This window comes from Rhizobium aethiopicum, assembly GCF_014197535.1.
In the GTDB taxonomy this organism is placed as follows: Bacteria; Pseudomonadota; Alphaproteobacteria; order Rhizobiales; family Rhizobiaceae; genus Rhizobium; species Rhizobium aethiopicum_A.
Map to the genome: position 1 here is coordinate 56,519 of NZ_JACIFV010000007.1, position 57,671 is coordinate 114,189.

Annotated in this window: 48 protein-coding genes (2 of these 48 running past the window's edge); 27 read left to right on the forward strand and 21 right to left on the reverse strand. The window is 61.8% G+C overall.

The window, feature by feature from the left end:
- On the forward strand, nt 1-44 hold the end of the coding sequence (locus GGD53_RS12300) for a sensor histidine kinase (RefSeq protein ID WP_184456276.1). 1,357 nt of this gene lie to the left of the window's left edge; the window shows 44 of its 1,401 coding nt (coding positions 1,358-1,401); its start codon lies beyond the left edge, outside the window; it ends in the stop codon at nt 42-44.
- A gap of 292 nt (nt 45-336) precedes the next feature.
- On the opposite strand, the gene GGD53_RS12305 is transcribed toward GGD53_RS12300, so the two are convergent.
- From GGD53_RS12305 to GGD53_RS12320, 4 genes are all read right to left on the reverse strand, one after another.
- Entirely contained in the window at nt 337-1,218 is an 882-nt protein-coding gene (locus GGD53_RS12305) for an ABC transporter permease (RefSeq protein ID WP_184456278.1), read from the reverse strand.
- An 11-nt stretch (nt 1,219-1,229) separates the two neighbouring features.
- Nucleotides 1,230-2,048 carry an ABC transporter ATP-binding protein gene (locus GGD53_RS12310; protein ID WP_088684151.1) on the reverse strand — a complete coding sequence of 273 codons (819 nt, stop codon included), beginning with the start codon at nt 2,046-2,048 and terminating at the stop codon, nt 1,230-1,232.
- A gap of 95 nt (nt 2,049-2,143) precedes the next feature.
- Nucleotides 2,144-3,157: an ABC transporter substrate-binding protein gene (locus GGD53_RS12315; protein WP_184456280.1), complete on the reverse strand. Its 1,014-nt coding sequence runs from the start codon at nt 3,155-3,157 to the stop codon at nt 2,144-2,146.
- 282 nt (nt 3,158-3,439) lie between these two features.
- Nucleotides 3,440-4,168: a FadR/GntR family transcriptional regulator gene (locus GGD53_RS12320; RefSeq protein WP_184456600.1), complete on the reverse strand. Its 729-nt coding sequence runs from the start codon at nt 4,166-4,168 to the stop codon at nt 3,440-3,442.
- Between the two features lie 216 nt (nt 4,169-4,384).
- Here GGD53_RS12320 and GGD53_RS12325 point away from each other — a divergent pair, with 216 nt between their 5' ends.
- A complete protein-coding gene (locus tag GGD53_RS12325) occupies nt 4,385-4,570 on the forward strand; it encodes a hypothetical protein (protein ID WP_184456282.1) in 186 nt (61 codons plus the stop codon).
- A 9-nt stretch (nt 4,571-4,579) separates the two neighbouring features.
- Here the strand turns inward: GGD53_RS12325 and GGD53_RS12330 are convergent, their stop codons facing one another.
- Nucleotides 4,580-5,587 (reverse strand): LacI family DNA-binding transcriptional regulator, encoded by a 1,008-nt coding sequence (locus GGD53_RS12330; RefSeq protein ID WP_184456284.1) that lies wholly within the window; start codon nt 5,585-5,587, stop codon nt 4,580-4,582.
- A 206-nt stretch (nt 5,588-5,793) separates the two neighbouring features.
- On the opposite strand from GGD53_RS12330, the gene GGD53_RS12335 reads away from it, so the two are divergent.
- From GGD53_RS12335 to GGD53_RS12360, 6 genes are all read left to right on the forward strand, one after another.
- The gene (locus GGD53_RS12335; RefSeq protein WP_184456286.1) at nt 5,794-7,116 is read left to right on the forward strand and encodes an alpha-L-fucosidase; all 1,323 of its coding nucleotides are present in this window, start codon (nt 5,794-5,796) and stop codon (nt 7,114-7,116) included.
- Between the two features lie 49 nt (nt 7,117-7,165).
- Nucleotides 7,166-8,386, forward strand: a complete 1,221-nt coding sequence (locus tag GGD53_RS12340) for an ABC transporter substrate-binding protein (RefSeq protein ID WP_184456288.1) — start codon at nt 7,166-7,168, stop codon at nt 8,384-8,386.
- A 52-nt stretch (nt 8,387-8,438) separates the two neighbouring features.
- Complete coding sequence (locus GGD53_RS12345; RefSeq protein ID WP_184456602.1) at nt 8,439-9,365, forward strand: carbohydrate ABC transporter permease; 927 nt, start codon at nt 8,439-8,441, stop codon at nt 9,363-9,365.
- Nucleotides 9,355-10,239, forward strand: coding sequence for a carbohydrate ABC transporter permease (locus GGD53_RS12350; RefSeq protein WP_184456290.1), 885 nt, complete (start codon nt 9,355-9,357; stop codon nt 10,237-10,239). Before GGD53_RS12345 ends, GGD53_RS12350 begins: the two co-directional genes overlap by 11 nt.
- 200 nt (nt 10,240-10,439) lie before the next feature.
- A complete protein-coding gene (locus GGD53_RS12355; protein WP_184456292.1) occupies nt 10,440-11,369 on the forward strand; it encodes a substrate-binding domain-containing protein in 930 nt (309 codons plus the stop codon).
- Between the two features lie 16 nt (nt 11,370-11,385).
- Nucleotides 11,386-13,530, forward strand: coding sequence for a methyl-accepting chemotaxis protein (locus tag GGD53_RS12360; protein WP_184456604.1), 2,145 nt, complete (start codon nt 11,386-11,388; stop codon nt 13,528-13,530).
- 179 nt (nt 13,531-13,709) lie between these two features.
- Here GGD53_RS12360 and GGD53_RS12365 read toward each other — a convergent pair whose 3' ends face one another.
- A complete protein-coding gene (locus GGD53_RS12365; protein WP_184456294.1) occupies nt 13,710-14,078 on the reverse strand; it encodes an antibiotic biosynthesis monooxygenase family protein in 369 nt (122 codons plus the stop codon).
- A gap of 97 nt (nt 14,079-14,175) precedes the next feature.
- Here GGD53_RS12365 and GGD53_RS12370 point away from each other — a divergent pair, with 97 nt between their 5' ends.
- On the forward strand, nt 14,176-14,652 hold the full coding sequence (locus tag GGD53_RS12370) for a MarR family winged helix-turn-helix transcriptional regulator (RefSeq protein WP_184456296.1): 477 nt from the start codon (nt 14,176-14,178) through the stop codon (nt 14,650-14,652).
- Nucleotides 14,653-14,682: 30 nt separating this feature from the next.
- Here the strand turns inward: GGD53_RS12370 and GGD53_RS12375 are convergent, their stop codons facing one another.
- Together GGD53_RS12375 and GGD53_RS12380 are read right to left on the reverse strand one after the other, a co-directional pair.
- Entirely contained in the window at nt 14,683-15,945 is a 1,263-nt protein-coding gene (locus tag GGD53_RS12375; RefSeq protein WP_184456298.1) for a DUF3422 domain-containing protein, read from the reverse strand.
- Between the two features lie 356 nt (nt 15,946-16,301).
- Nucleotides 16,302-17,588 carry an ABC transporter substrate-binding protein gene (locus GGD53_RS12380; RefSeq protein ID WP_184456300.1) on the reverse strand — a complete coding sequence of 429 codons (1,287 nt, stop codon included), beginning with the start codon at nt 17,586-17,588 and terminating at the stop codon, nt 16,302-16,304.
- A gap of 223 nt (nt 17,589-17,811) precedes the next feature.
- On the opposite strand from GGD53_RS12380, the gene GGD53_RS12385 reads away from it, so the two are divergent.
- From GGD53_RS12385 to GGD53_RS12410, 6 genes are read left to right on the forward strand one after another with little or no spacing between them, the layout of a single operon-like run.
- Complete coding sequence (locus GGD53_RS12385) at nt 17,812-20,301, forward strand: hypothetical protein (protein WP_210303187.1); 2,490 nt, start codon at nt 17,812-17,814, stop codon at nt 20,299-20,301.
- A gap of 16 nt (nt 20,302-20,317) precedes the next feature.
- A complete protein-coding gene (locus tag GGD53_RS12390; protein WP_184456304.1) occupies nt 20,318-21,412 on the forward strand; it encodes a glycoside hydrolase family 88/105 protein in 1,095 nt (364 codons plus the stop codon).
- Nucleotides 21,409-22,773, forward strand: coding sequence for a glycoside hydrolase family 28 protein (locus GGD53_RS12395; protein ID WP_184456306.1), 1,365 nt, complete (start codon nt 21,409-21,411; stop codon nt 22,771-22,773). Before GGD53_RS12390 ends, GGD53_RS12395 begins: the two co-directional genes overlap by 4 nt.
- Nucleotides 22,761-23,867: an ABC transporter ATP-binding protein gene (locus GGD53_RS12400; RefSeq protein WP_184456308.1), complete on the forward strand. Its 1,107-nt coding sequence runs from the start codon at nt 22,761-22,763 to the stop codon at nt 23,865-23,867. The genes GGD53_RS12395 and GGD53_RS12400 overlap by 13 nt, the downstream gene beginning before the upstream one ends.
- Nucleotide 23,868: 1 nt before the next feature.
- Nucleotides 23,869-24,864: a carbohydrate ABC transporter permease gene (locus GGD53_RS12405; protein WP_184456310.1), complete on the forward strand. Its 996-nt coding sequence runs from the start codon at nt 23,869-23,871 to the stop codon at nt 24,862-24,864.
- 13 nt (nt 24,865-24,877) lie between these two features.
- Nucleotides 24,878-25,924, forward strand: coding sequence for a carbohydrate ABC transporter permease (locus GGD53_RS12410; RefSeq protein ID WP_184456606.1), 1,047 nt, complete (start codon nt 24,878-24,880; stop codon nt 25,922-25,924).
- A 154-nt stretch (nt 25,925-26,078) separates the two neighbouring features.
- Here GGD53_RS12410 and GGD53_RS12415 read toward each other — a convergent pair whose 3' ends face one another.
- Nucleotides 26,079-27,230, reverse strand: coding sequence for an ROK family transcriptional regulator (locus tag GGD53_RS12415; RefSeq protein ID WP_184456312.1), 1,152 nt, complete (start codon nt 27,228-27,230; stop codon nt 26,079-26,081).
- Between the two features lie 168 nt (nt 27,231-27,398).
- Between GGD53_RS12415 and GGD53_RS12420 the strand changes: the two genes are divergently transcribed.
- Nucleotides 27,399-28,427 (forward strand): helix-turn-helix transcriptional regulator, encoded by a 1,029-nt coding sequence (locus GGD53_RS12420; protein WP_184456608.1) that lies wholly within the window; start codon nt 27,399-27,401, stop codon nt 28,425-28,427.
- A 33-nt stretch (nt 28,428-28,460) separates the two neighbouring features.
- Here GGD53_RS12420 and GGD53_RS12425 read toward each other — a convergent pair whose 3' ends face one another.
- Together GGD53_RS12425 and GGD53_RS12430 are read right to left on the reverse strand one after the other, a co-directional pair.
- The gene (locus tag GGD53_RS12425; protein ID WP_184456314.1) at nt 28,461-29,498 is read right to left on the reverse strand and encodes a LacI family DNA-binding transcriptional regulator; all 1,038 of its coding nucleotides are present in this window, start codon (nt 29,496-29,498) and stop codon (nt 28,461-28,463) included.
- A 112-nt stretch (nt 29,499-29,610) separates the two neighbouring features.
- Entirely contained in the window at nt 29,611-30,243 is a 633-nt protein-coding gene (locus GGD53_RS12430) for a TetR/AcrR family transcriptional regulator (RefSeq protein ID WP_184456316.1), read from the reverse strand.
- An 84-nt stretch (nt 30,244-30,327) separates the two neighbouring features.
- Between GGD53_RS12430 and GGD53_RS12435 the strand changes: the two genes are divergently transcribed.
- From GGD53_RS12435 to GGD53_RS12465, 7 genes are all read left to right on the forward strand, one after another.
- Complete coding sequence (locus tag GGD53_RS12435; protein ID WP_184456318.1) at nt 30,328-31,401, forward strand: efflux RND transporter periplasmic adaptor subunit; 1,074 nt, start codon at nt 30,328-30,330, stop codon at nt 31,399-31,401.
- Complete coding sequence (locus tag GGD53_RS12440) at nt 31,398-32,483, forward strand: efflux RND transporter periplasmic adaptor subunit (protein ID WP_184456320.1); 1,086 nt, start codon at nt 31,398-31,400, stop codon at nt 32,481-32,483. Before GGD53_RS12435 ends, GGD53_RS12440 begins: the two co-directional genes overlap by 4 nt.
- A complete protein-coding gene (locus GGD53_RS12445; RefSeq protein ID WP_184456322.1) occupies nt 32,480-35,551 on the forward strand; it encodes an efflux RND transporter permease subunit in 3,072 nt (1,023 codons plus the stop codon). The genes GGD53_RS12440 and GGD53_RS12445 overlap by 4 nt, the downstream gene beginning before the upstream one ends.
- A gap of 261 nt (nt 35,552-35,812) precedes the next feature.
- Nucleotides 35,813-37,264, forward strand: a complete 1,452-nt coding sequence (locus GGD53_RS12450) for an NCS1 family nucleobase:cation symporter-1 (protein WP_064807580.1) — start codon at nt 35,813-35,815, stop codon at nt 37,262-37,264.
- A 228-nt stretch (nt 37,265-37,492) separates the two neighbouring features.
- The gene (locus GGD53_RS12455) at nt 37,493-37,777 is read left to right on the forward strand and encodes a DUF1778 domain-containing protein (RefSeq protein WP_184456324.1); all 285 of its coding nucleotides are present in this window, start codon (nt 37,493-37,495) and stop codon (nt 37,775-37,777) included.
- 3 nt (nt 37,778-37,780) lie between these two features.
- Nucleotides 37,781-38,290, forward strand: a complete 510-nt coding sequence (locus tag GGD53_RS12460; protein WP_184456326.1) for a GNAT family N-acetyltransferase — start codon at nt 37,781-37,783, stop codon at nt 38,288-38,290.
- Between the two features lie 181 nt (nt 38,291-38,471).
- Nucleotides 38,472-39,515 (forward strand): magnesium and cobalt transport protein CorA, encoded by a 1,044-nt coding sequence (locus tag GGD53_RS12465; protein ID WP_184456328.1) that lies wholly within the window; start codon nt 38,472-38,474, stop codon nt 39,513-39,515.
- Here GGD53_RS12465 and GGD53_RS12470 read toward each other — a convergent pair whose 3' ends face one another.
- From GGD53_RS12470 to GGD53_RS12480, 3 genes are all read right to left on the reverse strand, one after another.
- Entirely contained in the window at nt 39,516-40,289 is a 774-nt protein-coding gene (locus GGD53_RS12470) for a phosphotransferase (protein ID WP_184456330.1), read from the reverse strand. It abuts the gene before it with no gap.
- Between the two features lie 10 nt (nt 40,290-40,299).
- Nucleotides 40,300-41,181 carry an MBL fold metallo-hydrolase gene (locus GGD53_RS12475; RefSeq protein ID WP_184456332.1) on the reverse strand — a complete coding sequence of 294 codons (882 nt, stop codon included), beginning with the start codon at nt 41,179-41,181 and terminating at the stop codon, nt 40,300-40,302.
- 70 nt (nt 41,182-41,251) lie between these two features.
- Nucleotides 41,252-41,614 (reverse strand): hypothetical protein, encoded by a 363-nt coding sequence (locus tag GGD53_RS12480; RefSeq protein ID WP_184456334.1) that lies wholly within the window; start codon nt 41,612-41,614, stop codon nt 41,252-41,254.
- 249 nt (nt 41,615-41,863) lie between these two features.
- On the opposite strand from GGD53_RS12480, the gene GGD53_RS12485 reads away from it, so the two are divergent.
- The 3 genes from GGD53_RS12485 to glgB are packed head-to-tail and all read left to right on the forward strand — an operon-like array spanning nt 41,864 to nt 50,568.
- Nucleotides 41,864-45,091, forward strand: coding sequence for an alpha-1,4-glucan--maltose-1-phosphate maltosyltransferase (locus tag GGD53_RS12485; protein WP_184456336.1), 3,228 nt, complete (start codon nt 41,864-41,866; stop codon nt 45,089-45,091).
- Entirely contained in the window at nt 45,092-48,373 is a 3,282-nt protein-coding gene (gene treS, locus GGD53_RS12490; protein WP_184456338.1) for a maltose alpha-D-glucosyltransferase, read from the forward strand.
- Nucleotides 48,370-50,568, forward strand: coding sequence for a 1,4-alpha-glucan branching protein GlgB (glgB, locus tag GGD53_RS12495; protein WP_184456340.1), 2,199 nt, complete (start codon nt 48,370-48,372; stop codon nt 50,566-50,568). Before treS ends, glgB begins: the two co-directional genes overlap by 4 nt.
- 21 nt (nt 50,569-50,589) lie before the next feature.
- Here glgB and GGD53_RS12500 read toward each other — a convergent pair whose 3' ends face one another.
- Together GGD53_RS12500 and GGD53_RS12505 are read right to left on the reverse strand one after the other, a co-directional pair.
- A complete protein-coding gene (locus tag GGD53_RS12500) occupies nt 50,590-52,215 on the reverse strand; it encodes a thiamine pyrophosphate-dependent enzyme (RefSeq protein ID WP_184456342.1) in 1,626 nt (541 codons plus the stop codon).
- A 25-nt stretch (nt 52,216-52,240) separates the two neighbouring features.
- Nucleotides 52,241-53,419 (reverse strand): aromatic amino acid transaminase, encoded by a 1,179-nt coding sequence (locus GGD53_RS12505; protein ID WP_184456345.1) that lies wholly within the window; start codon nt 53,417-53,419, stop codon nt 52,241-52,243.
- 156 nt (nt 53,420-53,575) lie between these two features.
- Between GGD53_RS12505 and GGD53_RS12510 the strand changes: the two genes are divergently transcribed.
- The gene (locus tag GGD53_RS12510) at nt 53,576-54,043 is read left to right on the forward strand and encodes an Lrp/AsnC family transcriptional regulator (protein WP_184456347.1); all 468 of its coding nucleotides are present in this window, start codon (nt 53,576-53,578) and stop codon (nt 54,041-54,043) included.
- A 12-nt stretch (nt 54,044-54,055) separates the two neighbouring features.
- Here the strand turns inward: GGD53_RS12510 and GGD53_RS12515 are convergent, their stop codons facing one another.
- From GGD53_RS12515 to GGD53_RS12535, 5 genes are all read right to left on the reverse strand, one after another.
- The gene (locus GGD53_RS12515) at nt 54,056-54,817 is read right to left on the reverse strand and encodes an ABC transporter ATP-binding protein (RefSeq protein ID WP_184456349.1); all 762 of its coding nucleotides are present in this window, start codon (nt 54,815-54,817) and stop codon (nt 54,056-54,058) included.
- On the reverse strand, nt 54,814-55,854 hold the full coding sequence (locus tag GGD53_RS12520; protein ID WP_184456351.1) for an iron chelate uptake ABC transporter family permease subunit: 1,041 nt from the start codon (nt 55,852-55,854) through the stop codon (nt 54,814-54,816). The genes GGD53_RS12515 and GGD53_RS12520 overlap by 4 nt, the downstream gene beginning before the upstream one ends.
- Nucleotides 55,851-56,876 carry an ABC transporter substrate-binding protein gene (locus GGD53_RS12525; RefSeq protein ID WP_184456353.1) on the reverse strand — a complete coding sequence of 342 codons (1,026 nt, stop codon included), beginning with the start codon at nt 56,874-56,876 and terminating at the stop codon, nt 55,851-55,853. The genes GGD53_RS12520 and GGD53_RS12525 overlap by 4 nt, the downstream gene beginning before the upstream one ends.
- 118 nt (nt 56,877-56,994) lie before the next feature.
- Nucleotides 56,995-57,276 carry a hypothetical protein gene (locus GGD53_RS12530; protein WP_184456355.1) on the reverse strand — a complete coding sequence of 94 codons (282 nt, stop codon included), beginning with the start codon at nt 57,274-57,276 and terminating at the stop codon, nt 56,995-56,997.
- Between the two features lie 27 nt (nt 57,277-57,303).
- Nucleotides 57,304-57,671, reverse strand: partial view of a hypothetical protein gene (locus GGD53_RS12535; protein WP_184456357.1) — the 3' portion only. Its footprint extends 85 nt past the window's final position; 368 of the gene's 453 nt are visible here — the last part of the coding sequence; its start codon lies beyond the right edge, outside the window — the gene reads right to left on this strand; its stop codon occupies nt 57,304-57,306.

Sequence of the window (57,671 nt, forward strand, 5' to 3'; positions counted from 1 at the left end):
AAGGCGGCGGTCTCGTCGTGACCGTGTGGCTTCCGCTCGCCTGAATGGTCATGCTTGGGCTTGTCCATGCTGTCCGGTTCGCTGAGATAGCTTGCCCCTCACCCTAGCCCTCTCCCCGTAAACGGGGCGAGGGGACGTGCCCTGCGAGAGATAGGTGGGCGGGGAACGGAGAGGGTGCGGCATGGTCCCTTCGCCCCGCAAGCGGGGAGAAGGTGGCGGCAGCCGGATGAGGGGCAAGCCCCGGATGACGCGGGTTAGAGAACAAGTTTCTCCAATAAACAGAGGGCCGGGCGAATGCCCGGCCTTCGCTTCGATCTGCCTTGGGAGGAGGCCGATTTATTGCGTGTCGAGGTGCTGCTGCGGGCGCCATTTCGCCAAGCGGTTTTCGATCAGCGTCATGATGTATTCGGCAACGAGCGTCACGACCATGACGAGGAGGATGGCCGCGAACATGCCGGCCGCGTCGAAGGTGCCCTTCGCGATCGAGATCAGCTGGCCGATGCCGAAGCGAGCGCCGACGAATTCGCCGACGATGGCGCCGATGATCGCAAAACCAAAGGAAACGTGCAGGCTGGCGAAGATCCAGCTCATCGCCGAGGGAATGACCACCGTGCGCGTCACCTGCCAGTCGGAAGCGCCGAGGATGCGGGCATTGGCGATCATGTTGCGGTCGGCTTCGCGCACACCCTGAAAGGCGTTGGCGAAGACGACGAAGAATACCATGATGAAGGCGAGCGCCACCTTGGACGGCAGGCCGAGACCCATGATCATGATGAAAATCGGGGCAAGGACGACGCGGGGGATCGAGTTGATCGCCTTGATGTAGACGGAGAAGATATCCGACAGGAAGCGGTTGCGGCCGAGGCCGATGCCGACGAAGACGCCGGTGATCGAGCCCGCGAAGAAGCCGATCAGCGCCTCCTCCATCGTCACCCAGAGATTATACCAGAGCGACCCTTCCGTGGTGCCTTCGGTCGCCCATTCGTAAAGCCTCTCAACGACGCCGCTCGGGCTCGAATAGAAGAACGGGTCGATCCAGTTCATGTTGGAGGAGAGCTCCCACATGCCGATCACGAAGACCAGGATGGCGATCTGCCAGAAGCGCACCAGCGTGTTGCGCCGGCGTATTGCCTTCAGCGCGGAAGCTTCGATCTCGGCATCTGATGTGCCCGGGCGAAACAGGGTGGCCGAACCGGCCTCGAATGTGATGTGTGCCATGATATCCTCCGTCAGGCCGCTTCGCTTGCGCGGCGGTAGCTGGTCTCGACCTCTTCACGCAGGTCTTCCCAGATCGTCTTGCAGTAGTCGATGAAGCTCTGTTCGTAGCGGATCTCCGACACGACGCGCGGGCGGGGAAGATCGATCGGATAGACCGACTTGACCGTGGCGGGGCCGGCGGTGAGCACATAGACCTTGTCGGCAAGCGCCACGGCCTCTTCGAGATCGTGAGTGACGAACACTACCGAGGCCTTGCGCTCTGCCCAGAGCTTCAGCAGCTCTTCGTGCATGACCGTGCGGGTCTGTACGTCGAGCGCCGAAAAGGGCTCGTCCATCAGCAGGATTTCAGGTTCGTTGATGAAGGTCTGTGCCAGCGAGACACGCTTGCGCATGCCGCCGGAAAGCTGATGGGGATAATGGTGCAGAAACTTCGACAGGCCGACGCGCGCCAGCCAGTCGCGGGCGCTCTGTTCCGCCTCGGCACGCGATTTGCCGCGAAACAGCGGGCCGGCCATGACATTGTCGATCACGTTCTTCCACGGGAAGAGCGCGTCGGTCTGGAAGGCGAAGCCGACACGCGGGTCGATGCCCGTGATCGGGCCGCCCATCAGGCGGACTTCGCCGGCACTCGGGCGTGCGAGCCCCGTCACGAGGTTGAGCGTCGTCGACTTGCCGCAGCCGGTGGGGCCGACGACGGCGACGAACTCGCCGCGGGCGACCGTCATGTTGAAATCGCGCAGCGCAGTGAGCGACTTTCCGGTCGGCGAGACGAAGCGCCGGCTGACATTGATCAGCTCGATCGCCGGGGTCTGTTTGTTGTCCTGTTGCATGGTGATACCTGGAGGCGTGCTTAAGGGCGCGCACGCGATGCCCGTGATCGAACGGACGCCGCTTCCGCTCGGGAGCCGGAAGCGGCGCGGCGGCCTCACTTGACGTTCTTGGCGAACTCGGTCGTGTAGGTCTTGGAAAGGTCGATCTGCTTGCCCTTGACGTTCTTGGAGAACTCCGAGAGCACGGCAAGCACGGTCTGCGGGCCGTCTTCCGGCATCACGCCGTCAGGCGTGAACATGCCCTTGCCCTCTTCGAGCGCCTTGACGTAGCCGTCCTTGTCGCCGACGTAGAAATCCTTCGGCATCTTGTCTGCGATCTCAGCGGCGGAATGCGTATTGATGTATTTCAGCGTCTTGACGAAGGCGTTGGCGAGTTTCTGTGCGTCGTCCTTATGTTCCTCCACCCAGGACGTTTCCATGTAGAGCGAGGCCGCCGGATAGGTGCCGCCGAGCGCCTTGCGGGTCGCTTCGACGGTGCGCATGTCGACGAGAACGCTCGCTTCGCCTGTCTTGATCATGCGCGAGATCGTCGGCTCCGTCGTCATGCCGGCCTGAATCTGATCCTGCTGCATGGCGGCGATGAAGGTGCCGCCGGCGCCGACCGGAATGGTGACGACGTCGCCGGGCTTCAGGCCGGCCTTTGAGGCCATGAAGAGGGTGAGGAAGTTGGTGGAGGAGCCGAGACCGGTCACGCCGAGGCTCTTGCCCTTGAAGTCGCCGGGCGACTTGATCTCGGGATGCTTGCTCGAAACCATTTCGACCTCGCCCGGCGCCTGGCTGAACTGGACGATGGATTCGACGAACTTGCCCTTGGCCTGCAGGTCTACACAGTGGTCATAGAAGCCGACGACACCCTGCACGGCGCCTGCCAGAAGCTGGTTTTCGGCATCGACGCCGGCGGCTTCGTTCAGCAGTTCGACATCGAGACCTTCATCCTTGAAGTAGCCCAGGGACTCGGCGAGCTTGGCGGGCAGATAGATCTGCTTCTCATAGCCGCCGACCATGATGGTGATCTTGTCGGCGGCATGGGCAGCGCCTGACGTGAATGTGGCTGCGGCGAGAAGCGCGGAAAAAGCGACGGTATGAAAAAGGCTGCGTGAAGAACGCATGAGATCTCCTCCTGATTTGCCTGCATCGTCGTCCGGCCACTTTGACCGTATCTCCTCCACGATGCTGCCCCTTCCTAAGACGTCGAAGCTTTCAACTAGCTTTCAGCGGCAGGCGCGCAAATGGCTGATCGCATCACCCTGATGCGTGTTGTTCTGAACCTTTACAATAAGGCGAATTTGCGCAAATCGACCAGGACGCCGATCCCGATAGGTGCGTTCGGATCGTGGATTGGTTTGATGATCTCTGAAAGCTCGCCGCATTCGCGGAGCTTGTTAATCGCTTCAGCTCGAAAAGCTTCGCAGATCCTTCAGCAGGTTTCGGTATCTCGCCTGGCTGCCGACGAGATGGTCGCGCATGGCGTTGCGGGCGGCTTGGTCATCCCTGTCGGAGATCGCGACGATGATCGCTTCGTGTTCCCTGTGGATCAGTTTGCGATAGGCGGTTTGCTCGGCTGTCCGCGATTCAGGAACGACCCTCGATTGCGGGATGATCGTCATCCCTTGAGATGCCAGGAAATGCTTGAACAGCGGATTGTTCGTCGCCTCGGCGATTGCGACATGGAGTTCGAGGTCCGCCTCGCGGATCGATTGGTCACTTTCAATGCACCGGAGGATTTTCCTATGGCATTCGAAGATCGATTCCTCCTGCGCCGGCGAACGGCGGAGCGCGGCAAGTCCCGCTGCCTCAATTTCAACAGGGGTGCGGATTTCCAGCACTTCCAGATCGGAGGCGACGCGGGCCTTGTCGACTTTCCGGCCCGACAGCGCGGGTTCGGGGCTAATCACAAATATGCCCGCGCCCTGCCGCACCTCGACCAGCCCGTCGGAACGAAGCGCGGCCACGGCCTCGCGCACCACGGTCCGGCTGACGCTGTGCGTTTCCGTCAGTTCGTGCTCGCTCGGGAGCTTATCGCCGGCAGCGTACTGGCCGCTGAGGATGGCCTGCCGGAGGCTTTCGCCGACCTGTGCGACCAGCGACCCCGAACCTCTGCTGCGATCCTTCCCCTGCATAGTCATGCCTCGACCCCCGGATCGGCTTCGATCAGAACGCCGTTCGAACCAGCGGCATCCCACAATTTACGATTCATCACACATGTATGACAAATCTTGGGATCTTTCAATGGATGTGCGATTATGCGCGCTCGCCGTTTTTTTGGCGGTAGGATGGCCGGTTGCATATGATCTGCGTTATTCGCTGTGATTGCGATGGTCGATAAGAGAGCTTCGATGGAAACCAGAATCCAGGCTGAACATGTTCCGCTGCCGCTTGCGCAGGAAAAGCGTCGCAGTTTGACCCTCGAAGCCCTGGTTGATGTGGACGAGGGGAGGACTGTCGACCACGGGTTGATGCGAGCATGGGCTGATAGCCTCGATGACGATCGGCCTCTTCCCTTGCCTTGTGAGGAAGCTTAGGCAAGCGCCTCACAGCCGCCTTGTCGACTCCCCACGTACGAATCTCGGCGTCAGGATAAAATCCTGCGGTGGCTCGGCGGCGGCCTCGGGGGTTGCGATTCTGGCCAGCAGGCGCTGGGCAGCCAGTTCACCGAGCTTCTGCGCATCCTGCACGACCATGGTGATGCGCGGCGTGATGACGTTGCTCCAGGGCACATCGTCGACCATCGCCAACGAGACGTCGTCGGGACAGCGGAAGCCCATCTCCTGCATCACCTGCAGGGTTGCCAGGCCCATCATGTTGTTGGCGCCGATGATGGCGGTCGGGCGGTCGCGGCGGGTGAGCAGGCGCATCGCCTGCGTGTGGCCGCCGCTCCGGGTGTAGCCGCCTTCGACTACCAGGGACGGATCGACGTCGGCGCCGGCTCCGGCCATCGTGTCCATGAAGCCCTCCAGGCGCTCGTCGGCGGTGTGCAGGCCGCTCGGGCCTGAGATGAAGGCGATGCGCCGGTGGCCGAGCTGCAGCAGGTGCTCGGTCAGGATGGTCGTCGTCAGCGGATTGTCGGAGCCGACGAAATCGCGCTCGGCGCCCTCTACCTTCTGGTCGAACATGACGATCGGCGTCTTGAAGTCGCGCAGGAAGGTTGCGTATTCCTCGCCGCGCCCATTTGCCGCTAAGGCGATGCCGGCGATCTTCTGCGCCTGCAGCCGCTCCAGTAACGCGCGTTCGAGATCGGCCCTGCCGGAAGAGTCGGCGATCAGCACGAAATAGCCATGGTCGAGCGCCTGATGCTCGATCTCGCGGCGGATGTCGCCGAAGAACATGTTGCCGAGATTGGCGGAGACGAAGCCAATCAGCGAACTGCGCCCGCGCGCCAGCGTCTGGGCCACTGGGTCGATGCGGTAGCCGGTCGATTGTATCGCCTGCTGGATGCGGTCGAGCGTCTCGGCGCCGACCCGCTTCGGGCTGTTGAGCGCGAGCGAGACGGTCGAGATCGAAACTCCCGCCAAGCGCGCAACATCTCGTATGGTCGTCATGTCTATCGAACCGGTTCTAAAGCTTTCTTTTGTCAGATTTTATTCGTCGTTGCAACAGAACCTAGCGAAATGGCTACTTCTGAGCCGGCTGGTTCGGGGTGTGCGATTTGTGAATTTCGGCTTGACAGAGGCTGGCTCAAGGAGGATGTTCGCTCACCGAACCGGTTCGATGTGATGTCAAACCGGAAAACAGGGAGGAGAAACCTGTGACGAGTTCGGAACGCTTGCTGGAAAATCCGGCACCGGGAGGAGCGGGCAAAAACGCCTGGTTCAGCCATGACCGCCTCGGCATGTTCATCCATTGGGGCCTCTATGCCCTTGGAGCGCGGCATGAGTGGCTGAAGAACCGCGAAGAGCTGAGCGACGATCACTACCAGCGCTATTTCGACAATTTCGATCCCGATCTTTATGATCCGAAGGAATGGGCGCGCCGCGCGCGTCTTGCCGGCATGAAATATGTCGTGGTGACGACCAAGCATCACGAGGGCTTCTGCCTTTGGGACAGCAAGCTCACCGACTACAAGGCGCCAAACACACCCTGCGGTCGGGACCTGCTGACGCCGCTGGTCGAGGCCCTCCGCGCGGAGGGGCTGAAGATCGGCTTCTATTATTCGCTGCTCGACTGGCACCATCCCGATTTCCCGATCGATGTCCACCACCCCCTGCGTAACCATCCGCAAGCCGAGGCGCTGAATGCCGGCCGCAACATCGCCAAATACGCAGCCTATATGCGCGAACAGGTGCGCGAGCTTCTGACCGGCTTCGGCCGCATCGACATCATCTGGTTCGATTTCAGCTATCCAGGCCGCGAATATCGCGGCCTGCCCGGTAAAGGGCGCGCCGACTGGGAGAGCGAACGGCTGCTCGAGCTGGTGCGCGAGCTGCAGCCCGAAATCATCGTCAACAACCGTCTCGATCTGCCGCCGGGCAAACTGCCCGATATCACGACGCCGGAGCAATATACGCCGCGCGTGGCGCCGGCGCTTGCGAGCCAGGGGGTGCTCTGGGAAGCCTGCCACACCTTCAGCGGTTCCTGGGGTTATCATCGCGACGAGGATAGTTGGAAGAGCCCGGAACAGATCATTCAGCTGCTCATCGATTCCGTCGCGCTCGGCGGCAATTTGCTGATGAATGTCGGTCCGACCGGCCGCGGCACGTTTGATGCGCGCGCCATCGACGCGCTTGAAGTCTACCGGAACTGGATGGCGGTCAATGCACGTTCGATCTACGGCGCCGGTCCGTCCGCATTTCCGGTGCCGGCCGGCTGCCGCTACACCCAGCGCGGCAACCGCCTCTACCTGCATGTCTACAACTGGCCCTACCGCCACATCCATATCGAAGGCCTCGCCGACAGGATCGCCTATGCGCAGTTCCTGCACGACGCCAGCGAAGTGCGCTGGCTCAGCCACACGACGGATGTGGACTCCAATATCGGCGTGATGGTGCCGGAAGGCATGATCACGCTCGAACTGCCGGTCCGGCGACCTGACGTCACCGTCCCGGTGATCGAGATCGTCCTTAAGGCGTGAACTCGGTCGCAATCGCGTGTTCACTGCGTCATGGAGGGAGGAGAAACCCATGAAGGTTCTGAAGAAAACGCTTTTGCTTGCCGCAATCGGCGGCAGCCTCTTTGCCACATCCGCCTCGGCCGAGCAGGTCAATCTGACCTGGCAGATGTGGAGCGGATCCGACGCCGACACCAAAGGTTGGCAGCACCTGGCCGACATGGTGACCGCCAAATATCCCGATATCAAGGTGACGCTGACGACGACGGGCTGGGTCGACTACTGGACGCGGCTGCCGGTGCTGGCGGCGTCGGGCCAACTCGCCGACATCGTTTCGATGCAGTCGTTGCGCATGCCGAATTTCTATTCGCTGCTCGAACCGCTGAACGACCGGATCGCGGCTGACAAGTTCGACATCGGGGCCTTCACCCCCTCGATCATCGGCGGCATGTCCGTCGACAAGCAGCTCTACGGCCTGCCCTATGACGTCGGTCCGTGGGTCATCTACTATAACCAGGACGTGCTCCAAGCTGCCGGTATTCCTTTGCCGAAGCCGGGCTGGACGCTCGCCGAGTTTACCGCTGCCGCCAAGAAACTGACGAAGGACGGCCAATACGGCTTCGGCATCACCCCGCAGAACTATTCGGTCCTGGCCTCGGCCTGGGGCGACAAATATGTCAACGATGCCGGCGAGCTCGATCTTACCAATCCGAGCGCCATTGCCGCTGCCGAGAGGGTGATCGGCTTTGCCGCCAAGGACAAGATCGCGCCGCTGGTGCCGTCGAGCGCCGATGCCGGCACGGTCATCCAAGGCCGCTTCTATTCGGGCAATGTCGCCATGTATGTCGACGGTCCGTGGTCGATCATCGGCATGAAGGACAAGGTCAAGTTCAAAGTTGGTTCCACCACCCTGCCGCGCGCAGACGGAGAGCTTACCGCCGTCACGGCGGGCTCCGGTTTCGGCATCGCCACGACGAGCAAGAACAAGGACGCGGCGTGGAAGGCTATCCAGGTGCTGACCAGCCCTGAGGCGCTGCAATATCTCGCCGAACAGGGCCGGGCGCTGCCGGCGCGCACGGCTTCGCAAGCCTCCTGGTACAAGGTGGCGGCCAAGAACATCACCAATGGCGGCGAGGCACTCGATTATTCGCTGGCGCATTCGGTGCCCTATGTCATCACGAACAACTGGGCGGCGGTGGAAAATCTCTTCAACCAGTATTTCCCGCCGGCCTTCGGCGGCAGCGCCGACGCCAAGCAGACGATGGAGTCCATCCAGAGCCTCGCGCAGCAATAGAGCGTGTCGCTTTATAGCGCGGCGGCAGGAGCTGCCGCGCATGGAGGAAGAGATGTCGGAAAGCGCCGTTGCCGAAATTGCCTTGCAGCCCGGTCAGCCCAGGCGCCTCCTGAAGCCGGAAACGCAGACGGCCATGCTGTTCCTGCTGCCGAGTTTCCTCGGCTTCATGATCTTCATGGCCCTGCCGATCATTGCGTCGCTGGCGCTCTCCTTCACCAACTGGCAGCTGATCTCGACGCCATCCTTCGTCGGTTTTCAGAATTACATCAAGCTCTTCACCGTCGATCCCTCATTCTACACCATATTGCGCAATACACTGTTCTTCGCCGTCGAGTATCTGGCTGTGAATATCATCGTTTCGCTGACGCTCGCGGTCTGGATATCGAGCCTCAAGCGTGGCAAGGCGATCTTTCGGGTGATCTTCTTCCTGCCGACCTTTACTCCGACGATCGCAGCCTCCGTGGTGTGGCTGCTGATCTTTACCCCCGACGGGCTCGCCGACAGCGTCATCCGTTCGCTCGGCCTCGGTCTGCCGAACTTCCTGCTGAGTTCGAGCTGGGCCATGCAGGCGGTCGTGCTCGTCACGCTTTGGGCCAATGTCGGCTACAACGTCGTGATGTTCAACGCCGCGCTCGACCTGGTGCCGAAGCACTATCTCGAAGCGGCGATGATCGACGGCGCTGGTCCATGGAGGCGCTTCTGGCGCATCCGCCTGCCGCTCATCTCACCGACGGTCTTCTTCGCTACCGTCATGACGGCCATTACCTCGCTGCAGGTCTTCGACGAGATCTTCGCCATGACGCGTGGCGGCCCTGGCTCGGCGACGGCCACCCTCGGCTTCGCCATCTACCAGAAGGGCTTCACCAATTTCCAGATGGGTTACGCGTCGGCGCTCGCCTGGGTGATGTTCGTCATGATCATGGCGCTCACCATCCTGCAGTTCCACATGCAGCGCAAATGGGTGCATTATGACGACTGACGCGGCCTCACGGCATCCGCATTCCCAGTCCCGGAACCGGCATCGCATCCTGCGGCGGATCGGCACCTTCGTCAGCTACGCCGGACTGTCGCTGATCGCGCTGCTCTTCCTCTTTCCCTTCTTCTGGATGGTGTCGAATGCGGTTCGCTCTAACACCGAAGTGCTGGCTGTGCCGGTCCGTATCCTGCCCGAGGAATACCAGTGGGGCAATTTCGTCGAGGCGCTGGTGTCGCTGCCCTTCGGCACCTTCCTGCTGAACTCCTTCGTCGTCGCGTGCGGTGTGACCGCGATCGTCATCGTGGTCTCCTGCCTTTCGGCCTATGCTTTCGCCAGGCTGCGGTTCCCCGGCCGTGAGGGACTGCTGCTCACCTATCTCAGCACGCTGATGATTCCGCAGGTGATGTTGGTCATCCCGCTCTTCCTTCTGGTCAGCAAGCTCGGCTGGATCAACACCTATCACGGCATGATCCTGCCGGTCGCCTTCTCTTCCTTCGGCACTTTCCTGCTGCGGCAGTTCATCCTCGGCATTCCCAATGACCTCGACGAAGCGGCGATGATGGACGGGGCCTCGCGCCTGCGCATCCTGGTCAGGGTCATCGTTCCGCTCGCCATGCCGGCGATCGGCCTGCTGTCGCTCTTTACTTTCATCGCGCAGTGGAAAAGCTTTCTGTGGCCGCTGATCGCCACCAGTGGGCTCGAAAAGGCCACGCTGCCGCTCGGGCTCACCCTGTTTCAGACGCAGCAGGGCACCGCCTGGAACTACATCATGGCGGGCGCCACCATCTCCATGGTGCCGGGGGTCATCCTCGCCATCGTGCTGCAGAGGGTGATCTACAAGGGCATCAGCGTCGGCTCCGGCTTCGGCGGAAGATAACGTCAATAGAACAAAGGCTTGAGGTATTGGTGTCAAGTTTGCCGCGGCGCGTCTCAAGTCCAGGCGACCGGAGCCGAAGAAGGGGCTGCCGCCACGGCAAGATCATGTCCCCCGCCGATAGTTCTAACTCCGGCGCGAAAAGTAAAATTTAACCAAAATTTGAAATAACGCGGTTCTATCCGAATTGCGCAGGGGAATTCATGAAAACGGCCACGCTTGCATCCATCGCCTTGGCGATGTCGGTCTCTGTCGCCAATGCTCAGACGATCGGCGTTTCGATGTCCGATCTCGACAAATTCAGGACGGCGCTTCTCAATGGCGTCGTCGCCCACGGGGAGACGGTCTCCGGCCTCAAGCTGGTTACCGAGAACGCCAAGGGCGACAACGAGCTTCAGAAGAAGCAGGTTCAGAAGCTCATCGCCGACAAGGTCGACGCCATCATCCTGGCGGTTTCCGATGGCGATCTCGGGCCGCAGATGACCAAGATGGCGGCGGATGCCGGCATTCCGCTGGTTTACATCAACAACGTTCCTTCCAACCTGCTTGATCTTCCCGAAAATCAGGTCGTGGTCGCCTCCAACGAAAAGGAATCCGGTACGCTGGAGACGAAGCAGGTTTGCGCGCTGCTCAAGGGCAAGGGCCGCGTCGTCGTGCTGATGGGCGAGCCTTTCCACGCCGCCGCCCGCGCCCGCACGCAGGATATCTCGGATGTCATCGCCACGCCCGACTGCAAGGGCCTGGAGATCGTCGAGCGGCAGGCCGCCTACTGGTCGCGCGATTATGCCGACCAGCAGCTGCAGGAGTGGCTTGCGGCCGGCGTCAAGTTCGACGCCGTTATCGCCAACAATGACGAGATGGCGCTCGGCGCGATCCGCGCCATGAAGAAGGCCGGCATGCCGATGAAGGATGTCGTCGTCGCCGGCGTCGACGCGACCGACGATGCTCTTGCCTCGATGGTGGCCGGCGATCTCGATGTCACCATTCTCCAGAGCGCTGTCGGGCAGGGTGCTGCGGCGGTCGAGGCCGCCGTGAAGCTCGTCAACAAGGAGAAGGTGCCGCGCGAAAACAACGTTCCCTTCGAACTCGTCACACCTGAGAACATCTCCAAATACCTGCCGAAGAGCCAGTGAGCATAAGAGGCCTATGATGTTGCATTTCTGGAATAAATTCGGCATTCGCGCGCAGATCACGTCCGGCTTCGTGCCGTTGATCCTGCTGATGAGCCTGCTGACCGTCAGCGCGATCTCGGGGATGAACGGCCTCGCCTCCATTTTCGCCTCCTACCGCGCCACCGCGGGGCAGAGCCTCGCCATCTCGGATTACAGCGACCAGCTGCACCAGATCCAGATGTCGGCTGAAGCCTTCCGCTCCACGCCGACGCAGGCGGTCGTCGACAGTTTCCGTGCCGGCGTGAAGGCGTTCGAGGCCGACGACCCGCGTTTCGCCGATAACAAGGATCTCCAGTCCGGCCTTGCGACGATCCGCCAGGACATCGCCGCTTACGGCAAGGCCTTCGAGCAGATCGTCTCGCTGCAGGTCCGGCGTGACATACTGATCTCAAAAGTCACCGAATTCGGGCCCTGGACCAGCATCGCGCTCAGCGACGTCATGCGCAGCGCCTGGCGCCAGAACGACGTCGCCCTGCTGCACATGACGGCGGCGACGTTGGAGGCACTGAACCGGAGCCTCTATTTCTCCGAACGTTTCGTCCATTCCGACGATTTTGCCGCCTACGATACGGCGCAAGCAGCACTGGCCGAGGCTGTCGCGCTCAACGATGCTGCCGCCAAGGCCGCCAAGAACGAGCTGCAGAAGAAGCGCCTGATGGGCGCCGGCCAGCTCATGCAGAATTACACCGCGCGCCTCGGCGACATGAAGGACGTGCTGCAGGCATCCGGCGACATTCGCCAGACGCAGCTCAATGTGCTGGCGCCGAAGATCGCAGGCGAATTCAAGGATCTGCAGGCGACGGTGACCGGCGCGCAGAAGAACCTTGATGGCTCGGTCGAAGCAACGGTTGCCTCGGCGACCAGCACGACGCTCGTCATCAGCGGCCTGCTGATCGTCATCGGCCTCGTGCTCTCCTATTTCGTCGGCCGGCTGATTTCCTCGGCTGTCCGGGGCATGGCGCAATCCATGGAACAGCTCGCCCGCGGCGACGATGCCATCGTGATCACGGGCGTCGAGTACCGGCACGAACTCGGCGCCATGGCGCGTTCGCTGAAGGTGTTCCAGGAGACCGGCCGCGCCAAGCTGATCGCCGAAGCCAATGCCGAGCGGGCGCGTCTGGCGGCCGAAGAAGAGCGGCTGCGCCAGGAAGCCGAGCGTCTCAGCGATGCACAGGTGATGGAACATGCCTTCCGACAGATTTCACTTGGTCTGGATGCGCTCTCGAAGGGCGATCTCTCGGTCCGCGTCGGCGAAGTCGACCATCGCTATGTCCGAATCCGTGATCACTTCAACAGCTCGGTCGCGAGCCTTGAAGAAGCGGTCGACTTGGTCATCCGTGCGGTCACGACAATCCGCTCCGGCCTTGCGGAAATCTCCACCGCCTCGAACGATCTTGCCCGCCGTACCGAGCAGCAGGCCGCTTCGCTGGAAGAAACCGTCGCGGCCCTTGGCGACGTCACCCGCGGCGTCAACGGAACGGCCGAGGGCGCAAGCCGCGCCCAGGCTGTCGTGGCGACGGCCCGCACTAATGCTGAAAAGGGCGGCGAGATCGTCTCCCGCGCCATCGCCGCAATGACGGAAATCCAGAACTCGTCGTCGAAGATCGGCAACATCATCAGCGTCATTGACGAAATCGCCTTCCAGACCAACCTCCTGGCGCTGAATGCCGGCGTCGAAGCGGCCCGCGCCGGTGAAGCCGGCAAGGGGTTTGCCGTCGTCGCGCAGGAAGTCCGCGAGCTTGCCCAACGCTCGGCCAATGCGGCCAGGGAGATCAAGGAACTGATCTCCACCTCCTCGGCCCAGGTCAAGACGGGCGTGGAGCTGGTCGGCGAATCCGGTCTCTCGTTGGAGCAGATCGTCGAGCAGGTCTCCGCGATGAATGCGACTGTCGCTGAAATCGCCGTCGCCGCCCGCGAGCAGGCGACGAGCCTGCGCGAAGTCTCGGCCGCCGGCGACCAGATGGACAAGGTGACGCAGCAGAACGCGGCGATGGTCGAAGAAACCACGGCCGCCGCCCAGAGCCTGACGCACGAGACAGAAAGCCTTGCCGAACTGCTGCGCCGCTTTAAGACAGGCAGCCGACGCGCTCCGGAACAGCGTCACTACGCGATGGCCTCTTGAGCCTCCGCCGATGCAGGCACTTAGCCCTTCCCGCCGAGGTAAGCCCGGCGGGAAGGGCACATCTTTATAGAAACTCGAAGCTTCGGTCCGCACAGAAAATAGTCGTAGACTAAAAAGGGCTCCGCCAACCATTTTTCAAGTCGTCGACATGTCCTGCGTCCGGAGGGACGCGCTGGGCTCTAAGCCACGCAAATACCCGCTACGGCGACCTTCTGGAAGAGATGCGGCGAGGCGATAGCCGAAGAAGGATAGGCCGAGGTCTTCGCCCTGAATTCCGGGTGGACAAAGGCCGCCCGGAAATGCGCGTTGGATTCCCATACGGCGTAATTGAGATAGGTCGGTTTTTCGCCGATCGCGCGATGCAGCTGGGTGGAGATGAAGCCGGGCTGACGTTTCATGAAGGCCGCATCGTCCTGCCAGACCTCAAGGAATTTCGGCTCGTCTGCCAAGTCGAGCGTGAAAAGATTGATGAGCACGACCGGGGAGGCTTCGAGCTCGATTTGACAGCCGATCGGGAAGGTAGGATCCAGCGGACGAATATGTGACATGACTTGCTCCGTTCTATATGGTTCAATGGTGTCAATTCGACATGAAGAAGACATATAATATTGACATTATAATGTCAATTTAACTGCATGGTGACAAATGATCGATTCCGAGCGAAGTGCAGCAGGATCTGCATTGACCAATCTCGTCCTCGACCTGTTCAGGCTGAACAATCGAATGCTGACCTCGGGAGACAGGCTGGTCGCCGGCCTGGGGCTGACGAGCGCACGCTGGCAGGTTCTCGGCACGGTCGGCGCGTCGGAGCGCCCGCAGCCGGTGGCCTGGATCGCACGCGACATGGGCGCCAACCGCCAGAACGTGCAGCGCATCGTCAATGATCTGGAGAAGGAAGGGCTCGTCGCCTTTGCGGCGAACCCGCATCACCGGCGCGCTCAGCTCGTCGTGCTGACGGAGAAGGGACGGGAGACCTTCGCCGCTGCCATGCGCCTCCAGGCTCCCTGGGCGAGTGGTCTCGCCAACGGCCTCGAGATGCGCGAAATCGAAACGGCGCACCGCGTCATGAAGGCACTTCTTCACAAGCTGGAAGGAAGCGAAGAGGCCGGGGAGCAGGCCTGACATGCGGCAGGCCGAGAGACTGACCCGTCGTCAGTGGCTTTCGGAAGTTGGGCCATGCGGAACGCCGGCAATGCTCCTGCGGACATGGCGGACCGCGGTCCAGACGGCGAAGAGCACGAGCGGGATGGCTCCGAGAACGGCGAGTTTCGCCATATGCGGATCGACACCCAGTTCGGAAATGCTTTCGAGGCAGATCTTCGCCAGGCCGACGGTGTAATAGGTGATGGCGATGACGGAGAAGCCTTCGACAGCCTGCTGGATATGCACCTGAATGCGCGCCCGCTCTTCCATCGAGGTCAGCAGCGACGCGTTCTGATCTTCGAGCTGAACCTGCACGGTGGTTCTAAGCAGATCGCCGGCGAGACTGACCCGTTCGGCGAGCTCATCGAGGCGGCGCTCTGCGGCATGGACGGAACGCACGGCCGGCTGGAAGCGCCGTCCGATGAAGGTGCCGATCCGCTGGCGCTGCTCGACGCGTTCCTCGCGCAGCTCCGAGACCCGGCTGGCGACGATCTCGGCATAGGCTTTCGTCGCCCCGAAGCGGTGGCGCGCTAGCGCAGAGAAGTTGAGGACGTCGGAAGAGAGCCTTGTCACTTCGGAAAGCAGCGCCTTGTCGACTTTTACGGCGCTTTGCATGTGCGTGATCAGGAGATCGAGGCGCCGGTCGAAGGCCGAGAGCTGGGAGATCGTCTCGCGCGCCATCGGCATCGCCAGCATCGCCATCATCCTGTATGTCTCGATTTCGAGGACGCGCCGGACCATGCGGCCGGTACGATAGGCGTTGAGGTTGCGGTTGAAGAACAGGAATTCGACGAAACCGCTGTCGCTGAGGCGGAAATTCGAATGTACTTCGGCATCGCCGCCGCCGACCTTGGAGGCGACGTAGTCGAGCATGGGTTTTTCGAGAGCAAGCCCGTCCTTCTCGTCGCGCACCAGCACCCGGACGGCAGCGATCACTTTACCGTTGATCCTGTCGCAGCAGGCCCTGAAAGCCTCGGGCGGATGACTGCCGGGCGCGGAGGCTGCGGGTGTGACGAAGGTGAGGGTGAGGAACTCGGTATGCGCCTCCCATTTCAGCCGGCCGTCCCCGAAGCGGCCGATGCCGTGGTTGCCTCCGAGAGTGGTCGAGACGTCCTCCAATCCCGGCAAGGAAACCGGCAGCGGAGGCGAGCCGTTGTCGCCGACGATGGCGACATGCCAGACATCGGTGTCGCCATCGAAGTAAAGCGACGGCCGCGCATGCAACTCGTCATGCAACTCCCTGCGCAGCGGATGCTCGGAACCGATCGGCATGGGAATGCACCTCTAGATGGTAGACGGATCGACGGCTGACGTGACCGGGATTGCCGGCGTTTTGAACTGACTACGACGCCTATAGCCTCTCCCGCGGCGCGTGTCACGGCGACTTCTCCGCCGAATGTGTAAGACTGCCTCAATATACTTGATCGGGCGGCAATACTCTGGACGTTGCTCCACTATACGGTAACGTCGGTCCGGCGCGATGCCCGCCGGGGACAGTCCGAACTCTCCCACGATGAACCGGTCAGCCGAAAGGATCAGCCGAAGCACGGACAAAAACGATCAGCCACGGCCCGTTGCGAGGTCGTGGCTGATGCGGCGCGCAATCTGTGGGAGACAGGCGCGGCCGTTTACTTGTTGGCGGCGAGCGTCACGTTGATCTTGTCGACGTCTGCGCTCATCGCCTTGAAAGTGTCTTCGAGAGAAAGCTCGCCGACGATCAACTGGCTCATCCGCTGGACGATCAGCTGATAGATGGCGCCCGATCCCTTGAGGCGTTCCAGGTCGCGCGCGGCCTGCGGCGCGCTGTCGCGGGCCGCGAGGAAGACGGCCATGGCTTCCTTGGCGTTCTTGCTGTCGAGCTTGTACTGCGGATCCTTGATGTCGGCGCCGGTCAGGATGACGTAATTTTCGGCGATTTCACGCTGGACCTTTTCAGAGCCGAGGAACTCGATGAACGAGGCGACGGCCTGCGGATACTTGGTGCGCTTGAAGCCGACGATTGCCGTGCCGCCGGGCATTGCATAGCAGCCGGCATCGCCGCAAGGCGCGCTGATTGCCGTCCACTCGAAGCCGTCGCCGATCTTCTTCTGGAACGGATTGACCATCCAGTTGCCGGCCAGATAGGTCACGACATTGCCATTGACGAATTCGTCACCCATGTTCTTGTACTGGGTTCCGCCGGCCGCACCCCACATTTCCTTGGGGAAGGAGCCGTCCTTCGTCCAGTTGTAGAGATCGGTGATATAGCGCTTGGCGGCATCGTCGGGGAATGAGAACTTGCCGTCCTTGACGTAGTTCGAGCCGTAGGAGAAGGCAGCACCCGAGAAGCGGTGGCCGGAGCGGTCCATCGTGAAGGGGATCTGGGCGCCGGTCGCCTTGGCGACGCGCGCAGAGGCTTCGACGATTTCCTTCAGCGTGGCGGTCGGCTGCGGAAGCGGTTCGTTGGCCTGTTCGAAGAGCGTCTTGTTGACGAAGGGCAGGTTGAAGGTCTGCGAGGCGACGTAGCCATTGATCGAGTTCGGGTCGTTGATGCCGGGGAAGCGAAGCGTGTTCAGGCTGTCGCCGTGCAGCTTGGCGAAACCGTCCGGATCCTTCATCAGCGGGCGCATGTCAAGGTAATAGGGCGCCAGCTGCCAATCGGTGATCTTGGCAACGTCGGGCCCTTCGCCGATGGCGAGCTGCACCGGTAGCTGCTTGGCGACGGCATCGTAGCCCGACGAAACGAAATTCACCTTGATGTCGGGGTGCGCCGTCTCGAATTCCTTGCTCAGTGCTTCCATCCGCTCGACGTAAGCTTGGTCGTCGTCGGTGAAGAGAAAGGTGATCGTCTGGGTTTCCGCCATGGCGACGCTCGACCAGGCGGAGGAAACGGTGGCCAGCGCCAGTGCGAAAGCCCCTGAGAGATAGGTTTTCATTTTCATCCTCCCATGAAAACATTTTCATCAATCGCGGCCTCAGCCGTCGATAAGTGAATTTCATATACTTGACATTCCTCCCGTCAAGCTATTTTCTGGCGCTAATGCGATGTTTTGAGCATTTCCTGAAGACGCCGCACACAAATGAAGTAATGAAAAGATTTTCATAAGATTGCGGAGGAGGCGATCTGTGCAGGCGGAAAGCGTCAAGCAACCCGACGACATGGCGCCAGCCTATGGCGTTGCCAAAGGCCAGACGATAACGGCATGGGCGGTGTCCGGCCTCATCGCCGACTATTTTCCCGGCCAGCCGGCTCCTGCCGAAGATCGCGTGAACTATCGCTTCATCAACGGTTTCGTCGATGTCGGCGACCTGCCTTGCCGGAAGGCGTTCTGGTCGACCATGGTGGGGCGGCCGCTTCTGCCCGACACGTCCTGGCCGACGACAAGCCTTTATCTCCCCGGCTCGAACCGCCGCGTCGAGTTCACCAGCTTCTGGCATGTGCCGACGCATGTCAGGAAATGGCTGAGGGGCACGTTCAGGACAGAGGCCCCGCGCACGCTCAATCTGGCGCTGAAGACCTGCGGCGGGGTGCGCATATGGGTGAACGGGCAGGAGGCGGTGCGCTTCGAGCCGTTCAAGCGCAATGTCGAGAGCGCGACTGAGATCAGCTTGCAACTCGAAGCCGGCGACAACGAGATTCTCGTCCACACCGAAGACTTGGCCGAGCGTGACACGACCTGGTTCTTCGAACTTGAAATGCTGGATGAGGAACCGCTCACGGTGTTGTTGCCGGTGGCGCTCGACCAGGATGAGGTTCGCGAGCTGGAGGGCCTTGTGCGCGGCGTTCGCCCGGCCCATGACGTCTTCGTCAATCAGCCTCTGGAAATCATCTTCGATACCGCGCCCGTGCGTGGCCTGCCGGTGGAGATCAAGGTCGTCGGCCATGGTCACGAACGGCCGCTTCTCGCCCATGTGCATTTGACCCTGCATGCGCACCAGAACCGGTTGATCGCCGAGGATATCAGCGGCATTGCAGATGGTTATCACGGTATCCACATGACGATCGGTTACGGTCCGGGCTCGGTCACCCGCGTCATCGACGCTGCCTTCATGAGCGCCATTTCTCCATTGCCGGCCGAGGCATCGCTTTCCGCCCGCAAACGCCAGGCGCTGGAATACAGCGCCCGCTTCGGCGCCAACCGCGCCGGTCGTCTCATTGCGATGATGGAAACCGGCTACGAAGACCGGGAAAGCTTCGACCGCATCGTCGATGCCACGCTTGCCTCCATCGATGCGCGTGAGGACTGTTCGGATTTCATCATGGTGCCGCTCTTGTGGCTGCTCGGCGCCTATGGCGACCGTATGCCGAAGGCGACGGTCGAGCGCATCCGCCATTCCGTTCTCTCCTACCGATATTGGGTCGACGAGCCGGGCAATGACGCGATGTGGTTCTGGAGCGAGAACCATGTGCTCTGCTTCCATACCAGCCAGCTTTTGGCCGGACTCCTCCTGCCCGACGAGCTTTTCTCGGCCTCGGGGCGGACGGGACGGCAGCAGGCGGAACTCGCTGTGGAGCGCCTCGGGCGCTGGTTCGACAGCGTCGAAGCGCATGGCCTGGCCGAGTGGAACTCGGCCGCCTATTACCCGATCGATTTCATCGGCCTGCTGGCGCTGGAGCGCTGGGCGGAGAGCGGGATCGCCGATCGCGCCCGGGGCCAGATCGATCTGATCTTCCGCATGATCGCACTTCATACGCTTGCGGGCGTTCCGGCCGGGTCGCAGGGGCGCGCCTACGACAAGGAACTGCGCGCCGGCCCGCTGACCGAACTTGCGCCCTTCGCCCAGGTCGCCTTCGGCACGGGATGGCTCAACAATGGCGTGGCGGCGCTGACCATGTTTTGCGCCGGCGATTATGAGCCGCCGGCCGATCTCGCCGAGCTTGCTTCGCTTTCGCGAGGAAGAAGCGTCGAGGCCCGCTACAGCCAGGGGCTGGAGAGCGGAAAGCTCGTGCTCTTCAAGAACGAGGCCGCACAGCTTTCGACTGTCGTCGATCACAAGACTGGCCGGAAGGGGCATCAGCAGCACGTTCTGGATATCCGGCTCGCCGGCCATCCGATGGCGAGGCTCTGGGTCAACCATCCCGGCGAAGACGATCCGTGGGGCAATCAACGGCCGTCCTATTGGGCCGGCAACGGCATCCTGCCGCGTGTCGCCCAGCATCGCGACGTCGCCCTTTTGATCGAGGACACGGCCGATGCACGGCATGCCTGGACACACGCCTATATCGGCCGCGACGGGCTCGACGATCTGATCGTCGAAGACAAATGGCTGATCGCCCGGTCGGGCAGGGGATTTGCCGCTCTCTGGGCCTCTAACGGCCTGGAGCTGATCACGGACGGCCCGACCGCCGGCCGCGAGGCGCGCTCGCATGGATCGCTCTGCGGCTGGGCGGCCATCGTAGCATCCGGCAATGACGATGCTTTCAAAGCCTTTATCGAACGCCTGTGCCAGACGGTGGTGTCCTTCGATCCTACCCTTCGGCGTCTTTCCCTGACGCCGCCGGTCGGTCCGGCGATCGCTCTTTCTTACGCCGATGGTCTTTCGATTGCCGGTAAACCCCGGCCGTTCACGCATGATCAGCCGCACCCGATCCTCACCCACGACAGCGCCGCTTGCCAACCCGGTGCCGACGGGCCGTTCTACTGCTAAAACATAGGTCTCCAGCATGAACATAGCATCTGTTGAAAACGCCGCACTCCTGACGACGATCGATCGCGTGGCGACGGCTTTCAGCCGGCTCAGGGGCATCAAGGAAGGTCTCGTGACGGACAATGCCGCCTCCGGCATCCAGTTCGATGAATGGGACTGGGAAGTCGGCGTCGGCCTTTACGGATTCTTGCGGCGCGCGATTTCCGCCAACGACCAGAAGGCGCTGCAGGAGCTCGTCGCCTGGTACAGCGCCCAGATCGAACGCGGTATTCCGCCGCGCCAGATCAACAGCACGGCGCCGATGCTGCCGCTCGCAATCCTGGTTCAGCATGTCGACCGCCCGGATTTTCGCGCCCTCGTCGAAGACTGGGCCGACTGGCTGATCAAGGAACTGCCGAAGACCGAGGAGGGCGGCTTCCAGCACGTCGTGAAGGAGCGCCTCAACGACGGCGAATTGTGGGACGACACGCTGTTCATGGCCTGCCTGTTCCTTGCACAGGCCGGGGTGCTCTGCCAGCGCAAAGACTGGATCGACGAGGCCGTCTATCAGTTCGCGCTCCACGCCCGCTATCTCTCCGATCCGGTCAGCGGTCTCTGGTATCACGGCTGGACGTTCAACGGCCGGCACAACTTCGCCAATGCCTTCTGGGCGCGCGGCAATGCCTGGATCACGGTTGCGATCCCCGAGCTCTTCGATCTCGTCCCGACGCTCGGCGAGAAGGATCGGCGTTTCCTCTCGAACGTCCTCGTCAGCCAGGTGCGCTCCCTAAAAGCCTATCAGCGGCCGGACGGCATGTTCACGACCCTGCTTGACGATCCGTCCTCGCCGCTCGAAACCTCGGCAACCGCAGGCATCGCCTACGGCATGTTGCGCGCCATCGATGGCGGGATTCTCGACGAGAGCGACAGGATTTATGCGGAGCGCGCGCTTAAGGCCGTGCTGGCGCAGATCGACGATGAAGGCGTCGTCCACGGCGTTTCCGACGGCACGCCGATGGGCCATGACCTTGATTTCTACCGGCGCATCCCGAACCTGCCGACCCCTTACGGCCAGGCGCTGACCATGCTGCTGCTGACCGAAGTTCTGATTGAGAACGGCCGCCGCCAATGAGCGCTCCCTCCCTTGTCGCGATTGAGGCGCTCGACAGCGACAATACCGACCGTCTGCAGGCGGCGATCGACGGCCTTTCTGCTTCCGGCGGCGGACGCCTGGAGCTCCTGGCGGGCATCCACCTCTGCCGGGGGCTCCGGCTGCGTTCCGGCGTCGATTTGCACCTTGCCGCCGGCGCGGTGCTACGTCCCGTTCCAGACTATGCCGCCTACGCGCATACGACGGTTTCGGTGATCGCCGAGAAATCGGATCGCGGCATGATCGTCGCGCGGGATGCGCGGCGCATCAGCCTGACGGGGGAGGGGCGCATCGAAGCCGGCTGCGAAAGTTTCATCACAGGAGACGACGAGACGGTGGGAACTTTCATTCCGGCCGAATTCCGTCCCCGTGTCGTCGTCTTCGAAGGCTGCGACGAGGTCGAGATCAGTTGCGTCACCATCAGCCGCTCGCCGATGTGGACGCTGCATTTCGTCAACTGCACCGATGTCGCGGTCCGCAGCGTCACCATCGAAAACGACCGCCGCCTTCCCAACACCGATGGCATTGTGCTCGACGCCTGCCGCGGCGGCGTCATCGAGGACTGCACTATATCGACGGCCGACGACGGCATATGCCTGAAAACGAGCATCGGTCCTGAAGGTGTGGCCGTCGGCCGGTGTGAGAACATTCTGGTGCGTCGCTGCGCCGTTCAGAGCTTGAGCTGCGCGCTGAAGATCGGCACGGAAACACATGGCGACGTCACCAATGTCCTGTTCGAGGATTGCAGCGTCTCGTCCTCCAACCGGGCGCTCGGCATATTCTCGCGTGACGGCGGCCGGATCTCGAATGTGAGGTTTTCCAGGATTTCGGTAGAGTGCCGGGAAACGCCGGATGGTTTCTGGGGCTCCGGGGAGGCGCTGACCGTCAATGTCGTCGACCGTATCGCCGAACGCCCCGCTGGCGCCGTCGAAAATCTCATCGTCGAAGATGTGACCGGCCGTATGGAAGGGGCGATCACCATCATTGCCGCCGCGCCGTCAGGCATCCGGAACGTGTCGTTGGCCCGTATCGCCGTAGATCAGCAGCCGGGGCAGCTTGGCACCGGGCGGACCTACGATCTGCGCCCGACGAATGCCGACCTCGCGCCGAAGGCCGGTGGCGGCGGGCGTGCCAATGCCTGGACCCGAGGTTCGGACGGACGGGTGATCGGCCTGCAGGACTACCCCCAGGGGATGCCGGCCGTCTACGTGGCCGATGTCGCCGGGATCTTGATGAAAGAGGTGCGGATCACGAGGCCGACACCATTGCCGCAAGGCTGGAACGAAAACGACGTCGTCTTCGAAACGGCGGCACCTGATGGGAGTGGGGCATGGCAGAACTGAAACTTTCCACCGTCAACAAGTCGTATGGCGCCGTCAAAATCCTGCATGACGTCGAACTCGATATCAAGGACGGCGAATTCGTCGTCTTCGTCGGTCCGTCGGGCTGCGGCAAGTCGACCCTGTTGCGCGTCATCGCCGGCCTTGAGGAGGTGACCTCTGGCGCAATCGCGATCGGCGGACGCGACGTCAGCGCGCTGTCGCCGGCCGAGCGCAAAATCGCGATGGTCTTCCAGTCCTATGCGCTCTATCCGCATATGAGCGTACGCAAGAACCTCGCCTTCGGCCTGGAAAATCTGAAGTTCAAGCGGGCAGAAATCGAGGCGCGTATCGCCGAGGCGGCCAGGATGCTGGCGATCGAACCCTATCTCGACCGGCGTCCGAAGCAGCTTTCGGGCGGCCAGCGTCAGCGTGTGGCGATCGGCCGGGCGATCGTGCGCGAGCCCGATATCTTCCTCTTCGACGAGCCGCTGTCGAACCTCGATGCGGCGCTACGTGTCCAGACCCGGGCCGAGATCACCAAGCTCCATCGCGACATCAAGACGACGATGATCTACGTCACCCACGACCAGGTCGAGGCGATGACCATGGCCGACAAGATCGTCGTTTTGCGCGCCGGTCGGGTCGAGCAGGTCGGCGCACCGCTGGAGCTCTTCGATCATCCGCGCAATCTCTTCGTCGCCGGATTCCTCGGTTCGCCGCGCATGAACATTATCAAGGGCAAGGTCGCAGCCATCACGGAAAGCGGCATTGCCATCGACGTCGGCAATGGCGGCGCGATCGTCAGCAATGTCGATCCCGTCGGCATTTCGGTGGGGCAGGGGGTTGTTGCCGGTATCCGGCCCGCGCATTTCACCCGCTCCAGCGAGGGGGGGCTGCCATTCGTCGTGCAGTATCACGAAGGGCTCGGGACCGAGACCTATGTCTATGGCAATCTCGCCGGGCAAGACGATCCGATCATCATCCATGAAGCCGGCCATTTCGCGCCGGTTTCGGGCGACCGGATCATGATCGATGCCGATCCGGCCCGCGTTCATCTGTTCGATCCCGAAAGCGGCCTGGCCTTTGGCAGACGGTCCGGGCAGGGGAGGCGCTGACATGGCAGAGCTCACGGCCGGTACATTGCTGTCTCAGACAGGCGAAACGGCGATGAGGGTGGTCGAGGCGCCGATGAATGCGATCGAGCGTCTGTTTGGCCGCAAGCGGATGCCCTGGCTGTTCCTGGCGCCGAACCTCATCCTGTTCGCGATCTTCACCTTCCTTCCCATCGCGATCGCGGTCGGCTACGCCTTCACGGGCGGCACCAATCTCTTCGTCTCCGACCGGCCGTTCGTCGGTCTCGACAACTTCCGCACCTTGCTTTCCTGCGGCAATTATCTCCAGCCCGGAACCTGCCAGGAATCGCTGTTCTGGACGGCGGTGTGGAACACGCTTTGGTTCGTGGCCTTCAACGTCGTCGCCACATTGCTGGTGGCGCTGATCACGGCGCTGATCCTCAACCGGGCGATCTTTGCGCGTGGCTTCTTCCGGGCGATGTTCTTCTATCCGGTTCTGCTGTCTCCCGTCGTCATCGGCCTGATCTGGAAGTGGTTCCTCGATCGCAACGGCCTGCTGAACGCCTTCTTTCAGATGCTCGGCGTGCCGCCGGAGATTTTCCTGCTCGATGTCGGCTGGTCGCGCTTTTTCGTGGTGGTCGTGTCGGTCTGGTTCCATATGGGCTTTTACACGCTGATCCTGCTCGCCGGCCTCCAGGCGATCCCGAAAGATCTCTACGAGGCCGCGTCCATCGATGCCGCTTCACCGCGCCGCACGCTGTTCAGGATCACGCTTCCACTTCTTGCCCCGAACCTGCTGGTCGTATTCATCCTTCTGATGATCAAGTCGGTGCAGATCTTTGACGAAGCCTGGGTTCTGACCAATGGCGGCGGCCCAGGCACGGCCAACAGCTTCATCGTTCAATATATCTACCAGATGGCCTTCGGCAGCGATCTGCGCCTCTTCGGCCTTGCGTCGGCCGCATCGGTTCTCATGGGGCTGGTGCTTCTGGTTCTCACCCTCATACAGCTGCGCCTCGGCAAGCGAATGGAGTCCTGAGATGAACAGCTCTATGAACCCAATCCGCTTCATGACGCGCACACGTCGAGCCGGACGCATCGATATCACCGATATCTTGTCATGGGTCTGGCTGATCGGCGGAACGCTCGTCGTGCTCATTCCCGTCGTCTGGGCAGGCCTCTCCTCGCTGAAACCGGCGGCCGAGATCACCCGTTTTCCGCCGTCGCTGCTTCCCCGGGCCGCCGTGGAACAGACCGTGCCCGGATTCGACAAGCCGCTCAGTCTTTGGAACGTAACGGTTGACGGCCAGCAGCGTGAAATGGCCATGATCAGGCGCATCGGTCTCAAGGCGCAAATGGTCGACCCCGCAAATCCGGGGCAACCGGTCGGTGTCGACGTGAAGGGAATCACGCCGGTCCAGCATCTGACCGTTGCTACCGAGAACTACACCGATCCGCTGACGCGCTTCAACTTCCTGATCTTCCTGAAGAATTCGGTCTTCGTCACGGTGGTCGCGACGCTGCTGACGCTTATCGTCAACGCCATGGCTGCCTTTGCGCTGTCGAAATACAAATTTCGTGGTGACACGACTGTGTTCGTCATCATCATCTCGACTCTGATGATCCCGCTCGCCGTCGTCATGGTCCCGGCCTATCTCGTCATTGTCGGGGTCGGGCTCGCCGACAATCTCTGGGGTGTCATCCTGCCGACCGTCGCCTCGCCGACAGCCGTTTTCCTGCTGCGGCAATATATGCTGACTATACCGGATGAGCTGATCGAGGCGGCGCGCGTCGATGCGGCGAGCGAATTCTGCATCTTCTGGCGGATCATCCTGCCGCTGACGGCGCCGGCGCTTGCTGTGCTGGCGATCTTTTCCGTGCTCTGGCGCTGGAACGATTTCCTCTGGCCGCTCATCGTCCTCAACAGCCGCGAGAACTTCACCCTGCAGGTCGGTCTCAACGCCTTCCAGGGGGAGTTCTCGGTGCAGTGGCATTACATCCTGGCGATGACGTTCCTCAGCCTGTTGCCCGTCACCGTCGTCTTCCTGTTCCTGCAGAAATACATCACCACAGGCATTGCCGGTACGGGAATGAAGTGAACGAATCCTGGCGCGCAGTTGGGGTCGAGATGAGGAAACCTCTCAAGCATTGAAGACTGCCTTCCCATCTCGTCGCGCCGGCTGAAGCGCACCGCATCTGGTCCTGCGGTGCGCTTTAGTCCTCCTTCGATGAGCTTGATTAGCTGAGTCGCGATCACAAAACGGTTTCGAAGAGCGGGATCAAGGCCGCACCGATCGCGCCCGGCGCATCGATGATCTTCGCCACGGCCAGCCCCGGCACGTCGCGCAATGCGCCATGCCGAGGCAGATTGTTGAATTCGGTGCGTTCAATCAGCATTCTCGCAAGTGAATGTGGAAGCTCGCCGCCAAGCACGATCAATGCGGGGTCGAAGATCGCGCAGATCGCATTGATGGCTCTGTTGTGGGCCGGAGTGACGCGGTCGATCCATTCCTCGACACCATCCCACTCCACCATATTTTCGTCCTTCAGATCCCTCAGGGTCAGGCCGCTGCGCCCCTTGGCGCGAAGATGCTCGAGCAGCTGGTTGAGAGCGGGGCGATCATCGTAGTCGTGACGCCCGAAAAGAACGGAGATTTCGCCGGCATTTCCGAAACTGCCGCGAAACGGCATGCCGCCGGAGACAAGGCCGCCGCCATAGCCATGAAGGTGGGCGATATAGGCAAAATCGGCAACGTCACGCCCGACGCCGAAAATTGCTTCCGCCAAGGCCGCAGTCCTGGCGACATTGTCCGCCCAGACCGGCAGGCCAAGCCGCTCCCCAAGCAATGGCGCCAGGTCGATCAGCGACCAATGGGCCAGCGGCAGGGGACAATTGAAAGCCGTATCCAGCATGCGATGGCCGGAGACTGCGAGGCCGACGCCGAGGATGTCGCGCCGCTTGGCGCCGCGCCGGGCGAGGATCTGTTCGAGGGCTGCTTCGATCCGCTCCATTTCCATGGATAGCGACGAGCCGGCCTGGGGAATTTCCATATTGTCCAACGGTTCGCCGAAGCCCATGAGGCAAAGGCCGATCGTTCCGACGTTGATGGAGATGCCGAGCGTCAGACACCACTCCCTTCGCAGCGTCAGCTCCGGGCTAGGCGGACCGGCGCGCCGGTTTTCCGATTGGGAAAAGACGACCATTCCCCGATCATGAAGCCGGCCGACGATTCTGTGCAGCGATTGCTGAGTGAGATCGAGTGGATCGGTCAGGCTGGAGCGCTCGATACCGGGCGACTTCCAGATCAACCGCAAAAGGTCCCGTTCGTTACGGGAGGCTACTCTCGCGGGCTCAGTGTCTCGCAGGAAATGTGGGGCAACGTGGTCCAGCGGAGCGTACTTCATTTTCCAAACATATTGATTTACACTGTAAGTGTGAAGCAGGTGGAGGGGACGCTTTGCTTCTGCGGGGCAACGAAATCATCCGTGGTTTTGCCGGTCCTGCTTAACCCATCAAGATTGGCCAGACCAGTCGCGATGATGTCAGGCGGCAGAAGAAAAGAACCGAGCGGCATGGATGCGTTAAGACGGGAGAAAATGGCAATTGCCGAGCATGGGGGTTACGGATTCGAGCCCACGCATGGAGGCACCAGCTTCGAATCAATGGTTCAGGCCTTTACGGCTGGTTACGGCGTTTTCGGCGCACAGCCATTGAAAGATGACCGAAAATTCGCCTGGGCCGCGGATCTGAGAAGGACCGAGGCGCTCACGGTGCTTCATTCGGTCTATCAGAGTTCCTGGACGATCCGGACGCTTGATGAGTCTCCGCAGCATCTCGCGTTTTTCATGCCGCACACAGGCTCTTTTCGACTGTCGATAGGAAAGAGAACGGTCGAAAGCGGCGCCGGTCACTTTCTCATGGCCAACAATCACGAAGTCGGCGATCGTGTGGTCCAGGGAGGACCGCATCGCTCGGACGTCCTTTTTCTGGACTGGAAGGTTGTCAAAAGGGTCCTCGCCTCGCTGGTGGAAAAGCCCCTCTCGGAGTCGTTCGATCTCGACCCGCTTCTGGATCGCGCGACGCAGTCAGGCCAACTCATCGGCAATCTACTCCAGACGATCGTGCAGGGCATGCGCGGCGCCGGTCCGTTGCTATCTTCGCCTCTTGCCGCAGCCGCGATGAGCGAAACTCTTGCTCACCTCGTGATCCGATTTGGCCGGCATCGGTTTTCCGATCATCTGGAAAAAAAGAAAGTATCGTTGATTGCACCTTGGCATGTCCGACGCGCTATCGACTACATGCATGCCAATATCGCGGAACCTCTCACCATGACGATGGTCGCCGATGATGTCGGAGTTTCGCTTCGTGCGCTGCAAACGGGCTTCAAGGCCTTCAGGGGAACGTCGCCGGCTGGTTACCTCCGCACAATCCGGCTGCAGGCGGCCCGCGAGCAGTTGCGGGATCCGACGAACCAGCAATCCGTCCGCGAAATCTGCGCGATATGGGGTTTTGCCCACGCGGGCAGGTTCTCCATCATCTACCGCAGCACCTTTGGAGAAAGCCCGCGCGATACACGGCTCCGGGCTGAGCGCTTGCGCTGATGGGAGCTTCTAGAGGCTGGCTCTTCCGGCGCTTCAGCGCGGCGGTGCGATACTGCCGCGCAGGACGAGATGGCAGCCGAGTTCCAGGCGATGAGCCGGCCGCTGCGGATCATTGGCGATCAGCCGCTGTTCGATGAGCGCGAGCGCTGCCGCGCCGAGACGGTCGGTCGGCACGCTCACGGTGGACAGCGGCGGGCGGCTGAACTCGCCGGGAACGATGTCGTCGAAGCCGAGCACGGATATTGCGTCGGGGACGCGTATATCGCGATCGGCCAATGCCTTCAGGCAGCCGAGCGCCAGATTGTCGGCCGCGCAGAAGACGGCGGTGGCGCCTTTCAGCGTGGGATCGCGATGGAGCAGCGCGTTGATGGCCGCCTCGCCATGCCGGGGCTCATATCCCTCCGCCTCGATGATCATATCCTTCGGCACCGGAAGCTGTGCGGCGAAATAGGCATCGGAAAAACCGTCATAGCGGCGCTGGATGGTCGTGCGCCCCTTCCATGTCAGATGCAGGATCCGGCGGTGGCCGAGCGCCAGGAGGTGCTCGATACCGAGCCGTGCGCCGAAGCGGTTTTCAGGTGTCACCGTATCGACCAGCATGGCGGGATCCTCACCGTTGACGATGACGACGGGCATATCCGCCGAGGCGAGGCTACGGATGAGTTCGGGCTGATCGTCGTTCAGCACCACGATGCCGTCTGCGCGTTCTGATATCGCGATCTGCCTGACCTCGGCGCCGTCGATGCGTCGGCCGCTGCTGACGTAGGGCACGATGCGGATGCCGCGACGCTCGCATTCCCTGCGAAGACCGTTGAGAATCGTCCAGCTCACCAGATTGAGATCGCTCTCCGGCGCGGCATCGTCAGGAATGGCGAGAAGCAGAACGTGCAAGGCCGCGATCGTCGCCTTCTTTCTCCGGCGGTCGAGATAACCGAGACGTTTTGCCGAATCCAGCACTCTTTCCCGCACCTCGATCGTCAGCGGCGCAGTTCCGTTCAGGGCGTGCGAGGCCGTGCTCAGCGACACGTCGGCATCACGTGCGACATCTTTGAGATTGACTTTACGTTCCACTTTTTCCGCCGGGAATTCAGGTCGTACCTTCGAAGCATAAGCTAACTCGATGTTTTCACATAAAGACTTTAGAAAATCTATGTGCTTGCGCCGATATTTTCGTCATTCGCAATCAGCGACGTTCGGCAAGCAGCCCGTTGAACAGCAGGTCGAAATAGGCCCGCATGAAGGCGTCCTTGTTGGGCGTCGGCACGCGGCGATCGTCGAATATCAGCCGCAGAACCGTCGTCGTCAGAATCGGCGCGACCACGAGGTCGGAGAATTCGACGGGAATTTCGCGAAATTCCCCTGACGCAACGCCTTCCAGGATGAGCGCGTCGATCCTGGCGATAATCGGCGCTATGAATTCATCGTGGTGGCGATCGATCAGGTCGGGGAACCGCTGTCCTTCCGAAATCACCAGCCGCGTCAATTCGCGGGTTGTGCGATCCTCCGCGATTTGGTCGTAAAGCAGACCGAGAATGGACATCAGCCTGTCGGTGGCGCTGCCGCTGAGGCCAGCGGTGATTTCAAGCAGTTCCTGAAAGGGGACCGAGAAGTGACTGATCATGGCTTCGAAGAGCTTTTCCTTCGTCTCGAAGTAGACGTAGACCGTGCCCTTGGTGACGCCGACCCTGTCTGCGATGTCGTCGACGCGGGCGCCGGTGAACCCGTTTCTGACGAATTCCTCGAATGCGGCATCCAGGATCTGGATGGGTCGCAGCGCCTTCTGTTCCGCGCGTGTGAGTTTCTTCTGAGCTGCCATTCCTGCCTCGCCGTGGCAAAAGTTTCATTGACTAATCCGTCAGTCAATTATATAGCAGCTGCCGTTGAGAGCAAGAGGTCAACTATGAGAACCATTCTGGTCGCCACAGCGTTCGTATGCACGATCGGTCTCGTCTCCTGCAGCGAGCCGGGCGGGCCGAGCGAACCTGCCGCGCGGCAGGTCGGCGTCGTCGTCGCCAGGTCTGAGCCGCTGAGCGATGGCGGTGCGCTGACGGGAGAGGTTCGCGCCCGTGTTCAGACCGATCTGTCCTTCCGCGTCAGTGGTAAGATCGTCGAGCGGCTGGTCGAGGTCGGACAGTCCGTGAAGGCGGGGCAGCTGCTGGCGCGCATCGATCCGGAAGAACAGAAGGCCGATCTGGATGTGGCCGCCGCCAATCTTCAGTCCGCTGAGGCCCAGCAGACCCAGGCGCAGCTTGCCTTCGACCGCCAGCAGAGCCTGTTTCGAACCCAGGTGACGACGCGCGCGGCGCTCGACCAGGCGCAGGAGGCGCTTCTGACGGCGCAGGCATCGACGAAATCGGCGCGGGCGCTTTTCGAAACCGCGCAGGACACCCTGTCCTATACGGAGCTGAAGGCGGATGCCGACGGGGTGATCACCGCCCGCAATGCCGAGGTCGGGCAGGTGGCGCAGGCCGCCCAGGTCGTCTTCACCCTTGCCCATGACGGCGACCGGGATGCCGTCTTCGAAGTGGTCGAGAGTGCGTTCCTGCGCCCGATCGACGGCGACGGCACCGTGGCCCTGCTGTCGAACCCCTCGCAGAAGATCACCGCGAAGGTGCGCGAGATTTCGCCGACGATCGATTCTTCCACCGGCACCATCCGGGTCAAGGTCGCGCTATCAAGCGATGCTCCTATTCCGCTCGGCGCTCCCGTCGTCGGGAAATTCAGTTACGTCCCGCAGGACGTCATCCAGCTGCCCTGGTCGGCAATGACCTCCAAGGACGGCAAGCCGGCCGTCTGGATCGTCGATCCCGCATCCTCTGCGGTCTCAGCGAGAGCGATCGACGTTGCCGGCTACGAGACCGGCAGATTCATCGTCAAATCGGGCGTGTCGGCAGGGGACGTCGTGGTGACCGACGGCACCAAATTCCTCAGGCCCGGCGAAATCGTGTCTTACGTCAAGGAAGCATCCAAGTGAGTATTCGTCCCAAGATAATCGCACTGATGATGGGTACGGCCCTGATTTCCTCTTGCACCAAGCAGGAGGAAAGCACTGGTGAAGCGCCCCGTCCGGTGCTGTCGATGACGGTCAAGCAGACGCCCGCGACGAGCTTCGGCCTGACCGGCACGATCGAGCCGACGATCGAGACTGAACTCGGCTTCCGGATCCTCGGGCGGATGATCGCCCGCAACGTCAATGTCGGCGATGTCGTCAAGAAGGGTGATGTCGTTGCCGCCATCGATCCGCTGGCGCTGGAGCTTGCCGTGCGCAGCGCCCAGTCCGACGTCGAGAACAGTGATGCCCAGCTTCGAAATGCAGTGACGACAGAGCAGCGCCAGCGCGCGCTGGTGGAATCGCGCTCCGGCACCGAAGCCTCGCTCGAAGAAGCCGAGCAGGCGAGACGGACGGCCGCGGCCGCCGTCGCCAAGACGCAGGCCAATCTCGACAAAGCCAGGGAGCAGCTCGGCTATGCGCAGCTTCAGGCGGAATTCGATGGCGTCGTCACGGCGACTTCGGCCGAGGTCGGCCAGGTCGTGTCGGCCGGTCAGACGGTCGTCACGATAGCCCGGCCCGACAAGCGCGACGCGGTTGTCGACGTGCCGCAGGCCGCTGCCCAGAAACTGAAGATCGGCGCGCCCTTCGAAGTGACGCTGCAGCTCGAGCCTTCGATCCGCACCTCCGGGGTCGTGCGCGAGATCGCGCCGGAGGCGGAGACCGCCACCCGCACGAGCAGGACCAAAATCGCGCTCGCCGACCCGCCTGAAGCCTTCAGGCTCGGTGCGGTCATCACTGCCTCCGCAACAATCGCTGCCGATCCGGAGATCGTGCTGCCTTCCTCGGCGATTGTTGCCGGCACCGACGGCGCCAGCGTCTGGATCGTCGACGTAGCAAGCAAGAAGGTTTCGCGCCGCCATGTGAAGATCGACGGCGACGTCGTCGACGGCGGCACTGTCCGCGTCACCGAAGGGCTCACTCGGGGAGAGCGGGTCGTCGTGGCAGGCGTGCATAAACTTGAGGATGGCCAGGCCATCAGGATCGACCAGGAGATCAGCCAGTGAAGTCCTTCAATCTTTCCGACTGGGCGCTCGAGCACCGTTCGCTCGTCTGGTACTTCATGATCGTCTTCATTCTCGCCGGCGCCTTCTCCTACCTGAACCTCGGCCGCGAGGAAGACCCGAACTTCACCATCAAGACGATGGTCATCACCGCCCAGTGGCCCGGCGCCTCCGCCGAGGAGGTGACGCGGCAGGTGACCGACAGGATCGAGAAGAAGCTCCAGGAACTGGAATCGCTCGACTACACCAAAAGCCAGACCGTCGCCGGCCAGACGACCGTCTTCGTCGAGCTGCTGCCGACGACGAAGGCTAAGGATGTCGCGCCGACCTGGCTGCGCATCCGCAACATGATTGCCGACATCAAGGGCGATTTCCCGAGCGGGGTCGTCGGTCCCTTCTTCAACGATCGCTTCGGCGACGTATTCGGCAACATCTACGCCTTCACCAGCGACGGGCTGACCCAGCGCCAGCTTCGCGATCTCGTGGAAAATGCACGCTCCGAAGTTCTGACAGTGCCGAATGTCGGCAAGGTCGATGTGATCGGCGCTCAGGACGAGGCGATCTATCTCGAATTCTCCACGCGCCAGATCGCAGCGCTCGGCATCGACCAGCAGTCGGTCATCCAGACGCTGCAGGCCCAGAATGCCGTCACCCAGTCCGGCTTCGTTGATGCCGGCCCGGAGCGCATCGCCTTGCGGGTGAGCGGGCAATTCACCTCCGAGGAGAGCCTGCGATCGATCAACCTTCGCATCAACGACCGCTTCTTCCCGCTGACCGATGTCGCCACGATCAAGCGCGGTTACGTCGATCCGCCCTCGGCGCTGTTTCGCTTCAATGGAGAGCCGGCGATCGGGCTTGCGATTGGCATGAAGCAGGGCGCCAACCTGCTGGAGTTCGGCGAGGCGCTCGACGCGCGGATGAAACAGGTCGTCGCCGATCTTCCGATCGGGGTCGATGTCCACCGTGTTTCCGACCAGCCGCATGTCGTCGATGAGGCTGTCTCGGGCTTTACCCGGGCGCTCTTCGAGGCGATCGTCATCGTGCTCGTCATCAGCTTCATCAGCCTCGGCCTTCGCGCCGGCATGGTGGTGGCGATCTCCATTCCTCTCGTGCTCGCGATCACCTTCGTGGTGATGGAATATTCCGGCATTTCGCTTCAGCGCATCTCGCTCGGCGCGCTCATCATCGCGCTCGGGCTGCTCGTCGACGACGCCATGATCGCCGTCGAGATGATGGTGGCCCGCCTGGAGGCGGGCGACGATCTGAGGAAGGCCGCTACCCACGTCTACACCTCGACGGCCTTTCCGATGCTGACGGGAACGCTGGTGACCGTCGCGGGCTTCATCCCGGTCGGCCTCAACAGCAGTGCGGCCGGCGAATTCACCTTCACGCTTTTCGTCGTCATCGCGGTTTCGCTCGTGGTGTCCTGGATCGTCGCCGTGCTGTTCACGCCGCTTCTCGGGGTCACGATCCTGCCGAAGACGATGAAGTCGCACCACGAGAAGAAGGGGCGTTTCGCCGCCGTCTTCTCCTGGCTGCTGACGCTCGCTATGCGCTGGCGCTGGATCACCATCGTGCTGACGGTTGGCGTCTTCGCCCTTTCGGTCGGCGGCATGGGGCTGGTGCAGCAGCAGTTCTTCCCGAACTCGGACAGAACCGAGCTCGTCATCGACTGGAACCTGCCCCACAACAGCTCGATCGCTGAGACCAACAGGCAGATGGCCAAGTTCGAAAAGGACATGCTGGCAAACAATAAGGATATCGACCACTGGACGACCTATGTCGGCCAGGGAGCGCCGCGCTTCATCCTGTCCTTCGACGTGCAGACGCCCGACGTCACCTTTGGACAGACCATCATCGTCACCAGAGGCCTCGACGTGCGCGACAAGGTGCGGGCGGAGCTGCAGGATTATCTGACGAAGACCTTCCCGGGCACTGACGCCTTCGTGAAGCTTCTCGATATCGGCCCGCCGGTGGGTAAGCCGGTCCAGTACCGGATCAGCGGCCCGGATATTCAGAAGGTCCGCGATATCTCCCAGCAATTTGCGGGCGTCGTCGGTTCGCATCCGCTGCTGTCGAACATGGTGCTGGACTGGAACGAGCCTTCCCGCGTTGTGAAGCTCGACGTCCTGCAGGACAAGGCCCGCCAGCTCGGCGTCTCCTCCGAAGACATAGCAACCGCGCTCAACGGCATCGTCGAAGGTTCGACGGCAACGCAGATTCGCGATGATATCTACCTGGTCAACGTCGTCGGGCGAGCCAGGGCATCCGAGCGCGACTCCATCCAGACTCTTCAGAATCTGCAGCTCTCCACCTCCAACGGCAAAGTCGTGCCTTTGTCGGCCGTCGCGAATTTCCGTTACGAGCTCGAGCAGCCGACGATCTGGCGTCGCGACCGGCAGCCCACGATCACGCTCAAGGCGGCCGTCATCGGCTCGACGCAGCCGGCTACGATTGTCGATCAGCTGAAGCCGAAGGTCGAGGAGTTCCAGAAAAACCTTCCTGTCGGATACAAGGTGGAAATCGGCGGCGCCGTCGAATCCAGCGCCGAGGCGCAAGGACCGATTGCGGCCGTGGCTCCCCTGATGCTGTTTACGATGGCGACGATCCTGATGATCCAGCTGCAGAGCTTCAGCCGCCTCTTCCTGGTCTTTGCGGTGGCGCCGACGGCCCTGATCGGCGTGGTGGCGGCGCTTTTGCTGAGCAATGCTCCCATGGGCTTCGTCGCCATCCTCGGCATTCTGGCGCTGATCGGCATCCTGATCCGCAACTCCGTCATCCTGGTGGTGCAGATCGAGCATCTGCGCGCCGAAGGCGTCCCACCATGGCAGGCGGTCATCGAGGCGACCGAGCACCGCATGCGGCCGATCATGCTGACGGCGGCGGCGGCAACCCTGGCGCTGATCCCGATCTCGCGCGAGATCTTCTGGGGTCCGATGGCCTACGCCATGATGGGAGGCATCGTCATCGGCACGGCGCTCACCCTGCTGTTCCTGCCGGCGCTCTATGTAGCATGGTTCAGAATCCCCCGGGATGAAAGTGTTCGGGCCGAAGCCTTGGCTGAGGCATGAAGACCAGATTTCGCCGTCCATCGCCTGCCGCCGCTGCGGCGGCCGTTGCAACGCGGGCGGCGGCAAGATGGTTGGGAAGGCGCAGGCGATGCCGTCCCACCCGGAGCGGAACGGCACGGCGTTGAATTGCTCTAGGTCAGGAGCCTGTACATCCGGACCATCAGGATTGTGTACAATGTGACTATTAAATTGTCAGATGCCTAAATGAAGCGCAGACTTCCATCGTGGCCGAGTCGGCCACTGGGGATATGGGAGGGCATTATGAGCATTCAAAATCCGTCTCCCTCGTTGTACAACGAGGATCTTGCGCCCGCGGAGGAGCGTAAGTGGGGTGCATTCAGCATCTTCAACGTCTGGACGTCGGACGTGCATAGTCTCTGGGGCTATTATCTGGCGGCAAGCCTGTTTCTGCTCTGCGGCAGCTTCGTGAACTTCGTCATCGCCATCGGCATCGGCTCTCTCGTCATCTTCTTCCTGATGAGCCTGGTCGGAAATGCCGGCGTGCGCACCGGTGTCCCCTTTCCGGTTCTGGCGCGCGCCTCCTTCGGCACCTTCGGCGCCAATGCTCCCGCGCTGGTCCGAGCGGTGGTCGCCTGCTTCTGGTACGGCGCGCAGACCGCCGCCGCATCCGGCGCGATTGTTGCCTTGCTGATCCGCAACGAGAGCCTGCTCGCCTTCCATCAGAACAGCCACATGCTCGGCCATTCGACCCTTGAGCTTATCTGCTACATCATCGTCTGGGCGCTGCAGCTGCTGATCATTCAGCGCGGCATGGAAACGGTCCGTAAGTTCCAGGATTGGGCGGGTCCTGCCGTCTGGATCATGATGCTGATCCTCGCGGTCTATCTCGTCACCAAATCGGGCACATTCTCCTTCGGTTCCGAAATCCCGCGTGACGTGCTGATCGAAAAGACCAAGGACGCGGGCGTGCCCGGCGAGCCCGGCTCGATTGCCGCACTTGCTGCCGTGGCCGCCACCTGGATCACCTATTTCGCCGCGCTCTATCTGAACTTCTGCGATTTCTCGCGTTACGCGACGAGCGAAAAGGCGCTGCGGAAGGGCAATCTCTGGGGCCTGCCGATCAACCTCCTGGCATTCTGCCTCGTCGCCGGTGTCACGACCACGGCCGCCTTCACCGTATACGGCGAGGTCCTGCTGCATCCGGAAATGATCTCGGCGAAATTCGACAGCTGGTTCCTGGCGCTGCTTGCGGCGCTGACATTCGCGGTGGCAACGCTCGGCATCAACGTCGTGGCGAATTTCGTCTCGCCGGCCTTCGACTTCGCCAATGTCTTTCCGCGCCAGATCAACTTCAAGCGCGGCGGATATATCGCCGCGCTGATCGCCCTCGTGCTCTATCCGTTTGCTCCCTGGGAGACGGGTGCGGCGCACTTCGTCAACTTCATCGGTTCGACGATGGGGCCGATCTTCGGCATCATGATGGTCGACTATTATCTCATCCGGAAAAGCCAGCTGAACGTCGAGGCGCTCTACCAGGAGAATGGCGAGTTCCGGTTCCAGAACGGCTGGCACGGCAATGCCTTCATCGCCTTTGCGGTCGGTGCGCTGTTCTCCTCGATCCTGCCGACCTTCACCTCCATCCTGCCGGACTGGTGGGGCACCTATGGCTGGTTCTTCGGCGTCGCCATCGGCGGGGCGATCTATTTCGTGCTGAGAATGGGCGCGCGGCGCAATCCGGCCTTCGCCTCATGACGACTGAAAGGCGCCCGGCCATCGCCGGGCGCCTTCATGTTCCCTTTTCATAATGTGCCGGCCGGAGGGAGCCGGTCATTCGCCTGGTTCAACGGCGTACCACCCGCCGCATGGATGGCCGCACGGCGCATGAGTATTGCGCTGTCAGTTAAGCAGAAGCACTTTTAATGTATTGCGTTCCGCGTTACATTCGCCTATGTAACTTCCCAATGCCTCATGAGGGAAACCATGGCAAACACCGCTCCCCGCAAGGAAATACCGGTATCAATGCGTTTTCGCGATGAGGATCTGGCAGTCATTGACCGTGGTGCAGCGCTCACGGGTCTCTCCCGGACAGAGTTTATGCGACGCGCTGCCGTGCATGAGGCGCAGATGGCGATCCTGAACGAAAGCGTCATCCGCCTGTCTCCCGATGCTTTCGATGCCTTTGCGGCGGCAATCGAGGCGGCACCATCCGCGCCATCGCCGAAGGTAGTAGAACGCTTGCAGCGCAAGGCGCCTTGGGAAAATTGACCGGTGGCGCTGTCGAATGTCGAGCTTCTTGACTGGCGTCATCGACTTCAGGGGTTCTCCTGCGGCAAGCCCTCCCTCGATTCTTGGCTACAGAACTTTGCAACATCGAACCAGCAACGTGGATTTACCCGGACGTTTGTGGTTTGCGACGATGATAGGGTGATCGGCTATTACGGCCTCGCACCGACGGTCATCGAGCCCAACGTCGTATCACGCAAGATCAGAACCGGACGTCCGCCCGATCCAATTCCCTGCCTCTTGATCGGGCAATTGGCCGTGGATAGCCGCTATAAGGGCAAAGGTATCGGATCGGCACTCGTGAAGGATGCCTTTCTTCGCTGCGTTGCCGGAGCTGATATCGTCGGTGGACGGGCCATCGTCGTCCGTGCGATCGATGAAGAAGCCGAGCGGTTCTGGCAGAGCTGGGATTTTATGCCCTCGCGCGACAACTCCTCGATCCGTATTCGCTCACTGGAGGATATTCGTGCATGGCTTTCAGGTCTCGGTGGATAGAAATGGAGGCGCGCCGTCCCCCTCTGGCCATTGGTTCGGCGTTTTTCCGGATAGTGAGGGTTTAGCCGGTCCCCGTGCCGAAGCGGATGCATGTTTTACGAAATGGCATTATGATCGGCGCAACGCCTGACCGGCGTTGGTTGCGGATACGCGATCCGCGGGACGGGGAGGACGGCAGGATTTGGAACGGCTGAAGGATCTGGACAGTGTTTCCGCGCGGGTCGGCAGCGGGTCGGCGTCGCCTCCTTATGAGCGGCGCGGCGTCGTGGCCGCAGCCGTCTACGAGCATGGGCAGCGTATTCGCGACATCAAAATAGAGGAAGCCGGCGAGTGGCGAAACCGGGAGAATGCCATCGTCTGGATCGGTCTGCACGAGCCGGATGAAGTGCTGCTGCATCAGATACAGGCCGAGTTCAATCTGCATCCGCTGGCGATCGAGGATGCGGCGCAGCCCCACCAGCGCCCGAAGCTGGAAATTTACGGGGAGGCGATGTTCATCGTCGCCCGCACCGCCCATATGAAGGACGGTGAAATCGTCTTCGGCGAAACGCATCTCTTTGTCGGCCGCGGTTACGTCGTCTCCGTTCGCCACGGCGAATCCTCCTCTTATCTCGCGGTCAGGCAGCGGTGCGAGGCGACGCCCGCCGCCCTTGCCCATGGCGAGAACTACATTCTCTATTCCATCCTCGATTTCATCGTCGACAACTACATGCCTGTCATCGAGGTGGTGCAGGAAGAGGTCGAGATGCTCGAGGATCTCGTGCTGCGCGAACAGCTGGGAAAATCCGACATCGAGCGGCTTTACATGCTGCGGCGCAAGCTTCTGCGGCTGCGCAACGCAGTGGTGCCGCTCGTCGACGTCTGCCGGCGATACGAGCATATCGATCTTCCCGGCATGGATCCGACGCTGCAATCGCTGTTTCGCGATGTGACCGATCATGTGCGCCGGGTTCAGGAGGATATCGATGCATTGCGAGAGGTGCTCGCCTTCGCCTTCGAAGCCAGCGTGATGATCGGCCAGACGGAACAGACGGCAATCGCCCGCAAGCTCGCCGCCTGGGCGGCGATTCTCGCCGTTCCCACCGCGATCGCCGGCATTTACGGGATGAATTTCAGCGACATGCCGGAACTGAAATTCCAGTATGGCTATTTCGTCGTGTTGGGCGTCATCGCCGTCCTCTGCCTCAGCCTTTTCGGCTTCTTCCGCCGGCGAAAATGGCTTTAGTCAGGACAGCGCTTTCAGCAGCCGATCTCGGTGTATACCGATATAGCCGATGTCGTTCAGATAGAGCCTGGCGTCTCCTGCATCGACGTCTTCCGCGAAGATCTCGTCGCCGGCCGCAGCCCTTGCCAACATGAAATCGGCAAGGGCTTGAAGCCGCCTGCAGACCATCTCGGGAAGCCCACGCCGTTCTTCCATCGTCGCTCCATAGGCGTTGCAGAAGATTTCCGCCCGCCGCAGCTGGTCGTCGAGACCGAATGCCACCGAGGGATTGGCAGGATCGGAGAGGGGTGCCCAGCGATAGACCGCATAGGCGAGATCCCAAAGGCGTGGGGCGGGATGGGCAGTGTCGAAATCGATAATTCCGACAGCCTCCTGATTGACGGTGGCGACATTGTAGGGCGCATAGTCTCCGTGACAGACGATCTCACGCGGCTCCTGCGGCGGCAGCATCCATATCTGAGCATCGTCATCCGATTCCAGAAAGCCTTGAGATGCCGTATGAAAATCGCGCAGAAGTCTTGCTGCGGACATCAGCATGCGCTCCGATCCGATAAGGGGATCACTGAGGTCTTCGCAGACTCGCCCGGCGACGTAGCTGACGACCTCCTGATCGTCGCCGGTAATTTGAATGGGCTGCGGAGCCGCCGGAAAGCCTTTGCGTCCGAGATGGCGCAAGAACCGGTGCGTGGTCGGCGTCCATGCGCCTGCCGGTCTGATGACGGTATCGCCGTCGCGCCAGATCTGCCCTGTTCGCCCGCCCTGCAATAATTCCACGCATGGCCTCCTAGGCAGATTTCAGTTTTTCGACATGGGCCTGAACCGTAGCGGCAAGGTTCGTCTCATGGCAGTTCCGGTAGAACGCCGCCGTGTCCGAAAGCATTCCGTCGGGAATGGCGACGAAGTCTTCAAGCCGGAAACCACTTGTGCTGCCGAGTTGCGGGTCAGCCAGCTGGCTTTCACTCAGGCCGCCGACGCGAACGGCCAGGGCTTCGAAATAGGCAAGGTTCTCATCCACTGCCGAAGGCGAAGATGTTCTGCCGTGCGCGGGAATGACCAATTTCGCATCAAGGTCACGGATCCGCGTGAGCGAGGAGCGGATCTGGCGAAGATCATCGGCACTCCTGCTCCAGACTTCGGGAATGGGATATTCCACCGCGTCGACGGCCAGGCAGATGCGGAGTTCCGGAATCCACACGGCGATATGATCAGGCGTATGTCCCGGCGTATGAATGAGTTCGAGCGTCAGATCGCCGCCGTTCAGGACCATCGAGCCGGAGAAGGTGATATCGGGGCCGATGAGTTCGACAGTCGCAAACCGCGATTCCTGGCTCGCCTTGTCCTTCAGGACCTGCTGCGTCGAGCCATCACGCAGACGGTCGAGTGCTGCCGCATGCGCGATGATCGGAGCACGCCCGGAAACCGCAGAGTTTCCCCAGAAGTGATCCCAATCCATATGCGAATTGACGACGATCAGCGGGCAATCCTCGCCTCTGTCCCCAAACAGATCCAGCGCCATCCGGCACAGTTCGGGCGTGCCGAGCGTATCGATCAGGACATTGAACCTCTCGGTCCGCACAAACACGGCATCGACCTCGTCTCCCGCCCGCAGGATGACGATGCGCTCATCAAGTCCGGGATAGGAGCACAATTCTACCGCTGGGTTCATGTCTGCTCGCCTTCATTGCAATCGCAGCGATATCATCTACTACATCAAATCTCGTCTGGATGCTCGCCCTCTAAGGGCTCCCCGATTTCCGCTCCACCGGCACTGGCACATCCCACCGTTCCATCACGGCGTTCGGCACAGCGGCAGCGCAGATCACCATTACGCTGGGCTTCGAGCGGCCAAGGCTCTTCGGCGTCCATCGTGTCTGCAGGGGCACTGCGCATCGAGGCACGAGCACCTTCGCATTGGGTTCCAGTACGTCCCAGCGCTCCTGCCCCTTGGCGTTCTCCTGTGCGATGAAACGCCTGGCCTCTTCGCGGATGTCGAACAGACCGTGCTTGTCCCGTGTCGAGCAGTCGGTCTCGATGCTCCAGGAGGCGAGGAACGGCATGCAGACAGACAGGGCGGTGGTGAAGACTAGTGATCGAAGCATTGATGGGCTCTCAACCGCTCGATAAGACAGCGGATCTTTTAACGCATGGCGGCAATAACTCTACCGGATAATCGTGAGACCTTCCTTCTCTCGTTAAGCGTGGTCGACCTGCCTCACGCTGTCGCCTCCCATCTCGCCGCGCAGGCGCGTCACGCTTGCCATGCCCCATACAGCCGTGAATTGACGGCTTGAGTGGAACAACCTCCGCCAAAGGAAGTTTGCCTGAAAAGCAAATCGAGGCGGCGGCCGATGTTACTCTCTGCGAAGCAGGGTGCGCTTAGCACCCCACCCCGGATCTATTATGTCAATCCGCTACTTCTCCAAGGCATCGACGCATGGCGCGAGGTTTTCGGCCATGCGGCGGATACCGGCTTTGATTATGTTCTGACGGCGCCGCTCTTCGACCGAGGCGGGGACTGCAGCGTCTTTACCTCCCGGGATTTCGATCGCCTCGATCCTGAACTGCAGCTCGGAAGCGCGGTCGATGACGGGATATCGCGCTTGGCGGAGGCCGCTGACAAGAGCGGCGTCGGCCTGATGATGGACCTGATGCTCGACGGCAAAGTCGGCGATGCGCAAGCGGGCTTTCATCCGGTCGATCCTCGACGCTCGCCGCTCGATCCGGCGGAGCCGATGAACACGATCGGGTCCGAGCGGCAATTGCATTTGTTGGGGGAGTGGGCCGAACGGCTGTGGCGGCTGTCCGGGCTCGGCCTCTCCGGTTACCGGGTGCTCGGGATCGACCGCGCCGCACCGGCGCTTTTCAAATCGCTGATCGCCGCGGTGCGCGAGAAGGCTGACGCGCAATTCCTCGCCTGGACGCCCGGCACCGATTTTGCGGTAAGAAGAGCGATCGCGGATGCGGGCTTTTCAGGATGTTTTTCATCGATGGCCTGGTGGGATCTCGACGAGAGATGGTTCGTCGAGGAGCATCGCGTCCAGGAGGCGCTCGGCTGGCAGGTCGCCTTTCCCGAACCGCCCTTTGCCAGACGGATTGCGCATGGGACCGAGAGCCGTGAAATCCTCGAGCGACGTGCCGTCAGAGCGCTGCGGCTCGCCGCCTCGCTCGGCGGCGGCCTCATGGTTCCGATCGGTTTCGAATATGGTGCGGCGACGCCGCTCGATCCGACCCACGGCGATGGTTCGGGGCTGCGGAGGCTGCGCCATGATCTCGCCTTCGACATCTCCTCCGAGATACGCGTCGCCAATGCCGAAATTGGCAGGGCCGGCCAGGCGCGCGCGCCATCGCTTCGCCTGATCCGCAACGCCAACGGGCCGGTTTCGGCGCTTGTGCAATCCGAGGAGCAGGATCTTCGCAGCGCATCAAATGTGCGGTTCGTCCTGATTAACCGGGACCTCAGGAGAAGCGCATCCGCGCCGATGACGGCGCTGCGCGAGGCGGCCTCCGGTTATCTTCCCGTCGCGGCCGGTGGCGCCGTCCTGCGCCTGCGGGCAGGAGAGACACGGATCATCGAAGCCAAAGCGCCGGAGCCGATCGCATCCCGGCCCGCCCTCGACGTCGAGCAGGCGATCGCCTCGCCGCGGCTTGCCATCGAAAGCATCATGCCGCGCGTCGATGACGGACGTTTTCCTGTCAAGCGTGTGGTCGGCGAGACCGTCACCGTCGAGGCCGATATAGTCGCCGACGGCCACGATCCGATCGCGGCCGTCCTGCTCTGGCGGCCGCACGAGGCCATGGCGGAGTGGAAAGAGACCGAGATGCAGCTGGTCGAGAACGACCGCTGGCGTGCCGAATTCCTGCTGGAGCGCATCGGGCGCTACGAGTTCGCAGTCGAAGCGTGGAAGAACCCGTTTGCGATCTTCCGCTACGAACTGACCAAGAAGAACGATGCCAGGCTGGACCTGAAGCTGGAACTTCAGGAGGGATTGAACCTCGTCCGCGCCGCGAAGGCTGAAGCGCCGCCGGCACTCGGCGCCGAGTTGCAGGCGCTCATCGACGGTCTTGAAAACGCGGCGGATGCCGAGCGCACGGCGATCTTGCTCGACCCCGAGACCTCCGAGTTGATGAACAAGGCTGACAGGCGGCCTTTCCGGCTTCGCTCCACGACAAGCGCCGTCGATGCCGAACGCAAATCGGCAGCCTTTGCCAGCTGGTACCAGATTTTCCCGCGCTCGCAGAGCGGCGATCCGAACCGGCACGGCACCTTCGACGACGTCATCCCAAGATTGCCTGCTATCCGCGACATGGGCTTCGATGTGCTGTACTTCCCACCGATCCATCCGATTGGATCGACCAACCGGAAGGGACGCAACAACAGCCTGAAGGCCGCGCCTGATGATCCCGGAAGCCCCTATGCCATCGGCTCCGAGGAGGGCGGCCATGATGCCATTCATCCCGAGCTCGGCGATTTCGAGGATTTCGGCCGGCTGGTCGAGGAGGCGGGCCGGCATGGGCTGGAGATCGCGCTCGACATTGCGATCCAGGCTTCGCCCGATCATCCCTGGCTGACGGAGCATCCCGGCTGGTTCGACTGGAGGCCTGATGGCACGATCAAATATGCCGAGAACCCGCCGAAAAAATACGAGGACATCGTCAATGTCGATTTCTATACGAAAGACGCGCTGCCCTCTCTGTGGGTGGAGCTCCGGGACATCGTCCAGCTCTGGGTCGACCAGGGCGTCAAGCTGTTTCGCGTCGACAACCCGCACACCAAGCCTTTTCCCTTCTGGGAATGGCTGATCGGCGATATCAGGGCGCGTCATCCCGAGGTCGTCTTCCTGTCGGAAGCCTTCACCAGGCCGAAGGTCATGTACCGGTTGGCGAAGATCGGCTTCTCCCAGTCCTATACATACTTCACCTGGCGCAATACCAAGTGGGAGCTCGAGCAATATATGCGCGAGCTGACCGAGACGGCGCCGAAGGAATTCTTCCGCCCGCATTTCTTCGTCAACACCCACGACATCAACCCGGATTTTCTCCAGAACGCGCCGCGTCCGGCCTTCCTGATCCGCGCGGCACTCGCCGCGACGCTTTCCGGACTATGGGGCGTTTATAACGGTTTCGAACTTTGCGAGGGGCGTCCCGATGCCAAACGCAAGGAATATGCCGACAGCGAGAAATACGAGATCCGCGCCTGGGATTACGACCGGCCGGGCAACATCATCGGCGAAATCCGGATGCTGAACCGCATCCGGAACGAAAACACCGCCCTGCATTCGCATCTCGGGCTGACGCTGCTGAACGCCTGGAATGACAACATCCTGTTCTTCGAGAAGGCGAGCCGCGCCCGCGACAATGTGTTGCTGATCGCGATCAGCCTCGACCCGCATCATATTCAGGAAAGCGATATCGAGCTGCCTCTGTGGAAATGGGGGCTTGGGGACGACGGCGCGCTCGACGCCGAGGATTTGGTCACGGGGCAACGGTTCAGGTGGAACGGCAAACGGCAGAGAGTGGGTTTCAATCCACAAATCCTGCCTTTTGCGATCTGGCGCGTTCGCGCAGCGGAGGCATGAATGGACACGATGAATCCCGGTAGCGTCGACCCGCTGCTCTGGTACAAGGATGCGATCATCTACCAGCTGCACATCAAGTCGTTCTACGACGCCAATGGCGATGGCGTCGGCGATTTTGCCGGCCTGCACCAGAAGCTCGATCACGTCGCAGCACTCGGCGTCAACGCCATCTGGCTTTTGCCTTTCTTTCCCTCACCGCGACGCGACGACGGCTACGACATCGCAGATTACGGCAATGTCAGCCCGGATTACGGAACGATGGAGGATTTCCGCGCCTTCGTCGACGCCGCCCATCAGCGCAACATCCGCGTCATCATCGAGCTCGTCATCAACCACACTTCCGACCAGCATCCCTGGTTCCAACGCGCACGCCAGGCACCGGCGGGATCGCCGGAGCGTGATTTCTATGTCTGGTCGGACAGCGATCAGAAATTCCCGGAAACGCGGATCATCTTCCTTGACACGGAGAAATCCAACTGGACATGGGACGCGGCCGCCGGCGCCTATTATTGGCACCGCTTCTATTCCCACCAGCCGGATCTCAACTTCGACAGCCCGCTCGTTATGGAGGAGCTGCTGAAGGTGATGCGCTTCTGGCTGGAGACCGGCATCGACGGTTTCCGCCTCGATGCGATTCCGTACCTCGTCGAGCGCGAGGGGACGATCAACGAAAACCTTCCCGAGACCCATGCGATCCTCAAGCGCATCCGCGCCGCCCTCGACGCTACTCATCCCGGCGTGATGCTGCTTGCCGAGGCCAATCAGTGGCCGGAGGACACGCGCGAATATTTCGGCGAAGGCGACGAATGCCACATGGCGTTCCACTTCCCGCTGATGCCGCGCATGTATATGGCGATCGCCAAGGAAGACCGCTTCCCGATCACCGACATCCTGCGTCAGACGCCTGAAATCCCGGAGAATTGCCAATGGGCGATCTTTCTGCGCAATCATGACGAACTGACGCTTGAGATGGTGACCGACGCCGAGCGGGACTATCTCTGGGAGACCTATGCTTCCGACAAGCGCGCCCGCATCAATCTCGGCATCAGGCGACGCCTGGCGCCGCTGATGGAGCGCGACCGCCGGCGCATCGAGCTGATGAACGCGCTTCTTCTGTCGATGCCGGGAACGCCCGTCATCTATTACGGCGACGAGATCGGCATGGGCGACAACATCTATCTCGGCGACCGCGACGGGGTGCGGACGCCGATGCAATGGTCACCCGACCGCAATGGCGGCTTCTCCCGGACGGACCCGGCGCGCCTCGTCCTGCCGCTGATCGCCGATCCGCTCTATGGCTTCGAGGCCGTCAATGTCGAAGCCCAGAGCACCGATGCGCATTCGCTGCTCAACTGGACGCGCAAGATGCTGGCGCTGCGTGGTCGGCATCCGGCCTTCGGGCGGGGCTCGCTGCGGTTCCTCTCTCCTGAGAACCGCAAGATCCTGGCCTATCTCAGGGAATATGAAGGCGAGACGCTGATGTGCGTCGCAAACCTCTCGCGACTGCCCCAGGCGGTCGAGCTCGACCTCTCGGCTTTCGAGGGCCGCGTGCCGATCGAACTGACGGGCATGTCACCGTTTCCGCCGATCGGCCAACTGACCTATCTTTTGACGCTGCCGCCCTACGGCTTCTTCTGGTTTCAGCTGGAAGCGGATGCCGATCCGCCGGCATGGCGCACCGCGCCGCCGGAACAGCTTCCCGACCTCGTGACGATGGTTCTGCGCCGCAGCCTGCTCGACCTCGTCGATGAGCCGCGGCTGGGACGCGTCCTCAGCAATGAAATTCTGCCCGCCTACCTCTCCAGGCGGCGGTGGTTCGGCGCGAAGGACCAGCCGCTTCAGGCGGCTCGGCTGATCTCGGCGACGCCGATCCCTTATGCCGACGGGATCGTCCTCGGCGAATTGGAGGTGGAGCTACCGGATCACAGCGAATCATATCAGCTGCCGCTGGCAGTCGCCTGGGATGACGCGCAACCCTCCGCTCTGACCCAGCAGCTTGCCCTCGGGCGGGTTCGCCAGGGCAGGCGCGTCGGCTTCCTGACGGACGGTTTCGCGATTGAGCCGATGGCGCGCGGCATCATGCGCGGGCTGGCCGACCGCTCGCGCATCACCGGGCGTACCGGCACCCTCGAATTTCTCGGCACCGAGCGGCTCGACCGCCTGCAGGTTACCGACGGCATGCCGGTTCATTGGCTCTCGGCCGAGCAATCGAACAGTTCGCTGATCGTCGGCGACGTCGCCATGATCAAACTGATCCGGCACATCTTTCCGGGCGTCCATCCGGAAGTCGAGATGACGCGGTTTCTGACCTGCGCGGGTTACGACCATACCGCGCCGCTGCTCGGCGAGGTCGCACACACCGATTCCAGCGGCCGCCGCTCGACCTTGATTATCGTCCAAGGTGCGATCCGCAACCAGGGCGACGCCTGGAACTGGATGCTGAACAATCTGCGCCGCGCGGCCGACGAGCTCGTGCTGAACGATCCGGCGGTCGAGCCCGGCGACGACGTCTTCCGGCCGCTGATCAGCTTCGTTGCCATGGTCGGCATGAGGCTCGGCGAATTGCATGTGGTCCTCTCCGGAGAAAACGCCGACGAGGCTTTCAGCCCTGTCGTCGCCGGTAACGATGAGGTCGAGGCAATCAAGAAGGCGGTGGCGGGCGAGGTCGCCTATGCCATGTCGAAACTGGCAGAACGCGACGAGAATGCCGATCCCGCGATCGATCTGCTCGCCCGCCCGCTTCTGGAGCGCCGTTCCGAGCTCGTCGAACTTGGCGCGCGTCTGGCAGAGAGCGCCCGCGGGACGCTGATGACGCGCACGCATGGCGACTTCCATCTCGGCCAGATCCTCGTCAGCGAGGGCGACGCCGTCATCATCGACTTCGAAGGCGAACCCGCGAAAAATCTCGCCGAACGCCGCGCCAAGACCGTTCCGCTCCGTGACGTCGCCGGGCTTCTGAGGTCGCTGAGCTACCTCGTCGCCACCGCGCAGCTCGACAATGACGCGGTCACCGAACACGAAAACGAGGTGCGTCGTGACGCCATCGCCCGTTTCGGGCGCAATGCCGAACAGGCTTTTCTCGATGCCTATTGGCAGGCAGTCTCCACCTCGAAGGCGCTCGCCATGCCGATCGAACAACGACGGAGGGTTCTCGATGCCTTTCTTCTCGAAAAGGCCGCCTATGAAATCGCCTATGAGGCCCGCATCAGGCCGAAGTGGCTGCCGATCCCGCTCGCCGGCCTTACCGAAATCGTATCGCGCTTGGCGGGGGTCACGGCATGAATGTTGAACGCTCGGAACTTCTCGCCGGCATCGGACAGGATGCCCTCTGGGCCCTGATCGAGGGACGCCACGGTGATCCCTTCTCGATCCTCGGTCCGCATGAAAGCGGCGGCATGACGATCGTGCGCGTCTATCTGCCGGGTGCCGAAGGCGTCGATCTCATCGAAGCTGCGAGCGGCAGGGAGGTGACACCCTTCAGCATCGCTCACCCCTCCGGCCTGTTTGCGGCGGCGATGGGTTCGAGGATGCCTTACCGGTTGCGGATCACATGGCCGGATGGTGAGCAGATCACCGAGGATCCCTATAGTTTCGGGCTTCTGCTCGGAGAGCTCGATCTCCACCTGATCTCCGAGGGCACCCATTACAGCCTGAGCCGGACGCTCGGCGCGGTTGAAATGTCGGTCGACGACGTCGCCGGCGTCCGCTTCGCCGTCTGGGCGCCAAATGCCCGCCGCGTCTCGGTCGTCGGAGATTTCAACGCCTGGGACGGGCGGCGAAACCCGATGCGGCTGAGGCAGTCCGCCGGCGTCTGGGAGCTGTTCGTGCCCCGGCTGGCGCCCGGCGAAAGATACAAGTTCGAGATCATCGATCCGCATGGAAATTGCTTGCCGCAGAAGGCCGATCCGGTGGCGAGAGCGAGCGAAGCCGCCCCGTCCACCGCTTCGATCGTCGCATCCTCGACACGATTTCGATGGACGGATGACAATTGGATGAAGGGCCGGTCGCGAGAGCAAAGACTGGAAGGGCCGATCTCCGTCTACGAGGTGCATGCCGGTTCCTGGCTGCGGGAGAATGGCGGGCGGTCGCTCGACTGGGCCGAACTCAGCCAGCGGCTCGTTCCCTATGTTCGCGAGATGGGATTCACCCATATCGAGCTGCTGCCGATCATGGAGCACCCCTTCGGCGGCTCCTGGGGGTATCAGCCGCTCGGCCTCTTCGCCCCGACCGGCCGTTATGGCACGCCTGAGGATCTCGCCTATTTCGTCGACCGCTGCCATGGCGCCGGGATCGGCGTCATCCTCGATTGGGTGCCGGCCCATTTTCCCACCGACGTTTGGGGGCTCGCCCGCTTCGACGGCACCGCGCTCTACGAACACGAGGACCCGCGGGAAGGCTTTCATCGCGACTGGAACACCCTGATCTACAATCTCGGCCGCAACGAGGTGAAAGGATTCCTGATCGCCAGTGCGCTGGAATGGCTCGAACGCTATCATATCGACGGATTGCGCGTCGATGCCGTCGCCTCGATGCTCTACCGCGACTACAGCCGCAACGAGGGGGAGTGGATTCCGAACCAGTATGGCGGCCGTGAGAACCTGGAAGCGGTGGAATTCTTCAAGCACCTGAACAGCATCATTCATGAGCGCTGCCCGCATGCGATGACGATCGCAGAGGAATCGACGGCCTGGCCCGGCGTCACCAAGCCGCCGGAAGAGGGTGGGCTCGGCTTCGACATGAAGTGGAACATGGGCTGGATGCATGACAGCCTGAGCTATATCGAGAAGGATCCCGTCTACCGGAGCTACCACCACGGCACGATGACCTTCGGCATGATCTATGCTTATTCCGAGCGCTTCATCCTGCCGATTTCGCACGACGAGGTCGTCTATGGAAAGGGCTCGCTGCTCGGCAAGATGCCGGGCGACGAGTGGCAGAAATTCGCCAATCTGCGCAGCTACCTCGCCTTCATGTGGGGCCATCCCGGCAAGAAGCTGATGTTCATGGGCGGCGAAATCGCCCAGCCGGGCGAGTGGAACCATGATGCGTCAATCTCCTGGGACGTGCTGGACCGGCCGGCGCATGCCGGGCTTCAGCGGCTGGTCAAGGATTTGAACAGCTTTTACGGCGAAGAGCCGGCCTTGCAGTTCGGCGATTTCCATCCCGAAGGGTTCGAATGGGCTGCGGCGGATGACGCCGTCAACTCCGTCCTCGGCATGCTGCGTTACAGCCGGGAGCGCTCGTCCTCCGTCCTTATCGTCTCGAATTTAACGCCGGTGCCGCGTTACGGCTACCGGATCGGCGTGCCGCAGGACGGCGTATGGATCGAGCGGATGACGACGGATGCGCGCGAATATGGCGGCTCCGGCCTCGTCAATGGCGCAGTGTCGAGCGAACCCGTACCCGCGCACGGCAGGCGGCATTCGCTCTCGCTGACGCTGCCGCCGCTGGCGACGATCTTTCTCAAATCACCTTGACGGGGCTTCAAGTCCTTTCGGTCATTCGTGCGGAGCCGGATGGATGAACGTCCAGGGGCTTGCCTCCGATCCCTTTTCGACCGGAACTTCGATGAGGACGGGCTCATCGAGTGAGAGCGCTTTCTCCAGTATGTCTCTCAATTCGTCGGGGCTCGTCGCCTTGAAGGATCGGATGCCGAAACTTTCGCCAAGGGCGACGAAATCGGGATTGGTCAGATCCGAGCCGAGAGTGCGGCCCTTGTAGGTCTGCTTCTGGTCGCGCAGCACATTGCCGTAGGCGGAGTTGTTGAAGACGATGGCGATGACGGCGATCTTGTGCTGGACGGCGCTGGCAAGCTCCTGGACGCCGAACATGAAGCCGCCGTCACCTGAAACGGAGACCACAGCTTTATCGGGATGGGCGACTTTCACGCCCAAGGCGGTGTTGAAACCGAAACCGAGATTGTCCTGGTAGCCGCATGTCACGTATTGGCGAGGGCCATAGGTCGGGAAGGCAAAGCGGGCGGAAAAGCCCATCTGGCTGATCTCTTCGACGAAGAATCCGTCTCTCGGCAGGGCCTCGCGAATGGCTTCGAGATAGCCAAGCTGCGGCTGCACCGCCGAAAAACGAGACCTTGCCTCTTCATTGAGTTCAGCAAATTCACGCGTGCGATCCTCACGGCTGGAACCGGCCAGCGCATCGATCAGCGACTGCGTTCCATCCCTGGCGTCCGCGACGATGCCGAGATCCGGCTTGAGCCGGACCATTTCGGTCGGATCGATATCGATACGGATGATCTTGAGCCCCTTGGGCAGCCACTTCCAGCGCATGAACTGCAATTCGAGTCGGCTGCCGATCCCGATCAGCACGTCGACCTTCTTCCAATATTCATAGGCGGCGACGAAATTCAGATAGTTCGGATGGTCGTCGGGGACGATGCCCTTGCCGGAGCGATGCGACGTGACCGGCGCCTGCAGCAATTCCGCTAACGCTCCGATCTCCGAGCCGGCATCCGCCGCGCCGCCGCCGACCATGATCATCGGATTGCTTGCGCTTGATATCAGCGCCGCCGCGGCAGCGATCTGATCGGGATTGACGGCCGGATGGGGCGCTCTCGCGCCAACGAGAACGTCGATTTCAGGGGCGGACTGTCCGAACACGTCCCAAGGCGCTTCGACCGCTCCCGGCCCCTGGCGGCCTGAGAGCATCTTGGCGACGACCCCAGCCATAACGGAACCGGCCTCGGACTGGTGGTTGATGCGCTCGGCCGTCTTGGTAATCCCGCGCATCGTCGCGAGCTGATCCGGCAGTTCGTGCAGCTGTCCTCTGCCTCGGCCGATCAGGTGCGACATGATGTTGCCGGTGATGCAGAGCACGGGCGCGTTGGCGCCGTAGGCGGTGCAGAGGGCCGCGCCCGAATTGAGCACACCAGGGCCGGGGACGACGGTATAGGCGCCGATCCGGCCGGTGGACTTGGCATAGCCGTAGGCCATGTAGCCAGCACCTTGTTCGTGCCGGGTATGAATGAACCGAATCTTGTCGCCGGCGTCATAAAGCGCGTCGTTGAAATCATACATATGGGCGCCGGGGATGCCGAAGACCGTATCGATCCCATGGGCGACAAGCGAACGGGTGATCGCTTGGCCGGTCGTTTCTTTCCTGCTCATTCGGAGGCTCCAACGATGTGTTCGGTTATGATTTCAGGCAGCCTTCGGCCCGGAGCGCCGCGACGATGGCGCCGGCATCGGCGGGCTGCATGCCGGCAAGATTCATGCGCCCGGAATCCGCCATGTAGATGCCGTGGTTTGCCCTGAGCGCGACTGCCGTTTCCTTACGCATGGAGAGATTGGAAAACAGGCCGCGCTGCTGGCTGATGAAAGCCAGCTCGGGCGAGGCAGCGGCCAGCGCCGCGCGATTGCCGTTGATGCGTTCGCACATCTCGTCGAGTTCAACGCGCCACATCGCCGTCATTTCTGCGCTTTCGAGAATGGCCCTGACGACGGCGGCGCCATGATCCGGCGGCATGGACCAGTTGACGCGGGCAAGCGCCGCCATGTTGCTTTCGGCCTTCGCGACGTCATCGGCGTTGCGGGCCACGGCGTAGAGTGCGCCGACGCGTTCGCGATAGAGGCCGAAGTTCTTGTCGCAGGAATAGGCGATCAGCGCTTCCTCGACGGTGTCGAGGATCATGCGCGTCGGCGCTGCATCCTGTTCGAGACCGTCGCCCAGCCCCTGATAGGCAAGATCGATGAAGGGCACGAGCCTGTGCGCCACGAGGAGATCGGTAATCTCTCGCCACTGCTCCATGGTGAAATCGATACCCGTGGGATTATGGCAGCAGCCATGAAGCAGCACGACGTCGCCTTCCCCAGCGGAAGACAGGGCCTCGACGACGCTTTCGAATGTCACCTGCTGTGAAGCCAGGTCGACGAAGGCGTATTCTTTCACGTCCAAGCGTGCCGAAGCGAAGATCGGTGCATGATTGGGCCAGCTCGGCGTTCCCAAGAGAACCTTCGCCGATGGGTTTGCCGTTTGGATGAGCTCCGCGCCGAGACGGAGCGCGCCGCTGCCGCCCGGCGTTTGAATACCTGCGAGCCGTTGGGCGAATTTCGGCGAGTTGCCGAAGATGATCGGCTCAAGCAGGCGCACGAATTGCAGATCGCCTTCGGGGCCGAGATACTTCTTGCTGTCCTGGGTCTCCAGGAGAAACTGCTCCGCCGCCTTGACGGCCCGCATGACGGGCGTGCGTCCCATGGCATCGCGATAGACGCCGACGCCGAGGTCGATCTTTTCGGGACGATCGTCGACCTGGAAGGCCTTGATGAGTGCGAGCAGGCTATCGGCCGGCCGGTTCTTCAGTTCCTCAAACACAGGTCCACCTCCGTTTTTTGATGTCATTGGCCGGAGATTAAAGGAACTTTCGCGACGAATTTCTGCGATTATCTCCCTTCGCTGGGATATCGATGCAGACAATCGGCGAAGAACGGCTATATTGCGCAGAAATTCCCCTTATATGCGAGGCGGGCCATGCTCGACCAGTTCGATGTCAAATTGCTTGCCGCTCTCCAGCAGAACAGCGAGCTGACGCAGAGCGAACTGTCTCAGAAGGTCAATCTCTCGGCGACCCAATGCGCGCGTCGTTTGGAAAGGCTGCGCAAGGAACAATATATCCAGAGCGTCGTCGCTATCCTCAATCCTGTCAAACTGGGTTTCACCGTCGTCGCGCATACGCTCGTCAGCCTCCGAGCCCATACCGAGGGCGGAAACGAGCGGCTCCATCGCTTCATCGAGACCGCGCCGGAGATCCTGGAATGTTATTCGCAGACGGGCGACGCCGACTTTCTGATGAAGGTCATGACGCGTGACCTCGACCATCTCAGCCAGTTTCTCGAAAGAATGATCCGCGTCACCGACAATCTGGCCTCGGTCAAATCGAGCATCGTGCTCAAGACGCTGAAAAAGACGACCGCCTTGCCGTTGCAGATCGTGACGTGAGAATGGCCGCTCTCACCTGAGATAATGGATGTGCGGGCGCGAATGATGGGGTGAGGCTTCGATCCGGGCCTCGACCGAAAAGACCTCGCGCAATAGCTTCTCGCTTAACACATCCTCAGGCGCGCCCGAGGCGACGATCCTGCCCTGCTGCATGATGATCAACTCATCGCAGAACATGGCGGCATGGTTGAGATCGTGCAGGGCGACGATGCTGGTGATCGGCAGGCCGGAGACGAGCCGCATCAGGCTGATCTGGTGCTGAATGTCGAGATGATTTGTCGGTTCGTCGAGGATCAGCTCCTGCGGCGACTGGGCGAGCGCCCTGGCGATGTGGGTGCGCTGTTTTTCGCCGCCCGAGAGGCTCTGCCAGCGCTCGTCGCGCTTTTCCGCCATGCCGGCGCGCGCCAGTGCGGCCTCGACCGCCTCTTCGTCGGCTCTCGTCCAGCCGGAGAACATCGAGCGGTGCGGGAAGCGGCCGAGCTTGACGACGTCGACGACCTTGAGATTGGCGTTGGTCGTCGCGTGCTGCTCGACGAAGGCGATGCGCCGGGCGATCGAGCGGCGGCTGATCTTGCCGATATCGCTGCGGTCGAGCGTGACGCGGCCGGAATGCGGGCGCTTGAGGCCGGCGAGAAGCCTGAGCAGCGAGGTCTTGCCGGAGCCGTTCGGCCCGAGCAGGCCGAGCATCCGGCCGGGCTGCGCCTCCATGGAGATGCCGTCCAGAATGGTCTTCCTGCCAATTTTCCAGGTGAGGTTGTCGGCCTTGATGCTCATGACGCGCGCTGGAACCGGTAGAGGATGATCGAGAAGAAGGGAACGCCGACCAGCGCCGTGACGACGCCGATCGGCAGAATCTGGTTGGGAATAAGCGCGCGCGCGGCAATGTCGGCGAGCACCATGAAGATCGCTCCCGCGATGGCGCAGGCCGGCAGGAGACGGATATGCAGCGGCCCGACGACGAAACGGGCGACATGCGGCACGACGAGACCGACGAAACCGATCGAGCCCACCATGCTGACGATGGTAGCCGTCATCATCGCGGTCAATGCGAAGAGCACCATGCGCGCACGGCTGACATTGACGCCGAGCGAGGATGCCGCCTCGTCGCCGAAAGCAAAGGCATCGAGCACGCGGGCATAGAGCAGACAGGCGGCGAGGCCGAAGCCGACGACGATCGAGACCAGCGCGAATTCCGGCCAGCGCACGCCGCTGAAGCTGCCGAGCAGCCAGAACATGACATCGCGGGCCTGCTGCGCATTGGCTGAGGTGGTGACGATATAGGAGGTCGAGGCGTTGAAGAGCTGTGATGCGGCCACGCCGGCCAGAATGGTGCGGTCCGCGCCGCCGCGCGTGCCGTTCGACAGCAGCGCCACGAAGAAAAAGGCTGCGAATGCGCCGGCGAAGGCGCCTGCCGACAGCGACACCGCGCCGGCGCCGACCCCTAGGATGACGATCGCGACGGCACCGGTCGAGGCGCCTGCGGAAATGCCGAGCACATAAGGTTCGGCCAGCGGGTTGCGCAGCAGCGACTGCATGATGGCGCCTGACAGCGCCAGGCCCGCGCCGCAGAAGGCGGCGACGAGCGCGCGGCTCAAGCGATAGTCCCAGATCACCGTCTCATGGATGCGGTTCAGCTCGACCGCGGTCCAGCCTAGCCGGTTGGTGACGGCCGAAAAGGTGGTCGCGAGCGGGATCGGCAGATCGCCGATCCCGACGCTGACGCCGATGGCGACCGCGATGAGGCAGAGGGAGGCCGAGAGCAGTGCGGTGACCACTCCCAGCTGCCGAAAGAGGCGGCCCGCTTCCGTCACTTCAGCAGACCGAGGGCCTTCAGCTGCTCGGCCACCTGCTCGGCGCCGTAGATCGTGCGGATGGTCGGGTTCATTGCCTGGCCGTCCATCACGACGAGCGCTTTGTTCTTGACGGCCGGGATCTGGCTGACAGCCGGATCGCTGTTCAGGAAGTTGATCTTGGCTTCTGGCTTGTCGAGTTCCCAGCGGTTGCGGTCGAGGCTCGCAACGACGAAGACGTCTGGATTGGAGGCGATGATGCCTTCCCAGCCGACAGTCGGCCATTCCGCGTCGGCGGTGATCGCATTGTGGCCGCCGAGCAGATTGGCGATGAAGCCGGAGGCGCTGTTCTTGCCGCCGACATAGGCGTCGGCCGACGGGCTGGGGCTGGAGAACCAGAAGACGTACGACAGGTTCTGGCCGTCCTTAGCAACGCTCCCGCGAAGCTTGGCTTCGCGCGCCTTGAAATCGGCGATCAGCGCCTGGCCGCGATCGGCGACATCGAAAATCTTGGAGAGTTCGTCGATCTCCCTGTAGAGGAGATCCATGTTCCACAACTCGCCGCGGCTGCCGTATTGGTCCTTGACGTCCTTGGTGCTGAGGCAGGTGCTGGGCGACAGATAGGTTGAAACGCCGACCTTGTCGAAATCCTCGCGCTTGGCGATCTTGCTGTTCGGCCCGACAAGGCTCGGCAGGGCGACAGCCACAAAGTCGGGATTTTCCGCGAGCATCGACTCGAAGGTCGGCATTTCGACGGTCAGAAGCTTGACCTTGGCATTGGCCTCGGCGAGCTGCGGCAGAACCTTGCTCGGCCAGAAGGCGGTGCCGACCATCTTGTCCTGAAGACCGAGCAGCAGCAGAATTTCCGCGCTGTTCTGGCCAAGCCCGATCGCCCGCTCGGGCGCCTTCTTGAAGGTCACTTCAGTGCCGCAGTTTTCGAGCGTCAGCGGGTAGGTGGTCGAGCCGGCGAATGACGGCGTTGCGGCAAGGCCGATCAGAGCGGAAAGGCCGCAGGCGGCCAGAAGTGATTTGAAGCTGGTCACGAAGAATGTCCCGGTACGTGGATATGCGGGCCGGGGTATAGCCACAGGAGGGGCTTAAAAACAAGACAAAAAGGCTCAGCTTATCGCAAAATCGACAGCGTCCAGAGTAAAAATATCCTCAGCTCAACTTTCCGACGAGCTTGGCGTAATCCGAAAATGTTGCGCCTTCGCCTTTGGTGCCGGATTGGCCGGCAAGCTGCAGCACGCGGATCGGAAATAGGATCGCCGCGAGGTTGGCGCCTGACAGCTCATGGTCGTCATCCTCCTGGATCGCTTTTTGAGCCTTCGCGAGTGCGGTATCGATTTCCCCGCGCGTGAGCAATTCCTTCTCGACGATCGCGTCGCATATCGAGGCCATTGCCATGATCAGGCCTTTGAGCTGCAGATTGGCGGTATTCATGAGAACTCCCAGGTGAAGAAAGCATTTCTAGTCCTGTTCGACCGGCCGGATCGTGTCGACCGAGACCGTGCCGTCGAGGATACCGCGCTTTATATCACGTCTGTCCCGATCGATCTCGATCACGGTGTAGAGTTTGTCGTCACGAAAGGCGCTGGCATTGGCCGTGGTGACATCTTCGGCGGGCGCCGCATCAACTTCCATGAAATCGAGCTCGCGTGCCGCGGCCACGATCCTGGCATCGCCCGGCGTCCGGGCGGCGACGACAACGGCGCCGTGATTGTGGGCATTGTCCCATCTGGGATCGTCTGGCCTGGCGATCGGTTCCAGCCGATAGATGTTCAGCAACTCGCCACCGCTTTCGGAGGATGCCTCCGCCGCGGCATCCTGCATCTGCG

Bases quoted from the DNA above. Each gene is read 5' to 3' on its own strand.
- GGD53_RS12305 (WP_184456278.1), bottom strand. From the start codon at position 1,218: ATGGCACACATCACATTCGAGGCCGGTTCGGCCACCCTGTTTCGCCCG.
- GGD53_RS12310 (WP_088684151.1), bottom strand. From the start codon at position 2,048: ATGCAACAGGACAACAAACAGACCCCGGCGATCGAGCTGATCAATGTC.
- GGD53_RS12315 (WP_184456280.1), bottom strand. From the start codon at position 3,157: ATGCGTTCTTCACGCAGCCTTTTTCATACCGTCGCTTTTTCCGCGCTT.
- GGD53_RS12320 (WP_184456600.1), bottom strand. From the start codon at position 4,168: ATGCAGGGGAAGGATCGCAGCAGAGGTTCGGGGTCGCTGGTCGCACAG.
- GGD53_RS12325 (WP_184456282.1), top strand. From the start codon at position 4,385: ATGGAAACCAGAATCCAGGCTGAACATGTTCCGCTGCCGCTTGCGCAG.
- GGD53_RS12330 (WP_184456284.1), bottom strand. From the start codon at position 5,587: ATGACGACCATACGAGATGTTGCGCGCTTGGCGGGAGTTTCGATCTCG.
- GGD53_RS12340 (WP_184456288.1), top strand. From the start codon at position 7,166: ATGAAGGTTCTGAAGAAAACGCTTTTGCTTGCCGCAATCGGCGGCAGC.
- GGD53_RS12345 (WP_184456602.1), top strand. From the start codon at position 8,439: ATGTCGGAAAGCGCCGTTGCCGAAATTGCCTTGCAGCCCGGTCAGCCC.
- GGD53_RS12350 (WP_184456290.1), top strand. From the start codon at position 9,355: ATGACGACTGACGCGGCCTCACGGCATCCGCATTCCCAGTCCCGGAAC.
- GGD53_RS12355 (WP_184456292.1), top strand. From the start codon at position 10,440: ATGAAAACGGCCACGCTTGCATCCATCGCCTTGGCGATGTCGGTCTCT.
- GGD53_RS12360 (WP_184456604.1), top strand. From the start codon at position 11,386: ATGTTGCATTTCTGGAATAAATTCGGCATTCGCGCGCAGATCACGTCC.
- GGD53_RS12365 (WP_184456294.1), bottom strand. From the start codon at position 14,078: ATGTCACATATTCGTCCGCTGGATCCTACCTTCCCGATCGGCTGTCAA.
- GGD53_RS12370 (WP_184456296.1), top strand. From the start codon at position 14,176: ATGATCGATTCCGAGCGAAGTGCAGCAGGATCTGCATTGACCAATCTC.
- GGD53_RS12375 (WP_184456298.1), bottom strand. From the start codon at position 15,945: ATGCCGATCGGTTCCGAGCATCCGCTGCGCAGGGAGTTGCATGACGAG.
- GGD53_RS12380 (WP_184456300.1), bottom strand. From the start codon at position 17,588: ATGAAAACCTATCTCTCAGGGGCTTTCGCACTGGCGCTGGCCACCGTT.
- GGD53_RS12385 (WP_210303187.1), top strand. From the start codon at position 17,812: ATGGCGCCAGCCTATGGCGTTGCCAAAGGCCAGACGATAACGGCATGG.
- GGD53_RS12390 (WP_184456304.1), top strand. From the start codon at position 20,318: ATGAACATAGCATCTGTTGAAAACGCCGCACTCCTGACGACGATCGAT.
- GGD53_RS12395 (WP_184456306.1), top strand. From the start codon at position 21,409: ATGAGCGCTCCCTCCCTTGTCGCGATTGAGGCGCTCGACAGCGACAAT.
- GGD53_RS12400 (WP_184456308.1), top strand. From the start codon at position 22,761: ATGGCAGAACTGAAACTTTCCACCGTCAACAAGTCGTATGGCGCCGTC.
- GGD53_RS12405 (WP_184456310.1), top strand. From the start codon at position 23,869: ATGGCAGAGCTCACGGCCGGTACATTGCTGTCTCAGACAGGCGAAACG.
- GGD53_RS12410 (WP_184456606.1), top strand. From the start codon at position 24,878: ATGAACCCAATCCGCTTCATGACGCGCACACGTCGAGCCGGACGCATC.
- GGD53_RS12415 (WP_184456312.1), bottom strand. From the start codon at position 27,230: ATGAAGTACGCTCCGCTGGACCACGTTGCCCCACATTTCCTGCGAGAC.
- GGD53_RS12420 (WP_184456608.1), top strand. From the start codon at position 27,399: ATGGATGCGTTAAGACGGGAGAAAATGGCAATTGCCGAGCATGGGGGT.
- GGD53_RS12430 (WP_184456316.1), bottom strand. From the start codon at position 30,243: ATGGCAGCTCAGAAGAAACTCACACGCGCGGAACAGAAGGCGCTGCGA.
- GGD53_RS12435 (WP_184456318.1), top strand. From the start codon at position 30,328: ATGAGAACCATTCTGGTCGCCACAGCGTTCGTATGCACGATCGGTCTC.
- GGD53_RS12450 (WP_064807580.1), top strand. From the start codon at position 35,813: ATGAGCATTCAAAATCCGTCTCCCTCGTTGTACAACGAGGATCTTGCG.
- GGD53_RS12455 (WP_184456324.1), top strand. From the start codon at position 37,493: ATGGCAAACACCGCTCCCCGCAAGGAAATACCGGTATCAATGCGTTTT.
- GGD53_RS12475 (WP_184456332.1), bottom strand. From the start codon at position 41,181: ATGAACCCAGCGGTAGAATTGTGCTCCTATCCCGGACTTGATGAGCGC.
- GGD53_RS12480 (WP_184456334.1), bottom strand. From the start codon at position 41,614: ATGCTTCGATCACTAGTCTTCACCACCGCCCTGTCTGTCTGCATGCCG.
- GGD53_RS12485 (WP_184456336.1), top strand. From the start codon at position 41,864: ATGTTACTCTCTGCGAAGCAGGGTGCGCTTAGCACCCCACCCCGGATC.
- treS (WP_184456338.1), top strand. From the start codon at position 45,092: ATGGACACGATGAATCCCGGTAGCGTCGACCCGCTGCTCTGGTACAAG.
- glgB (WP_184456340.1), top strand. From the start codon at position 48,370: ATGAATGTTGAACGCTCGGAACTTCTCGCCGGCATCGGACAGGATGCC.
- GGD53_RS12500 (WP_184456342.1), bottom strand. From the start codon at position 52,215: ATGAGCAGGAAAGAAACGACCGGCCAAGCGATCACCCGTTCGCTTGTC.
- GGD53_RS12510 (WP_184456347.1), top strand. From the start codon at position 53,576: ATGCTCGACCAGTTCGATGTCAAATTGCTTGCCGCTCTCCAGCAGAAC.
- GGD53_RS12515 (WP_184456349.1), bottom strand. From the start codon at position 54,817: ATGAGCATCAAGGCCGACAACCTCACCTGGAAAATTGGCAGGAAGACC.
- GGD53_RS12530 (WP_184456355.1), bottom strand. From the start codon at position 57,276: ATGAATACCGCCAATCTGCAGCTCAAAGGCCTGATCATGGCAATGGCC.